Source organism: Paraburkholderia sp. J11-2, assembly GCF_905220185.1.
Classification (GTDB): domain Bacteria; phylum Pseudomonadota; class Gammaproteobacteria; order Burkholderiales; family Burkholderiaceae; genus Paraburkholderia.
This window is the reverse complement of sequence record NZ_CAJMYY010000006.1, coordinates 1-57671: the sequence shown is the minus strand read 5'-3', so window position 1 is coordinate 57671 and position 57671 is coordinate 1. Positions and strand designations below refer to the sequence as shown.

Sequence of the window (57671 nt, the reverse complement as noted above, 5' to 3'; positions counted from 1 at the left end):
GCGCGGCGGGCATCGTGATCCGGTGCCTCGCGCCGCTGCTGGCCAACAAGGGCGCGGAGCCGCCGGTGCTCGCACTCGCCGAGGACGGCAGCGCCGTCGTGCCCCTGCTCGGCGGACTGACCGGCGTGAACGTGATGGCGCGCGAAATTGGCGCGGCGCTCGCGGTCGCGCCCGCCATCACCACGAGCGGCGAACTGCGATTCGGCACCTGTTTGCTCAATCCGCCCGCGGGCTATGCGCTCGCGAGCCTCGCGCAAGGCAAGCGTTTCGTCTCCGATCTGCTTGCGGGCGCAACGACACGCGTGGACGGTGAGGCGCCGTGGCTGGAGAGCGTCGATCTGCCGCGCGACGCAGCGGCCAGTCATGCCATACGCGTGAGCGCGCACGCCTGGAACGGCAGCCCCGACGACCTTGTGATTCATCCGCGCAGCATCGTGGCGGCCGTGGGCGCGCCGCAAGAGGCGCTTGCAGAAGGCGTGCGGCGCGCGCTCCATGCGCACGGCCTCGCGCCGCTCGCGCTTGCGGCGCTTGCCGCCCCGTCTGCTCACATGTGCGACGCATCGCTCGCGCTGGCGGCAACCGAACTCGGCGTGCCGCTGCGCTTCGTCGAAAGCGCGGAGCCCACGCCGCAAGCCACGCTCGCGGCGCTCAACCTTGCTGCAGACGTCGAGCGCTACGCGCCGAACGAAGACGGCATCGCGCTGGCCTGCGCCGCCGCGCCGCTCGATCCACGCGCGCTGGGCCGCTCGCGCGGCAAGCTCACGGTGCTGGGCCTCGGGCCCGGCCGCGCCGATCTGCTTACGCCCGCCGCGCGCGCCGCGCTGGACGACGCAACCGATATCGTCGGCTACGCAACCTATGTGGAGATGGCGGGACCGTTGCGCGCAGACCAGCAGCGCCATGCCACCGACAACCGCGAAGAGCTGCAGCGCGCGCGCCACGCGTTCGAGATGGCGAGCGAGGGGCGGCGCGTGGCCGTGGTCTCGTCGGGCGACCCCGGTGTGTTCGCCATGGCGGCCGCCGTGCTCGAAGCGCTCGAAGGCGCCGACGACCCGCGCTGGCATGCCGTCGAGCTGGCGATCGTGCCGGGCGTTTCCGCGGCGCTCGCCACAGCGGCGCAGATTGGCGCGCCGCTCGGCCACGACTTCTGCATGCTGTCGCTCTCCGACAACCTGAAGCCGTGGGCGGTGATCGAAAAGCGCCTGCTGCATGCGGCGCAGGCCGATCTCGTGATGGCGTTCTACAACCCCATCTCGCGCGCGCGGCCATGGCAACTCGATCGCGCGCTGGACATCGTGCGCAGCGTGCGCGCGCCGCTCACGCGCGTGGTGCTGGGCCGCGACGTGGGCCGCCCCGCGCAAACGCTGCGCGCGACGACGCTGGGCGAACTGCGTTCGTCGGACGTCGATATGCGCACGATGGTGATCGTCGGCTCCTCGGCCACACGCGGGTTCTCGCGCGGCGACGGCGGCGAGTGGATTTATACGCCGCGCTGGTATCGTGAGGATGCCGAATAAAAAGGCGTGCTCACGCCTTCAAGGTGGGTAGCGCGTCGCGCGGGTCGGGCGGCGCGCCCTCGAATTCGCGCGCCTTCACCTGGTTGCGCCCCGCCTGCTTCGCCGCGTACAGCTCGGCGTCGGCGGCGCGCAGCAGCGCCTGCGCGCCCGTGCGCTCGCGCGGCACGCAGGTGGCGCAGCCGATGCTCACGGTCAGCGTGCCGTATTCGCTGTGCTCGTGCACGATTCCCAGCGCCGCCACTTGCTGGCGCACCCCTTCCGCAATCTTCACGGCGCCATCGAAAGGCGTGGCCGGCAGGACCACGGCGAACTCCTCGCCGCCGTAGCGCGCGACCATGTCCGTTCCGCGGCGGCAGGCCTCGCGTATCGCGCGAGCCACGGCGGCGAGCACCTTGTCGCCCTCCGCGTGCCCATAAAAGTCGTTGAACAGCTTGAACTTGTCGATGTCGACGAAGAGCACCGAGAGCGGTTCGCCCGCGCGTCTCGCGTGCTGCCATTCGGTTTCGATACGCAAGTCGAGTGCGCGCCGGTTGTAGAGGCTCGTCAGCGCGTCGGTGACCGCGAGACGCTCGAACTCCTTTTGCGTGGCGAGCCGCGCGCGCATCGACAATGCGAGCAGCCACGACGAAGCGGCGATGAGCGCGCCGAAGATCAACGCCATCGGCACATAGATGCGCAGGCGCTGATGCCATGCGGCGAGCGCGCCGTCCACGGAAGGCGCGACGACCGCGATGAGCGACGTGTGCGGCACGCGCTTGAACGTATAGATGCGCTGGACCTTGTCGTCCTCGCCCGCGGCAATGAACGAGCCGTCGCTCGTTTTCAGCATCGGCTGGATGTAATCCAGCTCGCCGACCTGCGCGCCCACTTCGTAGTCCGAATAGGGGCGGTGCGCGAGCATGGTCCCGTCGCCCAGCATGATGAAAGCACTGCCTTTGGAGTCGACGTCGATCCGGTCGAACAATTGCTGAAAGTACGCGAGCCGCAGCGTGAGCATCACGATGCCGCCAAACGAACCATCGTGCTCAGTCACCCGGCGCGAGATCGCAATCGAATAGTGGCCGTCGCGCACCCGCGAGCGAATCGGGTCCGAAAGAAACATGCCGACCGAGCGCTCGCGCTGCGCAGTGAAATAGTCCCGGTCGGCGAGATTGACGCCTGGATACGCGCGGCCGTCCTGCGATTCGACGATATGGCCGTACTCGTCGACGTAGAACGCGTCGTCGAGATAAGCGCCGGTCGCCACGCGGCCGAACAGCAGCTTGCGGCGAATGTCGGGCGGGAGACTTTGCGTGCGCGGGTCCCGCGCGCTATCTGCGGCGTCGAGCAGCAACAGGTCGTAAATGCTGGAATTCGCCTCGAGGTCATTCGACATCAGCGAAACGAGCGCGGCCGAATTGTGTTGCGTGCTGACGATGGCCTGCGTGCGCTGCTGCATCAACCCCACCAGCACGATCGCCACGATGGCCGCGCCGACGAGCGAGCCCATCGTGCCGACGATGAACGGATGGCTCCCGACCCACTGCATGAGCGCCCGATTCCATCGACTGGGGATTCGCAAACATCGTTTCCAGAACTCCATGAGGCGCTTCCTCTTGCTCCGCTCGTGAGAGTTGCCACGTTTGCCGGCCGATTACAGATTGCATTCGGGATTCATCATACTGCGCCTCGCGAAACTGCCTTCGAATCGCGGCACGCACTCAATTTCCCTGCCGCAGCGCCGTAAACCAGTTGAACCCGCGATGTCAATTCGCGACGCGAACCGCTCACCGACCACCCTGCGCCGATGACCCACCCGACCCCTGAAGCTCAAGCCGAAGCCAGCGACGCCGCCACCGCAATCGAAGCTGCCGCGCTCACGCCGGACGCCATGCCGGTAGGCGAGCCGCTCGCCTGGCCTGTCGTCGATCACGACGGCGCCCTGCTGCTCGAGGCCGGCGCGGTGCTGGTGGGCGAAGCGGAGCGCACCTTTCTGTTCCAGCACTTCGCGCCGCATCGCGGCGACATGGAAAGGCTCGAGGTTGCACCGCAAAGCGCGGCGGGCATGGCCAATGCCGGCGAGCCGGCCGCCACCACGCGCGACATGCATTTGACCATCGGCGCGCTGACGGGCCTGCGCCCGCAGATGGGCGCGAGCGGCGCACCCATGCACCCGTGCCGCCTGATCGGCTTCGCGCCGAATGAGGCGCTCTTTGTGACCACACCCTATGTCGATGGCCGCCCCATCGCCGTCACGCCCGGCGAAAACGTGGAGATCGTCGCGATTGCGAGCCAGGCCGTCTTTCGCTTCGTATGCACCGTGCATGCGCTCAGCCAGTCGCCGCTCGACTACCTCGTGCTTTCGAAGCCCGCCAACATCCGCCGCCTGCGCGAGCGCCGCTCGATTCGCGTGCGCGCGCAATTTCCCGTGCGCTACGGTATCGGCGAAGAAGGCGCGGCTTATGACGGGGTGGCGCTTGCACGCGGCATCAGCGCGCTCGGGCTTTCGGTGAGCGCGGCGTGGGCACTCGGCAAGGTTGGCGAGCGGTTGCGCGTCGCATTTCAACTACGCTCCGGCGAGAACGATACAGCGATCGAAACCACCGCGGTCATCCGCAACGTGCAGGCGGAAACGGGCGACCCCGCGCACACGACGCTCGGTCTCGAACTCGACCGCCTCACGCCCGCCGAGCAGATGGCAATGAAAGTCTACGTATTCGATCGTCAGGACGACGTGCTGTACTGGACCGGCAGCGTGCGCTAGCGCTCGCTCACGCGAGCAGCGCCTGAGCGTCCAGGCACTCGCCGGCCCATGCCTGCGCGAGCGCCTCGCAGCGCCCCACGCGCAGCGCGCCCAGTTCGCAATCGATTACCGTGACGTGATCGGCATGACGCGGCCGCGCGGGCCACTGCGTCGTGCGGCCGTCGCTGAAGAGCCAGAGATGGCGCGCGCGCGCCGGGTCACGCCGTGCCACCGTCTCCAGCACGCGCGCCGCGCGGCCAATGCCCGTTTCCAGCGGCGTGCCGCCGCCCCCGCCAATCGGCTCGATCCAGCGCTCGTTCCACCAGCGCGGTACTGCGGGCCCGAAACGCAGTTCGGCGGCCGCGCCGCCGAAAGCGATCAACGCCACTTCCACCCGCTCGGCGCGAGCGCGGTCGAACAGTGCGATCAACAAACCCTTGGCAAGCGCGAGTTGACCGCGCGCGAGCATGGAGGCCGAGCAGTCCAGCACGAAACAATGGAGCGCGCCGGAACCCGTCTTGCGTTTGGCAAAGCGGAAATGTTGCGCTTGCAACGATCCTGCGCGTTTGACTGCGAGCGTGGGCGGCCAGGCAATGCGCGCGCCATGCTTTGCGACTTGCGCGGGACCGCGCCCCGGGCCTTCTCGCCGTCGAGCGCCGCCCTGTGCGAAGGCGGCGGCCTGTGCCCGACGGGTCAGCGTTTTTTTGCGGGCAGCGGGATCACGCCTTTCACCGCCTTCGCGGCGACGGGCTCGGGCGGCAATTCGCCCCAATCGGCATCCGGGGTTGCTTCGGTACGCATTTGTTCGCGCGTGGATGCGGATGCGGATGCGGATGCGGATGCGGACTGGGGCGGCTGCGGCCCAGCGGCAGACGGCGCATCGGAGCGCTGCGGCATGGCGTGCCGCCGATGCGCGAGCACGCAATCGGCGACCGCATCGACATGTGCCGGGGTCACGGCATCCGCGCCTTCGAACGCGGCGAGCGCGCGCGCCGCGCGCAGCATCACCAGGTCGGCGCGCAAGCCGTCCACTGCCGCCTCGATGCAGCGTTGCGCCGCGCGCTCGTGCACGGCGTCGCTCCAGTCGAGCCTGGCGAGCGCGTCGCGCGCCGCCGCGATGCGTTCGCCAAGCGCGCGCTGTTCGGTCTCGCGTGCCGCGCAAAACGCCTGTGGATCGGCGTCGAACGCAAGACGCGCCTTGACGATGCGTTGCCGCTCCTCCACGTCATAAGGCGTGCCGAGTTCGACCATCAAGCCGAAGCGGTCGAGCAGCTGCGGACGCAACTCCCCTTCTTCGGGATTCATCGTGCCCACCAGTACGAAGTGCGCGTCGTGCGAGTGCGAGACGCCATCGCGCTCCACGGTGTTCACGCCGCTCGCCGCCGCGTCGAGCAGCACGTCGACGAGCGCGTCGGGAAGCAGGTTCACTTCATCCACGTAAAGCACGCCGCCGTGGGCACGCGCGAGCAGGCCAGGCGCGAAGCGCACCGCGCTCTCGCGCAACGCCGCTTCGAGGTCGAGCGTGCCGATGAGCTTGTCCTCACTCGCGCCGAGCGGCAGCGTGACGAACGCGCCTTGAGGCAGGAGCGCCGCAAGCGCACGCGCTGCCGTGGATTTCGCTGTGCCGCGCGGCCCGCTCACGAGCACGCCGCCGATCGCGGGGTCGATGGCCGCGATGAGCAGCGCGCGCTGCAACGGCGCCTGCCCGACCAGCGCGGTAAAGGGAAACGCGGGACGCGTGGCCGCAGCGCTCATGATCCAGATCCTTCCAGATGCTGCCCGGCTTCGAGCAGACGGTGTTCGAGTTGTGCGCGATGCTCGCCCGGTTCCTGCCAGAGACCGCGCTGGATCGCTTCGAGCAGGCGCTCGCACACGGCGTGCAGCGCGTGGGGATTGTGTCGCTGCATGAAGGCGCGCGTGTCGTCGTCGTGGACATAGGCGTTCGCGACGAGCGCGTACTGATGATCGCCCACCACGCGCGCGGTCGCGTCATAACCGAACAGATAGTCGACCGTCGCCGCCATTTCCGCCGCACCTTTGTAGCCGTGACGCTTCACGCCGTCGATCCACTTCGGGTTCACCACGCGCGAGCGGACCACGCGCGCGATCTCCTCGTGCAGCGGACGAATGCGCGGGGCCGAGGGGTTGCTGTGGTCCGCGTGATAGAGGGCGGGCTGCGCCTGCGAAAAATGTCGCGCCGCCGCGGCCATGCCGCCCTGGAACTGGTAGTAGTCGTTCGAGTCGAGCAGGTCGTGTTCGCGGTTGTCCTGGTTCTGCAGCACGACGTCGAGCGTTGCGAGACGCGCGCGGAACGCGTCGCTCGCCTCGTCGCCCGCGCTCTTTTGCGCGTAGGCGTAGCCGCCCCATGCCTGGTAGGCGTTCGCGAGATCGGCGTCGGTTTGCCACTGGCGATGGTCGATCATCGACTGCAAGCCCGCGCCATAGGCGCCGGGACGCGCGCTGAACACGCGCCAGCCCGCGCGGCGGCGCGCCTCGTCGGCGGCCATGCCGCCTGCGACCAGCGCGTCGCGTTCGCGCAGCACACGTGCGCGCAACGGGTTCTGGTGCTCCGGCTCGTCGAGATCGGCCACGGCCTGCACCGCTGCGTCGAACAGATGCATCACGTTCGGAAACGCGTCGCGGAAGAAGCCCGATACGCGCAGCGTCACGTCGATACGCGGCCGGTCCAGCGCCTCGACCGGCATGATCTCGAAGTCGGTCACGCGCTGGCTGCCCGCAGCCCACTTCGGGCGCACGCCGATCAGCGCGAACGCCTGGGCGATATCGTCGCCGCCGGTGCGCATCGTGGCCGTGCCCCAGACCGAAAGCCCCACGGCGCGCGGATAATCGCCGTGCTCCTGCAAATGGCGCTCGATGAGCTGCTGCGCCGATTTCATGCCGAGCGCCCACGCGGCCTGCGTGGGGATGGCGCGCGTATCGACGGAATAGAAGTTGCGGCCCGTGGGCAGCACATCGGGACGGCCGCGCGAGGGCGAACCGCTCGGGCCCGGCGGCACGAAACGGCCTTCGAAACCGCGGCGCAGCTGGCGCATTTCCTCCGGGCCGCAGGCATCGAGGCGCGGCAGCACATCGTCGTGCAGGCGCGCGAGCACCTGCGCCGCGTGCGGCAACGATTGAGTTGACGCATCGTTTCGCTCGCCTGAGCAAACGCCTTCGATCAGCGTGGCCGCGAGCATTTCGAGGCGTTCGCGCGCATCGCCCGCGTGGCGCCATGGCGTGTCGCTAACACTTGCGAGCAGCGATGGACGCGGGCCCTGCCACGGCGCGGCCCAATCCACCGTGGCCGGATCGACCAGGTGATCGATGCGCAGGTCGCGCGCGATCGCCTCGATGAAGCCCGCGTTCGCACCCTGACCGTCCCCGCACGCGTAACGCCCTAGTGCCAGCAGCGTGTCGCAACGCTGCTGGCCTTGCGGCGATTCGCCGAACGTGTGCAGCCCGTCGCGAATCTGCGCTTCCTTCAGTTCGCACAGGTAGGCGTCGGCGCGCGTGAGGAGTTCGTCTTCGCCAGCCTGATCCGCGGGCGCGGCGACGCTCAATTCTTCGTGCAGCCGATGCTCGATGATGGTCGCAAGTATGGTCTTGCGCAGCAGCTTCGCGCGGCGCGGGTCCACCATCAATGCTTCGTAATACTCATCGACCTGACGCTCGAGGTCCTGCAACGGCCCATAGTTTTCGGCACGCGTGAGCGGCGGCATCAGATGATCGACGATCACGGCCTGGGCGCGGCGCTTGGCCTGGCTCCCCTCGCCCGGATCGTTGACGATGAACGGATACAGATGCGGCAGCGGCCCGAGCGCCATGTCGGGCCAACAGGTGTCGCCAAGCGCAACGCTCTTGCCCGGCAGCCACTCCAGATTGCCGTGCTTGCCCACGTGCGCGATGGCGTCGATGCCGAACGTCTCGCGCAGCCAGAAGTAAAACGCGAGGTACGCGTGCGGCGGCACGAGTTCGGCGTCGTGGTAGTTCGCGTAAGTGTCGTCGCCGCGCGAGCGCGAAGGCTGGATGCCCACGAACACCTGGCCGCAGCGCCAGCCCGCGATCATGAAGCGGCCGCGCCGCACCGTGGGGTCCGCTTCCGGCGCGCCCCAACGCGCGATCAGCGCGTTTTGCGCCTCGGCGGGCAACTGCGAGAAGCGCGCGCGATAGTCGTCGAGCGAAAGGCTCTGCCATGCGGGGCGCAGCGCGCGCGTGTCGGGATCGTTCGTCACGCCCTGTGTGAGGATGCGCATGAGCGCGTCGCCGTCTTCGGGTAGATCGGCTACGCGGTAGCCTTCGTCGCGCAGCATGCGCAGGATGCCGACCACCGAAGCCGGCGTGTCGAGCCCCACGCCGTTGCCAATGCGACCTTCGCTCATCGGATAGTTCGCGAGCACGAGCGCGAGCTTTTTCTCCGCGTTCGGCAGGCCGCGCAAACGGCACCAGCGGCGCGCGAGTTCGGCCACGAAAGCCACGCGTTCCAGGTCGGGCTGATAACGCACGACATCGACTTGCGTCTCTTTGCAGTGGTACGCGAGGCCCTTGAAACTGATCGCGCGCGTGATCACGCGGCCGTCCACCTCGGGCAGCGCGATATGCATGGCGATGTCGCGTGAGTTCAGGCCGTGATTGTCCTTGACCCAGTCGTCGCGGTTGCCGCCGCTCAGGATCACCTGGAGCACGGGTGCGTCGCCGGCGAGCGCGAGCGGTTCGGGGTCGTCCAGCGACGAAGCCGCAAACGCCGTGGTGTTCAGCACGAGCGAGACATCGTGCTCGGCCGCCAGTTGATCGAGCACGTCGCGGCTCAAGGTGTCCTTGAGCGAGGTGATCGCAAGCGGCAGCGGGTTCATGCCGCGCGCCAGCAGCGCGGTAATGAGCGCGTCGAAAGCGGCCGTGTTCGCGGCCTGCAAATGCGCCTTGTAAAACAGCAGCGCGACGACCGGGGCGCCGGGTTGCCAGCGCGCGCGCCATTCGTCGATGGTCGCGACGTCGCGCTGCGGACAATAGAGCGCGGCGGCCGGCAGCGCGACGGGCGGCGCAGGCTCGCTGCCCCAGTCGAAGGCGCGCCACGCGAGCGCGCGCAGAAATGATTCGGCATTCGCCGCGCCGCCTTCGCGCAGATAACGCCAGAGCAGGCGGCAAAACTCGGGCTCGGCGCGGCTCTTCGCGATGAGATTGGGGTCTTCCTGCAAGTCGCCCGAAAACATCGCGAGCAATTGCCCGCGCTGCTGCGCAAGCGAGACGACCTGCTCGATGCCGTAAGGCCAGTACGTTTCGCCGCCCAGATGATCGACCACTACCACCCGCGCATGCTGCAACACGTCTTCGACGTAGAAGTCCACCGATGCGTTCTGGCGCAGGTACGTGACGTTCGCGAGCCGCACGCCCGGGAAACCTTTGGGCAGGCGCGGCACGACGCTCGCCAGCAGCGCGAGCGTCGTATCCGCCGAACTGAGCACGACGATTTCTGCGGGCTGCTGGTCAATACGGATGACGCCCTGCGTGTCGTCGACAAAACCACCTGGCGTGGTGCGCAGCAAGTGCATGGTACGGCCTCGTCTAGCTCAGCGCGGTCACTTCGCGCCCGCGATCTGCACGTTCGCGAGCGCCGTGTCGAATGCCGCTTGCAGCGTCGTGCCATCGAGGTCTTCGCCAATCAGCACGAAGCGGCTCGCAAGCGGCTGCGTCGCGCTTTCCTGCGCGTTCCAGCGGCGGTCGAAATAGCTGTCGAAGCGGCGGCCTACACCTTGAATCACGAGACGCATCGGTGCCCCCGGCAGCGCGGCGAAGCCCTTCACGCGATAGATCGTGTGTGCATCGACGAGCTGCTGCAGCGCTTCGATCACGCTCTCGCGCGAAGCGGCCGCGCCCGACACCACGACCGAATCGAACTCGTCATGATGATGATCGGGATCGTCGCCGGAACCGTGATGGTCGTGCCGCAGATGAATGCTCTCTTCGGAAGCCGCTTCGAGCCCGAGCAGCGTATGCAGATCGAGCTTGCCGTGCTGCGCGCGCACGATCTTCACCTGCGGCGGCAGTTCTTCGCGCAGCTCGGCAATGAGCGCGTCCTGGCCCGCTTCGTCGAGCAGATCGGTCTTGTTGAGAATGACGAGATCGGCGGCCGAAAGCTGGTCTTCGAACAGCTCGTGCAGCGGCGATTCGTGATCGAGATTCGGGTCGGCGCGGCGTTGTGCGTCCACGGCCTGCGGGTTTTCGGCGAACTGGCCGCTCGCGGCGGCGGGGCCGTCCACCACGGTCACGACCGCATCGACGGTGAACGCGTTGCGAATCGACGGCCAGTTGAACGCCTGAACGAGCGGCTTGGGCAGCGCGAGGCCGGAGGTTTCGATCAGCACATGATCGATGTCGCCGCGGCGTTCGAGCAGTTTCTCCATCACCGGGAAGAACTCTTCCTGCACGGTGCAGCACAGGCAACCGTTCGCGAGTTCGTAGAGCTGGCCTTCCGTTTCGTTGCCGTTCTCGTCGCAGCCAATGCCGCAGCCGCGCAGAATTTCGCCGTCGATACCGAGTTCGCCGAACTCGTTGACGATGACCGCGACGCGCAGACCACCCGCGTGCTGGAGAATGTGACGCAGCAGCGTGGTTTTGCCGCTGCCGAGAAAGCCCGTCACGATCGTGACCGGAATCTTGCGCATTTGCATGAAGTGCTCCTTCGGCGCCAAGCCGGATAGCGGGGTGCGTCGCGTTGGCCGTTCGTGCGAGTATCTGTGTGTCGTCACGCGAGCACGCGCGTATCCGTGGAGACGCACTCACGCGTAACGATTCAAAAAAAACCTGCAGGGGGACGAACGACCAGAAACGCACCGGGGCCTCGCCCGGCCGACGCGTGAATATCATGGACCCGGCACCGCATCCCCGCAGCGCGAATCCCACGTATCTGGCCGGTATCCGGACTGACGAAACACCGCTTCGCCTTCCCGCGCGAGTGGCCTTGCGGCCGGCTCGGGCAGTGGCGTGGACTGCGTAAAGCATGGAAGCGGTTTGCGGCATTCGTTCGAACGCCGCGCTCGTTGTACCGTTGCGGGTGCAGTTCAGGTTGGCCACGCCCGAGGCGGGATGGCTCCCTGATTCCCGTTTAACTGCGCGCGCATCATGAATCGCGCGCGCGAGCACCAGAGTGCGTGCGAGTGTAGGCGCGGGGGGCTTGCGCGTCAAGGAAGGCGTGGGAAGCCGCAAAAGCGTGTGCTATCGTAGCGCGCATCCGGCAACGGCCGGAATACGACTGTTTTGCTTGCTCCGCTCCCGCCGTGAATTCTGTCGAAAATCGCGCCACGCGCGCAGCTTCATTCGAAACCACGCTGGAGCCCGCACAGCGCGCGCCGTCGCTCGCGCTCGGCATTGGCTGCCGGCGCGGCGTGACGCTTGCGCAGGTCGACGCCGCCGTGCGCGCCGCGCTCGGTGCGTGCCCGCTCGAAAGCGTGACCTCCGTGGCCACGCTCGACGTCAAAGCCGGTGAGCCCGCGCTACAGGCGTTTTGCGCGGCGCATGCGCTGCCGCTGTACACGTTCACGCGGGAGCAAATCGCCGCGACGCCCACGATCGCGCCGCCCTCCGCTGCTGCCCAAGCGCAATTCGGCGTGGACGGCGTGTGCGAGCCCTGCGCGCGTCTCGCGGCGGGCGGCGGTCCGCTCGTGCGCGGCAAGCTGGCGCTCGACGGCGTAACGGTCGCGATCGCCAGCACGCTGCAAAACCCGGCAAACACGCAAGCGAAAGCCCCGCAATAAACCCACTCACGACGATGAAAACCGATCCCGAATCGCACCAACGCATGACGCAACGCCGCCGCGAGGGCCACGAGAAAAAACAGGCCGCCGCAACGCACGAAAAGGGCCTCCTGATCGTCAACACCGGCAACGGCAAGGGCAAGAGCACGGCAGCGTTCGGCATGGCCGTGCGCATGCTCGGCCACGGCATGAAGCTCGGTGTCGTGCAGTTCATCAAGGGCGCGCTGCATACGGCCGAACGCGATTTTCTCGGCAGCGTCGCGCACTGCGACTTCGTGACCATGGGCGACGGCTACACCTGGAACACGCAGAATCGCGACGGCGACATCGCCACCGCGCGCAAGGGCTGGGACGAAGCAAAGCGCATGATCGAAAGCGGCGAGTACGCGATGGTGATCCTCGACGAGCTCAACACGGTGCTCAAATACGAGTACCTGCCGCTCGACGAAGTGCTCGGCGTGATCGCGTCGCGCGCGCCGCACGTGCACGTGGTCGTGACGGGCCGCCATGCGCCCGACGCGCTGATCGAAGCCGCCGACCTCGTCACGGAAATGCGCCTCGTGAAGCATCCGTATCGCGAGCAAGGCGTGAAGGCGCAAAAGGGCGTGGAGTTTTGAGCGCATGAGCGCAACGCTTGCCTGCCCCGCGCTGTTCATCAGCGCGCCCGCTTCGGGCCAGGGCAAAACCACGCTCACGGCGGGCCTCGCGCGCCTGCACCGCCGTGCGGGCCGGCGCGTACGCGTGTTCAAGACCGGGCCGGATTTTCTCGACCCCACGATCCTCGCGCGCGCGAGCGGCGCACCCGTGCTCTCGCTCGACCTGTGGATGGTGGGCGAACAGGCGTGCCGCGCCCTGCTCGTGCAGGCCGCGCGCGAAGCCGACCTGATCCTCATCGAAGGCGTCATGGGTCTGTTCGACGGCACGCCGAGCAGCGCCGATCTCGCCACCACGTTCGGCGTGCCGGTGGCCGCTGTCGTGAGCGCGAAGTCGATGGCGCAGACGTTCGGCGCGATTGCGTTCGGGCTCGCGCGTTTTCGGCCCGAAGTGCCGTTTCATGGCGTGCTGGCAAACCGCGTGGGCTCGCCGCGCCACGCGCAGATGCTGCAGGAGGCCTTGCCCGCCGACGTGCGCTGGCTGGGGCACGTAACGAGCGAAGCCATGATGACGCTGCCCGATCGCCATCTCGGCCTGCATCAGGCCGCGGAGATCGACGACCTCGACGCGCGCATCGAGCGCGCCGCCGACGCGCTCGCGCAAACCGCGCTCGCGGAATTGCCGCCTCCGGTGGAATTTTCATATTCTTCGCATGACGAAGTAATTCCTCGCCTGCTCGAAGACCGCCATATCGCCATTGCACGCGACGCCGCGTTCTCGTTTCTCTATCCCGCGAACATTGCGTTGCTCGAAACGCTCGGCGCAAGCGTGAGCTACTTTTCGCCGCTCGCGAACGAGCCCGCGCCCGCCAACGCCGATGCGATTTTTCTGCCCGGCGGCTATCCCGAGCTGCATACATCGGCGCTCGCGCGCAATACGCTAAGCGCGAATTCGCTGCGTGCGCATGTATCTGCGGGAAAGCCGCTCGTCGCCGAATGTGGCGGCATGCTTTATCTGCTCGATGCACTCACCGACGTAGAAGGCACGCGCACGCCGATGCTCGGCCTGCTGCCCGGCGAGGCGGTCATGCAAAAACGCTTCGCGGCGCTCGGCATGCAGCAGATCGATGGCGCACATGGCGCGCTGCGCGGCCACACGTTTCACTATTCGCGCATCGCCACGCCGCTTGCGCCCACGCTCACGGCACGCCACGCACAAACTGGCGGGCCCGGCGAGGCGCTTTATCGGCATGGTTCGATCGCGGCCACCTATATGCACGCTTACTGGCCCTCCAACCCGGCTTTCGCGGCCGCACTCTTCCATGGCACAGCCCTTTGACGAAGCCGAGCGCGCGGCGGTCTACCGTGCGATTTACGAGCGCCGCGACATGCGGCACTTCGCGCCGGGCCCCGTCGATCCCGCGACATTGGCACGCCTGCTCGACGCCGCGCATCACGCGCCGAGCGTGGGCTTCATGCAGCCGTGGCGCATCGTGCGCATTACAGACAACACGTTGCGCGAGCAACTTCACGAGGCGGTCGAGCGCGAACGCATTGCGACCGCCGACGCGCTGGGCAAGCGCCGCGACGAGTTCATGAAGCTCAAGGTCGAAGGCATGCGCGACTGCGCCGAGGTGCTCGTGGTCGCGCTGATGGACCGCCGCGAAGCTCATGTCTTCGGCCGGCGCACGCTACCGGAGATGGACCTCGCATCCGTGGCCTGCGCGATCCAGAACATGTGGCTCGCGGCGCGCGCCGAAGGGCTCGGTATGGGCTGGGTGTCGATCTTCGATGTCGACGAGGTGCGCGCCCTGCTCGCCATGCCGCCCGGCGCCAAGCCGGTGGCCATACTCTGCGTGGGTCAGGTCGACGCGTTCTACCCGCAGCCAATGCTCGAAATGGAAAAGTGGGCCGAACGCAAGCCGCTTGGCGAATGCGTGTTTGAAAACCACTGGCCGCACGACGAGGCCACCGGCGCGCCCGAAGCGCTACCCAAAGCAGCGCCGGACGCCACACCCGGCACCTGACACCCGCTCACGCCTCGCGCGCGTAGCAGACGGCCTCGACATTGTTGCCGTCTGGATCGATCAGGAATGCTGCGTAATAGTCGGGGCTGTAGTCTGCGCGCACGCCGGGTTCGCCATTGTCTTTCGCGCCTGCGCGCAGGCCCGCTTCGTAGAAGCCAACGACCGCCGCGCGGCTCGCCGCCGCGAACGCCACATGCACGCCGCGTGGCGCAAGCGCCGCGTCGCCAGAGACGGCGTGCAACCAGAGCTTCGGCTCGCCTGGCTGGCCGAGTCCCGCATAGGCGTCGTCGCGCATGCACACCACGACGCCTAACGGCGCGAGCAGCGCCTCATAAAAACGCACGCTGCGTGCGAGATCCTGCACGCGCAATCCAATGTGATCGAACATGAGCGACTCCCGTGATGTCTGTGCGCAACCGTTGCGCCAGATTCGGGAGTCAGCATAGCGCCTTCGTCGCCGGCGCGGCCTGGGGAAAGTTGCCCTGAACTACTTGTCGACTGGCGAAACGGAGAGCACTTCCGGCATGCCCGGCGTCTGATCCGTGCCGACGTTGGGCGGACTCTTCAGCTTGACGCGCCATTGCGGCGCGCCCGCATACGGCAGCCGAGCCAGCGCGCCCGCCACGAGGTACGGCACGGCTTCGCGTGCGTCGGCGTTGCGATCGTGCTTGACGGCGCTGACCTTGTAGACCTCGCCGCCATCGGGCAACGCGAAGAAACGCAGCGTCAGCGTATGCACGTAGGGCCGACCGAACCACGGCAACGACGGTCCCTCGGCTGGCACGCAGCCGGCACCGCAGTCGCCGTCGACGACTTTCACGTCGGCGGGACGCGTGGCCCAGGCCACCGAGACGAGAAAGCGCGCCGCATCGGGCGACCCCGCGCTGAAACCGCGCTGCGCGAGGCCATCGCTTAGCAAGGCCTGGTACGGAAGCATCTCGCCCGCGTCGACCTGGGCGGGCGTGGGCGCGAAACGGTAGTTCGCGCCCTGGTTCGCCGCGGCAGGCAACGCGCCCGTGGCCGCGACGTCGGTCGTCACGCCCGCACATCCGGCGAGGGCGACGAGCATCGACAAGAGACAAATCGACAGCAAGGTCTTCACACAACACTCCATTGGGTTATTCATGCGCTTCCCGTCCGGCACTTCGCGTCCGGCTCAACCCGGCGCGTCGAACGCGGGCAATGACATCGTCAGAACGGTGCCCTCGCCCGGCTCGCTCTCCAGCTGGACATCGCCGCCGTGGCGCGTCACGACCGTCTTCACGAACGCCATGCCGAGCCCCGCGCCGCTCACCTCGGGCCGCTGCTCCGCGTGAAAGCGCTGGAACGGCTGAAAGAGCCTCGCCTGGTCTTCGTGCGCAATGCCGTAGCCCTGATCGCGAATCGAGCAGACCACCCGCGGCGGAATGTGGTCGTCCAGCCCGACCGTGCAGACGATACGCGTATCCACAGGACTGTACTTCACCGCGTTGTTCAGCACGTTCACGAGCGCGCGCGTCATGAGCGAGCGGTCGGCGTTGATCCAGCCCATCTGGTCGCCTTCGAACGCGGTGTCGATCTGGATGCGTTTCGCGCGCGCCTGCGGCCACACTTCATCGCTCGCGTCGATCACCAGCTCCGCGAGGCTCGTGGGCTCGAGCGCGTAGACCTGGGACTCGGCGCGCGCGAGCTGCACGAAGTCGTCGGCGAGCTTGAGCGAGCGGCGTGCGTAGCGCTCGATGCGCTCCATCACGCCGCGCACGGGCTCCGAGGCGAGCGTGCCGCGTTCGCGCTCCGTCTCGACGAGCGCGACGATCGAGGCCTGCGGCGAGCGCATGTCGTGCGACAGCAGGCGCAGCGCGTCCTCGCGCTGGCGTTCGGCGTCGTGCAGCGCTGTCACGTCGACGAGACCCGCGATCCAGCCCACCGCCTGCCCTTGCGCGTTCGTGCAGCGCGCGTAGCGCAGCAGGTAGTCGCTGCCGTCGCGCGCGCGCACTTCCACGCCGCGCTCCATCAACTCCGCGAACTCGCCGCGCGCCGGGTCGAGCGGCGCGGGCCAGTGCGCGTGCGCGAACGCCATCGCATCGGGCGCCGGGTCGATCGGCTTGACGAGCGAGAGGTCGCCGAACACATCCTGCATCCAGCGCCCTTCCGCGGCGCTCACCTTCAGGCGGGCGAGATACGCACGCGAAGCGTGATTCGCAATCAGCACGACGCCGCGCAGATCGGCGACGAGAATCGGCTCCGGCACGGAATCGAGGCTGTCCCACACGAAGCGGCGCATGTCCTGCAGCCGCTGCGCGGCCTGCGCCATGAGCGCCATCTGCTGGGCGAGCGCATCGCCGGCGAACTCGCGGCGCTGCGTGGGCGCTTCGGGCAGCAGGTAGGGTTCGTCGGCAAGCTGGCGCAGTTCCTTGCGCAGGTAGGCCATCGTCATTTCGAGGCGGCGCCAGCTCCACACCGGATAGACGACAAGCAGCGCGACGATCGCGGGCACGGGCGGCAGCCACAGGCGCGCGCCGTGCAACATACCCGCGCTCGCGCCGAGCGACACGGCGATCAGGAGCGCAAGCAGCAGCAGCGCGCGCAGCGGCGAGAGCACGAGGAAACCCGCCAGCAGCAGCGCGAGCGGCGCGAGCGAGGCGAGCACGACCATGATGGGTGGCGCGGGCTGGATGGCCGTGCCGTTGAGCAGCGTGTCGAGCACGATGGCGTGGACGTACACGCCGGGCAACGGGCCGAGCGTACCGGAGAGCGGCGTGGCGAAGCGGTCGTAGAGCCCCGAGGCCGTCACGCCGACGATCGCCACGTGCCCGCGCAACTGCTCGGTCGGCACACGGCCTTCGAGCACGTCGGCGAACGAGACCTTGTGGTAGGTCTGCGAATTCGCGCTGAACGGAATCAGGAAACGCGACTCGGTGCCGGGCGCCGCCGCGTGCAGCACGTCATCGCGCTGCGCGGCGGCCGGCGTGCCATGCGCGAGCTTCACGGCGCCGCTGCGCACCGCGCGCCACACCGGCACCATCAGTTGCGGCCAGCGCTGCTGCGCGTCGCCTTCGAAGAGCGCGACGCTGCGCACGATGCCGTCGCTATCGACTTCGAGGTTGATATGGCCCATGCCGGCGGCCGCCTGCGCGAGCGGCTTAACCGGCAGCACGGCGTCGCGGTGACCGGTGTCGTCGGCGGGCGTAAGAAGAATGGGAAGGAACGCCGGACGCGCGCGCAGCGCCTGCGCAAACTGCGCGTCGTCGTGCGATGGTTCAGTGAACAACACGTCGTAGACGACGGCCGCCGCGCCCGCCTTCGCGAGCTGATCGACGAGCCGCGCATGCGCCTCGCGCGGCCACGGCCAACGCCCGAGCGCGGTGACGCTCGCATTGTCGATCTCCACGAGCACGATGTCGGGCGACACCGGCAGCGAGCGCGCGGAGAGCAAGCGGTCATAGACCAGGTGGTCGGCGCCGCTCGTGAGCCGCCAGATCACGCAGAACACGACCACGGCCACGCCAGCGCAGCCCACGCCGGCCCATTCGAACAGGAAGCGGCGCCCGACTGAGCGGCCAAGGCGCGCGGGCGGCCTCACGCTCATGCGCGCCTGCGTCACCAGTCGAGCCTGAACGACTGGACCGGACTCGCCTTCTGGTAGTAATGGCCGTTGTCGAACTGCTCGGCGATCACCGTCCAGTAGTACACGCCCTTCGGCAGGTCGCGCACGACGGCCTCGCCCGCCGTGATGTCGGTGCGGTCGATGAGCGGCACACGCAGATCGGACGTCGTGCCGAGCACGAAGCGAAAGCGCGTGTTCTGTGCGTTGCGGTCGATGAACCAGCGGAACGCAAAGTCGCGCGAGCCTTCAATCGGGCCGGCGCTCGCGCCGAGCGCCACGCGGCGGCGCTCGAACGCATACGACGCCGGCATGCCTTCGAGACCGCGCGCGTCGACTGCGGAGATGCGCACGAAGTACGTGCCGTCTGCGAGGTCGGCGAATGACACGTGCGGGTCGGCGCTGCGCTTGTCGCGGATCATGTCGAGCAGGCCCGCGTCGCGGCCGATCTGCACGCGGTAGGCGCTCGCACCCGCTGCGGGCGCGATATCGAAGGCGACTTCGTCGTCGTCCTGCACTTTGGAAGGATGCAGCAGTTCAGGCGCGTCGAGCAGCGTGACGGGCGCGCCCGCTGGCTGGCCCGCCAGCGTGAGGCTGCCGTAGTGCGCGGCGACGAGCTGCTCGGAGGCGGCCAGCGGCGTACCCGGTGCCGGCGGCTGTACGTTGGCGCCGCGGCGGTTGTGGCCCGGCGAGCCGGCGTCCACGCCCACTGCACCGTTCAGCACTTCGACCGCCGTCGCGCCGTTGTCGCCGTCATAGCTCACGCGAAACTGCGTGCCGCGCACGCCGGCCACCACGGAAGGCGAGCGGATCTGAAAGCGATCGTCCTTCTTCGTGGCATGCGTGACTTCGCTGCTCACTTCGCCGCGATGAAGATCGACGATGCGGTCGGTCGCGCCGGTGAGCACAGTTTGACGCAGCGTGGCCAAGTCGAGCGAGGTATCGGGCGGCAGCGCGATATGCGAGCCGTCGGCCAGTTCAAGCGTCGCGAAGCCGTTGTGGCCGGTCTGCACCCGATCGCCTTCAACGAGGTTCGCGCCGACCGTGAGCGGCAGGAGCGGGCCGGCGCGGAACGCATGCTGCACGGGACCGTTCGCTGCGATCACCTTTGCGCTGAGGCCGTCCTGGCGCAGCAGCGCGACCGGCACGCGCAGCGTCGTGCCGGGCTGCAGGCGGCGCGGCGCGCTCACGTGATTGAGGCTCGCGAGCTTTTTCCAGTCGGCAGGATTGCGCAGATAACGCCTGGCGATGTCATAGAGCGAGTCGCCGGGGCGCGTGACGTAGGTGGTCGTCTCGGGCGACTGCGCGGGCGCGCGCGGGGCGCTCTCGCGCGCCTCGGCGCCGCGGGGAATGGGAATCAGCGCAAGCGCGAAGGCAAAGAACGGAGCCGCGGAGGCGCGCACCGCACGCGCGCCCCTCACGCGTCGTCCCCCTCGATGCGCTCGAGCCGGTACCCGTAGCCATAGATCGGCGTAAGGCGATAGCCGTTTTCGGGACGCAGGCCGAGCTTCGAGCGCAGCATGGAAACGTGCGTGTCCATCGTGCGCGAAGGAATGTCGTCGGACTGCTTCCAGATCACGTCGAGAATATGCGCGCGCGACAGCGGGCGGCTCAGATGCTGAAACAGCAGCAGCGCGAGATCGAACTCCTTCTGCGTGAGCGCGACGTTGCGCCCGCTCACCGACGCCTGGCGCGACTTGAGGTCGAACTCGTATTCGCCGAAACTTTCCTTGAGCGCGGGCGCGTGCAGCTGATAGGCGCGGCGCAACAGCGAATTGACCCGGGCGATCAGCACCGGCGCCGAGACGGGCTTGACGACGTAGTCGTCGGCGCCTGCGTTGAGCATTTGCGCGATGTCGACCTCGCGGCTGCGGCTCGTCATGAAAAGCACTGGCAGGCGCGTGGAGAGGCTCTGCCGCACCCAGTGCAGTACTTCGTCGCCCGCCATGTCGGGCACGTTCCAGTCGAGCACGAGCAGATCGAACGTCTGCCGCCGAAGCTGCCTGACGAGCTCGCTGCCCTTGGCAAACGCGTGGCAGGCGTGGCCCGCCGCGCTCAAGGCCTGGCAGACGAATTCTGTCTGCGCTGCATCGTCATCCAGTACTGCAATTCTCATAGCACCCCGCAACCAGGTTTGTTTTTCATCGTCTCAGGATGGACTGCCTGCCTGCCGCAGCGCGCTGCAGCCGCGACCCGCGTCTCGCGACGACGGCTGCGCGCACCGGCGCCAGGTCGCAACGCGCTCACTCTGGCGCTGGCAGCACGCGCAACCCGCCGTGCGCCAAAGCGCACTACTTTCGCCGCGTCTCGAAAAAAATGGGAGCGCGAGGCCACGCTCGTCTTCGGTGAACAGATCGCTCTCATGTTAATCACTCATGGTAGTCGAATTTGCCATCGTTCGAGCCGGGTTTGCCCGCCCCGCCTGCGGTTGACGGCGATCCCGCAAGCAGCGCCGTCAGATGGGAGCGTACGTGCTCCCATGCCGCGTGCGCATAGTCGGGTTGCACGGCCGCGCGTGACTGCGCCATGACAAACACGCGCAGCACCGTGGCCGAACACTGCGTCAGGCGCTCGGCCGCGACGAAACGCGAAAGACGCAACGCTTCGCTAAGCCACGGGAGTTCGGCCGCGCAGGAATCCGCGTAGGCCTCCATCGCGGCGCGCGCGTGGCGATCGCGCGCGAGGTCGAGCTCGACGCGGTCGAACTCGCGGCCACCGTCGGGGCGGTCTACGCGCGAGCCCGGTGGAAAACGCATACGGCCGGATCGGAAAAACATGGAGCCCCCGTGACGAGAAGCAGGCAGAGCAACAGAAGTGAAGCGGCCAGGCGTTTTTTTTCGCGGACGCAACAACGTCGAGCCGCTCGCAATGCGCGAAGCGGCAAAAGAATTCGTGTCGTTCAGAAGTGCGGAAAAAATGTGGCGACGGCCGCGTGCTAAACACTGCGTGGTCTCCGGAATCCGCCCCCGGAGTCGGACCGCCAGCGCAGTCATCGTCATGCGCAGCGCGAGCCCCGCTGCGAGCGTCACCGCCCGACGCTCTACAGCGGACCGCAGCCGCCTCCCTGCACGACGAGGCACGTGCCGCCATCGCCACGTCCACCTCAAAGCACTGGTTTTCCCAGCGTTATCCGGCGAACTCGGGTTCGCTCTGACTTCCTCTTACTGACCGCGTCGCCAAGTCCCGAGCGTGCCAGCCCCCGTAGCAGAAATTCGTTGCCAGCGGCGCATGCGCGAAGCGCGCGTGACGCTGGTGTTGTGCGGCTGTGCTTGTGTCTGCCGCGACGACGTATTCTCGCCTGGGTGCTACGAATTTACTGTCAGGGATTGTTAAATCCTTCAGGACGACGATAAGGCGGTGTAAGAAAGGCGGTTGGCATGCTTAGGGGCATTGCCCCACCGTTTCTGAGCAGCGCCATCTGGTGTTCGTACACGTCGACTGCCTGGCATTCCTAATTCATCGCCAGAAAACAGCAGCGGCGAGATCCCGCCATGAAGATCCCGCCGTTGCAGCGAAGACAATCGCTATGGACTAGTGCTCGGATTGCCGTTCGTTGCCCCGTTCGCCACCCTGGCTGGGAGCATGGCCGCCCTGGCCACCCTGAGGCGGCGCAGGCGGCCGTCCCTGTTGAGGCGCGGGTGCTGGCGCACGCATGCCGCCTTGCGGCTGGGGCGGCTGCGGACGAGCGTAGCCCTGCTGCGCGGGCGCCCCAGCCGGCGGGCGGCCGCCGAACTGCTGCTGCTCGGGCGGATGCCCCGCCTCGTGCGGACGCATCGTGGGCTGTTCCATGTTGCCGGGTGGGCGGCCCGCGCCCGGCGGCGGCATGTTGCCCGGCGCGCGCGGTGCTTCCTGATTGACGGGCGGACGGCCCGGTGCGCCATGCCACGCCTGTGCCACCGGCGGGCGGCCGCGTTCGGGGGGCGGCACGTGCTCCCATCGCTGCTGTTCGCCATACCACGGCCGGTCGCGATAGAAGCTGCCCCAGTAGGCGCCAAGCGAGAACGTCACGATCGGCAGGCCGATCGCCGCGCCGTAATTGGTGAGCGGCACGTAGCTGCCTTGGTACGGATAACTGAGATAACCACCGTAGACCCAGCCGCGCAGACCGGGCACCGTAACGTCACACCACGAATAATCGCCCACACAGCCCATCACGGTGACCGGCTGGCCGGGCGCCAGTTCGGCAACGACCGGATAGTCGCCGGAAGGCCCCGCATACAGATCCACGGGTTCGCTTGTGTAGGCCGCGGTTTGCGCGCTGGCGTCGGACGACGCAAGCACGAGACCGGTTACGAGGCACGCACTGGCGAGCGCAGACGCGAGCGCGCGCACGCGCGTCGTCTTGAGGCGCTTGAACATCATTTCTCCCTGTTCCAGCTCATTTGATTTGTTACTGCGCAATTCTCGTGCCCGCTGCTTGCAGCGGGTTATTCATTCTCTTCGAAGTAATGCCCGAACTTGACCTGCTTGGTGCGGATATACCGTTCGTTTTCCTCGCGCATCGGGATCGCGAGCGCCACGCGCTCGATCACGGGGAGGCCATGCTGTCTGAGCGTGTCGAACTTCTTCGGATTGTTGCTCATGAGCCGCACCGACGACACTTTCAGCATACGCAGGATCGCCGCCGCCGAATCGTATTCGCGCGCGTCGTCGGGCAGGCCGAGATCGAGATTCGCCTCGACGGTGTCGCGGCCCTGCTGCTGCAACTGATACGCGCGGATCTTGTTCGACAGACCGATGCCCCGGCCTTCGTGACCACGCAGGTAGAGCAGCACGCCGCGGCCTTCGGCCGCGATATAGCGCAGCGCGAGGTCGAGCTGCTCGCCGCAGTCGCAGCGGTAGGAGCCGAACACGTCGCCGGTCAGGCATTCGGAGTGGAGCCGCGTGAGCGTGGGCTCACCGCTGCCCACGTCGCCCATGACGAGCGCGAGATGCTCGGCCCCGCCGTCCTTCACCCGGTAGACATAGGACTCGAACGTGCCGTAGCGGGTCGGCAGCGTGGCAGTCGCGTCTAGCACGACGCATTCGTTGGCGTTATCGCCGTCCGCACAGGACGACTCAGGAAGCGTAGGCATGATCTGGAGCAAGAAACTGGCAAAAACCGGCACGGGGCCGGGTTGAAGTTCGGAACCGGAGTTTACCGCCATTTGCTCCACCCCGCCGCGCCGTGCTTGGGTGGCGGCTCCGGGGACTACCCGGAAAGCGGCTCGAGCGCGCCGCATGCCCCCGGCATAAATGGTGCGACCCCGCGCATACCCCGACGACGCCCGGCACGCCAGCGGCCTATACTGGAGTGGCTTTCCAATGGCTTGACGGGCAAAACGCCCGGCCTGCCGCGCCGCGCAATGACTGGACAACCAGAAGGACGAAGAGGGGTCGCCCTATGACAAGCGTTGCACAGGTACTCAAATCGAAGCCGGAACAGGTGGTGTACACGATCGAAGCCTCCGATTCCGTCTATAACGCAATCCGCCTGATGGCCGACAAGCAGATCGGCGCGCTGCTCGTGACCGACGGTCCAACGATCGCCGGCATCGTCACGGAGCGTGACTACGCGCGCAAAATCGTGCTGATGGACCGATCGTCGAAAACGACCGCCGTGCGCGACATCATGAGCGCGCACGTGCGCTTCGTCGAGCCGAACCAGACCACCTACGACTGCATGGCGCTCATGACCGAGCGGCGCATGCGCCACCTGCCCGTCATGGACGGCGGCAAGCTTGTGGGAATGGTGTCGATTGGCGACCTGGTGAAGGAAATCATCGCCGAGCAGAAGTTCACGATCGAGCAGCTCGAGCACTACATCACCGGCGGGCCGGGCGCCTGACGTCGAAGTCCGGCCGTCTCCAAACCGCCAGATGTGAAAAAACGCCCAATCCCGACGGGGTTGGGCGAAGCCACCTTTCGGCGGCGGAGGTTCCACGTATGAAAAATCGCGCGAATGGCGTGCGCGGCGGCGGGCGGCGCAGGCGCAACGGTGTCCTGCTTCGCCGATATCGGTTGGGAGCCTTGCTGGGTGGGGCCGCTGCCGGGTCATCTTGCGCGGGCGTCTGAGCCTGCTCGAAGCGCCCGGGCGCCGGCCTGCACGGGAGCGGCCAACCGGTGGCCGCTCGATGTCGCCTCGCGCCGGTGTCTGAGCGACGGCCGTTTGCAGCTCGCGCTCTACCTGGGCTTTGGCGCGCTCTGACGGCGCGCCCTGCCCGGTTATGCGCTCAACTACCCGCGTGGTTGCCCACTTAGTTGCCGAAATACACCGATTGCGACGGGCGCATCGTGGCCGGCTGGCCCGATTGCGCTGAACCCGAGGTCGACGGGCCGTAGCCGCTCGTTTCGGCTACCGGCGCCTGCGCCACGCCTTCCTGCTGGTTCACGCGGGCTTCTGCGGCCTGGATGTCGGCCGGATACGTCGCATCGTTGGCGGTAGCCGGGTTATAGCCGGCCTTCTCGAGCTGGATCAATTCGGACTTCACTTCGGCGCGCGTGACCGGACCGTTGTTTTGCACCTGGGCAAACGAAAGGGCCGGAGCAGCCACGAGAGCGGCGACGAATGCGGCTTGAATCAGGGTACGGGGCTTCATGGTCATGACCTCCATCACTTGTTTTATGCCGGCAGCGGTGTCTGGATGCACCGCCAAACCAGTGATTTCAGTTTATTGAGACGAGTGACCAGGGGAAACCCTTAATTTGAGAAAATACACTTTCAACCAAAGCAACAATGCCGCGCGCATGAGTCGTCCCGCGAGCGCCCTGCGGCGCGGCGCTTCCAGTGGCGCTTGCGCAAGTCACAACGGGGCGGCACTGACATCCAGCAGCTTGCGCGGCCCGCTCACGAACCGGCTGCCCAGTTCATAGAAGCGCAGCGGCCGGTCCATCTCCCGCGAGAGCCCGATGCGCGTCGTCACCCCCACGGGCCGCTCGGGTTCTTCCACCCGGCCGATCCAGAGTCCGTGGCCGCGGCACAGGTCGACGCCGTCGAAGGCCGCCGCAATGCCGAACGCCTGCGAGAGCCGTCCCGGCCCGCGCGCGAGATCGCGCAGCGGGACGCCGGGTCGCAGCGCCTCCATCGCGCCGATGCCTTCGAGCGGCTCCAGCGCGCGAAACAGGATGCCCGCGCCCACGTCCACAGCTTCGCTCGACATGTTGAACATCCATGCGCTGCCGTAGGTGAGCCGCACATGCGCATGACCGCGCTCGAGAAACATCGCGGCGTTATAGGGCCGCCGTCCGATATAGGCGTAGCTCGTGGAGTCGCCCACGGGATAGGCTTCGACTTCGACGAACCGCCCGGCCATGCGCCCGCGCGCCAGCTCGCGCACGAGATATTTGCCGACCATGAAGCGCGCCAGTTCGGCGGTATCGAGCGGCAGGTCGTCGCGGCGCAGCGGCAGGATCGTCGTCGTCATCGAAGCGTTCTCAGGTCGGTCGGCACGGGCATGGCGATTTCGCGAACCGGCAGAGTGTAGCGCCCCGCCGCCTACCGCTTGCTCACGCGCGGCTGGCCGTTGCGCTACCATCGTCCGCATCTCTGCGCGAACGGTTCGCGCGACCTCATGACCCGGCGCGCGTCGTTCGACGATTCGTCACGACCGGGCGGGCGCCACAGAAGGAGCCGCAAGATGAACGAACAAAGCGCAATTCAATTTCTCTCGACCGTGCGCAAGCCGCTGCTCACGCTGCACAAGGCGATTCTCGACCACGAGCGCAAGGAGTACGAACGCGAGTTCGGCCCGGTCACGCCGGCGGCCTTCCTGCAGGTGCTCATCAACGGTTCGGGCTTTCGCTGGCTCATGCCGCTCTCGACGGTGATCGCCAACGTCGACGAAACGCTCGACGCCAAGGACGCGAGCCCCGAAGATCGTATCGGCGCGGCGGAAGGTGTGGCCGCGCTCTTTTCCGGCGAGGAATCGGCGGAGTTCTACGAGCGCTATCAGGCGCTGTTGCAGGCGAGTCCCGAGATCCTGCATTTGCATGGGACTGTTGCACCGCTGCTCAATGCGCTGAAGAACTGAGTTCGATTCAACCGCGCGGCGCCTTGCGAGGCGCCGTTGCCTCGGTTGCCTCGGCCACTGCGCTGCCGCGCTTGCCCTTCGCGGCCGAGAGACGCCGCCAGAGCGTCGTCTTGCTGATGCCGAGCATCTCGCACGCGCGGTCGCGGTCGCCGTTACAGGCGTCGAGCGCAGCGCGGATTTCGTCGGCTTCGGTGTTGAGGCTGCGCTCGCGCAATGTGAGCGCGCCCTCTGCCGCAATCGCCGCCACCGCTGCGGCGCCGCTCGCCGCGCGGCGCGACTCGAACACCTCCGGCGCAATCGAGCGCAGCACGTCCGGCGTCAGCACGTCCTCTTCCGAATCGGCCAGCTCCACCACCATCCGTTCGACCACGTTCTGCAGCTCGCGCACGTTGCCAGGCCACGTGTGCTGCGCGAGCGCGTCGCTCACCAGTGCGAGCGTGCGCGCCGCGTCTTCGGGCGTGCGGATGCGCACGGCCACGCGCGGCTCGCGGCGCGAGGCCTGAAACAGCAGTTCGCTCGCCAGCAGCGCGATGTCGGCGCTGCGCTCGCGCAGCGGCGGAATGGCGAGATTGAGAATGTTCAGCCGATAGAAAAGGTCCGCGCGAAACTCGCCCGCCTCGATCTGCTCGGTGAGCGCGCGGTGCGTGGCGGCGACCACGCGCACGTCCACGCGCGTGGGTTCCGTTGCGCCAAGGCGCACCACCTCGCGCTCCTGCAGCACGCGCAATAGACGGCTTTGCAGCGGCAAGGGCATCTCGCCGATTTCATCGAGAAAGAGCGTGCCGCGGTGCGCCGCCTCGATGAGCCCCACCTTGCCGCCGCGCCGCGCGCCCGTGAACGCGCCCTCCTCGTAGCCGAACAGCTCGCTTTCCAGCAGCGCCTCGGGAAACGCGCCGCAATTCATTGCGACGAACGGAAAATCGCGCCGCGGACTCTCGCGATGAATGCCCTGCGCGATCATCTCCTTGCCGGTGCCGCTCTCGCCGCGTATGAGCACGGTGGCGTCCGACTTCGCATAGCGCCGCGCAAGCTGGCGCACGCGCTCGATGCCAGGCGTTGCGCCGCTCAGGTCGTCGAGGCGATAGCGCGCGACGAACTGCTGCGTGCGCTGACGCGAGCGCAGCGTGCGGTCGAGCCGCTCCACCGCACGCGACTCCTGGAACGTGAGTACGGCGCCCGTCGTCACGCCGTTGTCGACGAGCGGTCCGCGATGCACGACATAGCTCACGCCACGCACGGTCTCGAGCGATTCGCCATCGGCTTCGGGCAGCGAGAAGGCAATGTCGGGCGCGAGCGCCGCGAGCGACTGCCCCGCCGCCGCCGCCGGATCGATGTCGAGCACGGCGGCGAGGCGCTGGTTGATCGCCTCCACGCGGCCGCGCGCGTCGAGCGCGACCACGCCATCGCGCAGATGCTGCAGCACGCTGTCGAGGCGCTGGCGACGCTGTGTCTCGCGCCAGGTGGCCTGCACGAGATCCAGCGCGGTGTCGAAGGCCGCGCGCACCGACGGCCTCGAGTAGACGAAAAACGGCACGAGCCCGAGCCGGGCCGCGAGATCGTTGACGAGACCCGGCCCCACGACCGCGCCCACGCCCCGGTCGCGCAGGTCGAGTACGCAGGCTTCGGCGTCCTGGACCGTGCGGTATTGGCCGAACACGACGTCGATGCCGTAAGCGCTGGCAAAGCGGCGCACCTCCACGGGCGTCTCGCCATAGGTCACGAGCGCGACGAGATCGGCTTCGCGCCGCGCGCGGGCGAGCGCCTGCATGACGTCGAAGCCGGTGGGCTGCACGAGCACCACGGGCACGTCGATGCGCGCCTTCAGGTAGGTGCCGTTCGAGCCCGCCGCCACCACCACATCGGGCCGCTGGCTGGGCCCCGCTGCGGCGATTTCGGCCACGGCTTCCTCGAAACCGCGCGGCACCACGCGCAGGTCTGCGAGTTCGTCGTATTCGCGGGCGATGTCGCGAAAGAGATCGCGCAGGCGGCTGATGCCCATGGCCCACACACGCGGGCGGATCGCGGAAGAAGCGGGAGCAGGAAAGCGGTTCATGATGTCCAACGATGTGTCCAACGGCGCGGTCCTGGCCGGTGTGGCCGATGGGGCCGATGGGGCCGAAAGCCGACGGCCAGCCTGATTTCGCATTATCGCGCGCGGATTTCATTTTTGAAATCGCGATTTCACCGAAGAAATCAGGGCCTGCAACGCGGCTTGGCGAAACCTACACAAAATCAATGCGTTAGCCTTCTCTCGCAAAGCTGGCACGCTACCTGCGTTAGGGGTCGGCGATTCAATTGGAGACATCACGCATGAACAACACTTCCCCCGCAAGCGCCGGCGCGCGATTCCGCGCAGCCGTGGCCACCGAACAACCGCTGCAGGTCGTCGGCGCCATCACCGCTTATGCGGCAAAGCTCGCGCAGGCAACCGGCTTCAAGGCCGTCTATCTCTCGGGCGGCGGCGTGGCCGCCAACTCGCTCGGCGTGCCGGACCTCGGCATCAGCACCATGGACGACGTGCTGATCGACGCCCGCCGCATTACCGACGCCGTGGACATTCCGCTGATGGTCGACATTGACACCGGCTGGGGCGGCGCCTTCAACATCGCGCGCACGATCAAGTCGTTCATCAAGGCGGGCGTGGCGGCCGTGCACCTGGAAGACCAGGTGGGCCAGAAGCGCTGCGGCCATCGCCCGAACAAGGAAGTCGTGGCGACTGGTGAGATGGTGGACCGCGTGAAGGCCGCCGTGGACGCGCGCACCGACGACCAGTTCGTCATCATGGCCCGCACCGACGCCGCCGCCGTGGAAGGCATCGACGCCGCGATCGAGCGCGCGGTGGCCTACGTGGAAGCGGGCGCGGACATGATCTTCCCCGAAGCGATGAAGACGCTCGACGACTACCGCCGTTTCCGCGCCGCCGTGAAGGTGCCGATTCTCGCCAACCTCACGGAATTCGGCTCGACGCCGTTCTTCACGACCGAAGAACTCAAGAGCGCGAACGTCGATATCGCGCTCTACTGCTGCGGCGCGTATCGTGCGATGAACGCCGCCGCGCTGAACTTCTACGAGACCGTCAAGCGCGACGGCACGCAAAAGGCCGCCGTCTCGACGATGCAGTCGCGCGACGACCTCTACAAGTACCTCGGCTATCACGCATACGAAGACAAGCTCGACGCGCTCTTTGCCGCGAAGAAGTAACGCTGGCCATACAGCCAATAGACACATAGAGAGGAAGACACCATGAGCGAAGCAGAAAACACCACGCAAGCCGCCGGCGGATTCAAGCCGAAGAAGTCCGTTGCGCTTTCGGGCGTGGCGGCGGGCAACACGGCGCTGTGCACCGTGGGCCGCACCGGCAACGACCTCCACTACCGCGGCTATGACATTCTCGATCTCGCGACCGCATGCGAATTCGAAGAAGTCGCGTACCTGCTCGTACACGGCAAGTTGCCGAACACCGCGGAACTCGCCGCGTACAAGGCGAAGCTCAAGGCGATGCGTGGCCTGCCGGCCAATGTGAAGACGGCACTGGAAGCCGTGCCCGCCTCGGCACACCCGATGGACGTGATGCGCACCGGCGTCTCGATTCTCGGCACCGTGCTGCCCGAGAAGGACGATCACAACCTGCCGGGCGCGCGCGATATCGCCGACCGCCTGATGGCGTCGCTCGGCTCGATGCTGCTGTACTGGTATCACTTTTCGCACAACGGCAAGCGCATCGAAGTCGAAACCGACGACGACTCGATCGGCGGCCACTTCCTGCACCTGCTGCATGGCCGCGCGCCGTCGAAGTCGTGGGTCGACGCGATGCACGTGTCGCTCAATCTGTACGCCGAGCACGAGTTCAACGCCTCGACGTTCACTGGCCGCGTGATCGCGGGCACGGGCTCGGACATCTATTCGGCCATCACGGGCGCGATCGGCGCACTGCGCGGTCCGAAGCACGGCGGCGCGAATGAGGTCGCGTTCGAGATCCAGTCGCGCTACGAGAACGCCGACGAAGCAGAAGCCGACATCCGCGCGCGCGTGGAAAAGAAGGAAGTCGTGATCGGCTTCGGCCACCCGGTGTACACGATCTCGGACCCGCGCAACAAGGTCATCAAGGAAATCGCCAAGAAGCTCTCGAAGGAGCAGTCGAACCTGAAGCTGTTCGACATCGCCGAGCGCCTCGAATCGACGATGTGGGAAGTTAAGAAGATGTTCCCGAACCTCGACTGGTTCAGCGCCGTGTCGTATCACATGATGGGCGTGCCGACCGCCATGTTCACGCCGATCTTCGTGATCGCGCGCACGGCTGGCTGGAGCGCGCACATCATCGAGCAGCGCATCGACAACAAGATCATCCGCCCGAGCGCGAATTACACGGGTCCGGAGAATCTGAAGTTCACGCCGATCAGCAAGCGCTGAATGAGGCACACCAGTCGCCCGGACGGACTATGACGTCCGCACGACTGGGAGACGGCGGCGCGCGCGTATAGAGTGAAGACATTCGCTCGAGGCGCGCGAGAGCCGCCGCCAACCCACTACATCTTTGGTCCCCAAGCCGTGAATACCGCCTACCGCAAGTCCCTCCCCGGCACCCGGCTCGATTACTTCGACGCGCGCGAAGCCGTCGAGGCCATCCAGCCCGGCGCCTACGACACGCTGCCGTACACCTCGCGCGTGCTCGCCGAAAACCTCGTGCGGCGCTGCGACCCGGCCACGCTCGCCGCTTCGCTCAAGCAGCTCATCGAGCGCAAGCGCGACCTCGACTTTCCGTGGTTCCCGGCGCGCGTGGTCTGCCACGACATCCTCGGGCAAACCGCGCTCGTCGATCTCGCGGGCCTGCGCGACGCCATTGCCGACCAGGGCGGCGACCCTGCCAAGGTGAATCCGGTCGTGCCGGTGCAGCTGATCGTCGACCACTCGCTCGCCGTGGAATGCGGCGGCTTCGATCCGGACGCGTTCAACAAGAACCGCGCGATCGAAGACCGTCGCAACGTCGACCGCTTCGACTTCATCAACTGGACGAAGAAGGCCTTCAAGAACGTCGACGTGATTCCGCCGGGCAACGGCATCATGCACCAGATCAATCTGGAAAAGATGTCGCCCGTGATCCAGGCGCGCGACGGCGTGGCCTTCCCCGACACCTGCGTGGGCACCGACAGCCACACGCCGCATGTGGACGCGCTCGGTGTGATCGCCATCGGCGTGGGCGGCCTCGAAGCCGAAAACGTCATGCTTGGCCGCGCCTCGTGGATGCGCCTGCCCGATATCGTCGGCGTGGAACTCACGGGCAAGCGCCAGCCCGGCATCACCGCAACCGACATCGTGCTCGCCCTCACCGAGTTCCTGCGCAAGGAAAAGGTCGTGGGCGCGTACCTCGAGTTCCGTGGAGAGGGCGCGTCGAGCCTCACGCTTGGCGACCGCGCCACGATCTCCAACATGGCGCCCGAATACGGCGCCACGGCGGCGATGTTCTTCATCGACAACCAGACGCTCGACTATCTGCGCCTCACGGGCCGCGAAGAAGAGCAGGTCAAGCTCGTCGAAACCTACGCGAAGACGGCAGGCCTGTGGGCCGACACGCTCGCTCACTCGCAATACGAGCGCACGCTCACGTTCGATCTGTCGAGCGTGGAGCGCAACATGGCCGGCCCGTCGAATCCGCACAAGCGCCTGCCCACGTCCGCGCTCGCCGAGCGCGGCATTGCGGGCAAGTGGGAAGAAACGCCGGGCCAGATGCCCGACGGCGCCGTGATCATCGCCGCCATTACGAGTTGCACGAACACGAGCAATCCGCGCAACGTGATCGCAGCGGCCCTGCTTGCGCGCAACGCGAACGCGCGCGGTCTCACGCGCAAGCCGTGGGTGAAGAGCTCGCTCGCGCCGGGCTCGAAGGCGGTCGAGCTTTACCTCGAAGAAGCCGACCTGCTGCCGGATCTGGAAAAGCTGGGCTTTGGCATCGTCGCGTTTGCGTGCACCACGTGTAACGGCATGTCGGGTGCGCTCGACCCGAAGATCCAGCAGGAGATCATCGACCGCGACCTGTATGCCACCGCCGTGCTCTCGGGCAACCGCAATTTCGACGGCCGCATTCACCCGTACGCGAAGCAGGCGTTCCTCGCGTCGCCGCCGCTCGTCGTCGCGTATGCGATTGCGGGCACGATCCGCTTCGACATCGAACGCGATTCGCTCGGCACGGACCAGGACGGCAAGCCGGTGTACCTCAAGGACCTCTGGCCGACCGACGAAGAGATCGACGCCATCGTCGCGAAGAGCGTGAAGCCCGAGCAGTTCCGCAAGGTCTACGAACCGATGTTCGCGGTGACGGAGGCAAGCGGCGAAACGACCGACCCGCTCTACGACTGGCGCGCGCAAAGCACCTATATTCGCCGTCCGCCGTACTGGGAAGGCGCGCTGGCCGGCGAGCGCACATTGCAGGGCCTGCGCCCGCTCGCCGTGCTCGGCGACAACATCACGACGGACCACCTCTCGCCTTCGAATGCGATCCTGCCGAACAGCGCAGCGGGCGAGTACCTTGCGAAAATGGGCCTGCCGGAAGAGGACTTCAACTCGTACGCCACGCACCGCGGCGACCACCTCACGGCGCAGCGTGCGACCTTCGCGAACCCCACGCTCATCAACGAGATGGCCGTGGTGGACGGCGCGGTGAAGAAGGGATCGCTCGCGCGCGTCGAGCCGGAAGGCAAGGTCACGCGCATGTGGGAAGCGATTGAAACCTACATGGAACGCAAGCAGCCGCTCATCATCATCGCAGGCGCCGACTACGGTCAGGGCTCGTCGCGCGACTGGGCGGCCAAGGGCGTGCGTCTCGCGGGCGTGGAAGTGATCGTCGCGGAAGGCTTCGAGCGCATTCACCGCACGAACCTGATCGGCATGGGCGTGCTGCCGCTGGAGTTCAAGGCGGGCACGAACCGCACGACGCTCGGCATCGACGGCACGGAAACCTATGACGTGGTCGGCGAACGCACGCCGCGCGCCGACCTCACGCTCGTGATTCACCGCAAGAGCGGCGAGCGCGTGGAAGTGCCAGTCACCTGCCGGCTCGATACGGCCGAAGAAGTGTCGATCTACGACGCAGGCGGCGTGCTGCAGCGTTTCGCACAGGACTTCCTCGAGTCGTCGCAGGCAGCGGCATAAACGGGAAACGGGCGGCGCGGTGGTAACCGCAGTGGCACCCCCGCGCCGCCCTTCGTTTCAGGACAACACATGGCACACGTACCCCAGATCAAAATCCCCGCCACCTATATCCGCGGCGGCACCAGCAAAGGCGTGTTCTTCCGCCTTCAGGATCTGCCTGCTTCGGCGCAGCAGCCAGGCATTGCGCGCGACAAGCTGCTCATGCGCGTGATCGGCAGCCCCGACCCGTACGGCAAGCAGATCGACGGCATGGGCGGCGCCACCTCCAGCACGAGCAAGACCGTGATCGTGGCGAAGAGCAGCAAGCCCGGCCACGACGTGGACTACCTGTTCGGCCAGGTCGCGATCGACAAGGCCTTTGTGGACTGGAGCGGCAACTGCGGCAATCTCTCCGCCGCCGTGGGCCCGTTCGCGATCAGCGGCGGCCTCGTCGACCCGAGCCGCGTGCCCGATAACGGCGTGGCGACCGTGCGCATCTGGCAAGCCAACATCGGCAAGACGATCATCGCGCACGTGCCGATGACGAACGGCCACGTGCAGGAAACGGGCGACTTCGAACTGGACGGCGTGACCTTCCCCGCCGCCGAAGTGCAGCTCGAATTCCTCGATCCGGCCGCCGAAGAAGAAGGCGCGGGCGGCTCGATGTTCCCCACCGGCAACCTCGTAGACGACCTCGAAGTGCCGGGCGTGGGCACGCTCAAGGCCACGATGATCAACGCAGGCATTCCGACGATCTTCGTGAACGCCGAAGCGATCGGCTACACGGGCACGGAATTGCAGGACGCGATCAACAGCGACGCAGAGGCGCTCAAGAAGTTCGAGACGATCCGCGCGCACGGCGCGCTGCGCATGGGCCTCATCAAGCACCTCGACGAGATCGCCACGCGCCAGCACACGCCGAAAATCGCCTTCGTGGCGAAGCCCACGGGCTACACGGCGTCGAGCGGCAAGCGAGTGGAAGCTGGCGACGTCGATCTGCTGGTGCGCGCCATGTCGATGGGCAAGCTGCACCACGCCATGATGGGCACGGCAGCCGTGGCGATCGGCACGGCTGCGGCCGTTCCGGGCACGCTGGTGAATCTCGCGGCGGGCGGCGGCGAGCGCAGCGCGGTGCGCTTCGGGCACCCGTCGGGCACGCTGCGCGTGGGCGCGCAAGCGCGCCAGGAGAGCGGCGAATGGACGGTCACGAAGGCCATCATGAGCCGCAGCGCGCGCGTGCTGATGGAAGGCTGGGTGCGGGTGCCGGGAGACGCGTTTTAAGAGGCGGTATTAAGAAACGCGCTGTTTGCGGTGATGAAAAAACCGCCCTGACGCTGCGAGGTGTCAGGGCGGTTTTGTTTTAGCGCAGTGTTTTCCAACTTAACGACAGGACTGGCGTTGGACACATCAAAATCCGCGTCGTTTGATGGTCGGGCAGTAGAAACCCGGGCGCCCCACGCCGCGTTCAGCCCTGCATTCAGCCCTGCGGCGACGACGGCAAATACGGCATCGGATCCACGGGCTTCCCGTCACGGCGCACTTCGAACAGCACCGCCACGCGGTCGTTGTTCTCGCTGCCCATCTCGGCAATCTGCTGGCCCTGGTGGACCGTATCGCCGGTCTTCACGAGCAGACGCCGGTTATGCGAATACGCCGTGAGGAAGTCCTTGTTGTGCTGGACGATGATCAGGCTGCCGTACTCGTTCAGGCCCGTGCCCGCGTACATGACCTTGCCGTCGGCGGCGGCGATCACCGGGTCGCCGGCCTTGCCCGCAATCTCGATGCCGCGCGTCGTGCCCGCCGCGAACGGCTCGACCACGCGGCCATGCGCCGGCCACACGAGCGCGACGCTGCTCGCGTGGCGCGCCACCTCCGCGGCAACCTGGCGGTTTCCGGCCGAGTTCGCGGTGGAATTCGCCGCTGCGCCGCCAGCCTGCGGCGCGGCCACCTGAACGGTGATCGTCTGCTTCGACACCAGCTTGATCGACTGACCCGCGCGCAAGTGGCTGTTCGGCTTCAGGTGGTTCCAGGCGGTCAGATCCTTCACTGAAACGCTGTGCTTTTGTGCGATGCGCGCAAGCGTGTCGCCGCGGCGCACGCGTACGTACGTCGTTTTCGTGACGACGCGCGTCACGGGCGCACTTGCCGCCTGTTGCGAGTTGGCGCCGGCGGCCGTTGCATCCGAAGCCGGGCTCGCCGCTGCCGCCGTGTCGGGCTGCGGCTGTTGCGGTTGCTGCTGGTTCATGTCGGCACAGCCGCCCAGCAGGGCCGCCAGTCCCAACGCGGCCCAGAACCCTTTGAGACTGCGTTGACCGATACGATCGTCTTCGAACATTGTTCTCTCCTGCGGCACCTGCCGCCGTGCGATGCAGCGAGTGGCGCCTGGGACGGTCTGCTGCGTGTGCCGCGCTCCCGTATTCCTGGCGTTCCAGCTCGTCTGCGCCGGTCCGCTTCGATCTGCGTCTAAATCGACTGCATCCCGAGCGATAAACATTCAACGCACGCCATCGCCGCATTAACGAACGGGCGTGCCATCTCAAAATCGATCCGGCATTGTAAAGCGCAACTCCCCTGAATCAGCCCAGGGAGAACACTTTGAAACAACTCTTAAATACGCGAATTCTCGCCCCGCGAACCACGGTCAAAGGGCCAAAAGGGAGCGCTCACACCGGCGTCGGTGCGGCGTTTGCCGCGTCAGCACGGTCGTGCCCCTTCCCCTGCCTTATCGGCACATGCCCTGGAAACTTGAACGGCGCATGGGTCACGTCTGCTGAAAGGCATTTGAAATTACGGTAGTATCGGCGGCGTCAACGTAAACCCTGGTCTTAGGGGAACCCTTGCGCATTCTTCTGGTCTTTTCCTGCGCTTGTCGTGCAACCACCCTGGTGGATGCTTCACGGTTCCCTGCGCCTGACGCCCCGCGAACCTCGCCCGAATTCCTGAATTCCTGATTTTTCCAGGTAGGTACTTCCAGCATCTGCCCGCCCGGCCCGTCTGCATCACCGGCTGCCTCTTCGTCTGCCGTGTGCGCCCCACGCCGGCCCGGCCTGCTGCCCCAACATGTCAAAGTCATCCAATCGTCTAGTCGAACTCGATTTCTTCCGCGGCCTCGTCCTGCTCATCATCGTCGTCGATCACATCGGCGGCAGCATCGTCTCGCGCGTCACGCTGCACGCCTACGCGCTATGCGACGCGGCCGAGGTGTTCGTCTTCCTCGGCGGCTTCGCCACCGCCACGGCGTGGGCCACACTCTGCGCGCGCCGCACCGAAGCCGCGGCACGGCAGCGCTTCATCAAGCGCGCATTCGAGATCTACCGTGCGTTCGTCGTGACGGCGCTCTTGATGCTGCTCGTCACCGCGATTCTCGTTGCCTGCAACGTGGATGCGCCCAACCTCGCCACCACGGACCTCGACGATCTCACGCTCGCGCCTGCCGCCGCGTTGCGCGACATCGTGCTGCTGCGCCGCCAGCCCTATCTGGCCGGGGTGCTGCCGATGTACGCGTGCTTCGCCCTCGCTGCGCCGCTCGCGCTGCCGCTCGCGCGCACGCGGCCGTGGCTGCTGCTGGCCGTGAGCCTCGTGCTCTGGGGCGCAGCACCCCATCTCGCGCCGTGGTTGCCGCACGTCGAAGACGTGCAATGGGACTTCAACCCGTTCGCCTGGCAGCTGATGTTCGTGCTCGGCGTGATCGCGCAGGCGCAACCCGTGTTCCAGCGGGTGAGCGCACACCGTTTCGGCGTGGTCGTCACGCTCGCCGCGCTTGCCGTCGTGGCGGGCGCCGCAATCTATCGCCTGCAGCTTGGCAACGTCGCGCTCGACGCCGACTTCAAGCGCAACCTCGCGTGGTTCCGCGCGCTCAACTTCCTCGGCATCGCGTGGCTCACGGCGCATGTCATCCGGCTCGGCTGGGCGAAGCGCGTGGCGCATGCGCTGCCGTGGGTGGGACTCGTCGGCCAAAAGGGGATGCTCTCGTTCGTGGCCGGCGCCGTGATTTCGCTCACGGTCGACTCGGTGCTCTACTGGTACACCGACGGCTATCTGAACGTGCCGCTCGGCCTGTGCGCCGACGCAATCGCGATCACCGCGCTGCTGCTCGTCGCGCGTGCGTCCGACCCGCTCAAGCGTCTGCTGCCTTCGCGCGCCAAAGCTTCCGCCTGAAACGACACGGCTCGCCGCCAGCGAGCGGCGCGCCGGCTCGCCGATCACGGCTTCCGGCGCGCGCGGGCGGCTGCTAGCATGATGACCCCGCGCCGCCGGCGCGCCACCGCCCTCGACGTCCCTGCCATGCGCAGACTCCTTCGCACCGCGCTGCTCCCCCTCGCACTCTCATGCGCGGCATTCGTCACGCCGGCGGCGCCCGCCGCGGCGAGCACGATCGCGGTCCGCACGTTCCACTCGGCGGCGCTCGAGCGCGACTGGCCCTACGTGGTGTATCTGCCGAACGGCTATCGCGCCGACCAGCGCCGCTACCCGGTCCTCTATCTCCTGCATGGCAACAACGGCGAGCCCATGGACTGGGTTACGCAAGGCCAGCTGCAGACCACCGCCGACACGCTGATCGCCCGTCACGAGATCCCGCCCGTGGTGATCGTGATGCCGCAGGGCGGCACCGACTGGTACGTCGACCGCAAGGAAAAGATGGAGACGGCGTTCTTCCAGGACCTGATGCCCGAGATCGAGTCGCACTTCGCGGTGGACGATACGCGCGAGGGGCGTGCGATCGGCGGTGTGTCGATGGGCGGGTTCGGCGCACTGCGCTACACGCTCGAGCACCCCGACATGTTCTGCGGCACGCTGCTGCTTTCGCCGGCGGTCTACGCGAGCGACCCGCCGCCCAGTTCGGCGGCGCGTCATGTGGGCGTGTTCGGCGAGCATCAGTTCGACGTGCAGATCTGGCGCACGCTCAACTATCCGGCGCTCTGGAAGGCGTATTTCGCGCGGCCCTGGCGCGTGCCGTTCTTCATCGCCGCCGGCGACGACGACCTCGTGATCCAGGCCGAGTCGTCGCTGCTCTACACGCGGCTGCGCGAGGCGGGCAATACGGCGGCGCTGCGCATCGTCGACGGAGGCCACGTCTGGCCGGTGTGGCGCGAACTGCTGCCGGCCGCGCTCAAGTACACGCTCGCCTGTTTCCGCTGAGCGAGGCGCGCGGGGCGCCTCGTAGACGGAGCATGGATCACTCCGCCCAGTTCACCCAAAGCACCATCAGCACGGTCATGAGCGCCGGGCCGATGAAGATGCCGATCAGGCCAAAGGTCGTCGCCCCACCCAGAATGCCGAACAGCACGAGCAGAAACGGCAGGCGCGTGGAATTGCCGATCAGCACGGGCCGCACGAAATGCTCGGCGACGAACACCACCACGAATCCCCAGACCGCGAGCGCGGCTGCGGCGATCAACGAACCCTGAATAACGAGCCACAGCGCCGCGCCGCAGAACACGATGGGCGCGCAAAACGGCAGCATGGCCGCGATGGCCGTCACGGTGCCGAGCAGCGCCGCATGGGGCACGCCGGTCGCGATATAGGCGGCGGCCAGCAGCACGCCCTCGCCGAGGCCCACGACCACGAGCCCCGTGACCGTGGCACGCACGGCGGCGGCCATGCGCTGCAGCAGCTGCGCGCCGTCGCTGCCGAAGGCGCGCCGCGCACCGCGCATCACCGTGGCTGAAAGACGCGGGCCCGCCCGGAACATCACGAACAGCGTGACGAGCATGAAGCCGAACGTCATCGTCGCGTGAGCGGCGCGCGCGCCGAAGTGACGGCCGAACGAGGCAATCGTCTCGCCGTGCAGGCTCTTCATGGCCGGAGAAGCCTTGAGCGGCTGGGTGAGATTGGCCTGCCACCAGTCGCTCACCTGGCGGCTGCCCACCGGCAGATGCGCAACGAAATCGGGCACCGGCACGCCGTTCTCCTGGGCGTCGTGCAGCCAGAGGTACAGTTCGTGGGCCTCGCCGCCTGCCTGAATGGCCGTGACGGCGATTGGCAGGACCACGAGCAGGCCGATCGCGGCCGTGAGCAGCGTGGCGATCAGCGTCTTGCGGCCCTTGAACCAGGCGCGGCGCTCGATCGCCTGATAGGCGGGCCACAGAACGATGGCAAAGACGCTCGCCCAGGCCACGGCGGGCACGAACTCGCGCACGATCCACAGCGCCAGCAGCACGAGCGTGGCGTACAGCACCGCGGAAGCGGCGCGCTGGATTTTCTGCTCGTTTGCGGAGTTCGGAGCAGGCGGACGATGAATCATGTAACCTCGTGAAAATTCAAAAACAGATGCTCGGGTTTTATGGCGGCGCAACCGCGGTATTGCAAGTCAACGCGGTGCAGCAAGTCAATCGAACCGGGCCGGTCTTCCCTCAGATTCATCTCCGCCCCAGCCGTTCCGTCCCCAACCTGGAACGCCCTCCAGGCGCCCGTTTTCGGGCCGCTCGATGTCGCGTTACGTACAACAGTGCGTTGCACAAATTCGAGATGTCGACCCTAATCCGCCGCAAACCCCCATTCCTTCGTTAATCGCAACGTGTCGCAGGCCGATTGTTGCTAATAATGGAATGGTGTTTCAACGGCGACAGAATGGCACTTGTCGGCGCGCAGGAATACATTCGCGGCACCACACTTACGGAGCCGACAATGAAGAAAAAAGCGTGCCTCTCGCTTGACGGAGCCAACGGTGAGCGTATCGAGATACTCGAGCAGACGGATACGGCGTTGGTAATCCGCTGGGTCGAACCCGGGCGCTGCCATTATGGCGAACAGCGCTGGCGCCGCCGCTCGGCGCATTCTTCGGGCACCTGCGCCGTGTCGCGCCGCAAGATCCGCCGCGGCGACGCCGTGTTCAAGCCGGCCGAACGCCCCGCCCCGCTCAATGCCTCCGTCATGATCGCTGCCGAAGTGTTCGGCGACCTCATCGGCGCGGAACTGCCGAAGTAAGCGCGGCGACGCTGCCTGAGCGCCTTCAACGTGGTGCGCGAGGCGCGAGCGAAATCGCCCGAGCGGCGTGGCGCGGCGCAAAGCCCGCCGATGCAGCGCACAATGCCGCCACCCGCGCGAGCACATCGGCGTCGAAAGCCGCCGCGCGCGGGCCCGAGCGGTCCACGTGCAAGAGCAACTGCTCGCTCGCCGAAACGGGCGAGGCCTGCGCATCGTCGTTCTCCCCCGCGAACATCTCCAGATACAGCCGCACGCGTTTCGCGTCGTGCTCGATCACCCGCACATCGACGCGCACCGGTGTGCCCTCCTTGATCTCGCGGAAATAGTTCAGATGCGCTTCCAGCGTGTACATCGACCGGCCGCGCGCATCCCGCACAGCCGCATCGAGCCCGATGGCGTCGAGCAGCGCGTCGGTCGCGTAGCTGTAGATCAGCATGTAGAACGCGTCGCGCAGGTGGCCGTTGTAATCGACCCACTCCGCGCGCACCGTGTCGCGGTAGACCACGAGCGCCGTTTCGTTCGTCATCCAGTCTCCTCTCCCATCTACACATGCGGTGCCCGCGTGCAGGCGGGAGCAGTGTAACCGCAGACCGCGCTCGCCGCCGCGACGCCGGCATGCTCCGGCGCTGCCGCATGCGCGCTCGCGTCGCCGTGCACGCCTCGCGCCGCTGCGGTAAGGTTGAACGGTCGCGGCACAGCCGCCGCAATCCGAACGCAAACCCAACGCCCTTCAACCGGCGCCGCCCGCGCGGCGCTTCGCGAGGCCAAGGCCATGGCAGAAAACACGCCCCCGCTTCCGTTTCCCCCGCAGCAGTTCTCGCTCGACGTGATGCTCGAGAAGTACGCCAAAGGCGACGAGCAAACCGCCGACGACATCTACCGCCGCGTCGCACGCGGCGTCGCGGCGGTCGAGCCGCCCGCGCTGCGCGCCGAGATCGAGGCGCGTTTCGTCGACAACCTGCGCCACGGCGCGCTCGGCGCGGGGCGCATCATGAGCGCGGCGGGCGCCGGCATCGAAGCCACGTTGATCAACTGCTTCGTGCAACCGGTGGGCGACAGCATCCAGGGCGTGGACGACGAAGGCCGCCCCGGCATCTATGTCGCGCTGCTGCAGGCCGCCGAAACCATGCGGCGCGGCGGCGGCGTGGGCTACAACTTTTCGGCGATCCGGCCGCGCGGCGCACACGTGAAGTCGACGGGGTCGAGCGCATCGGGCCCGTGCAGCTATATCGACGTGTTCGACGCCTCGTGCCGCACCGTGGAAAGCGCGGGCTCGCGGCGCGGCGCGCAGATGGCCGTGCTCGACTGCGATCACCCCGACCTGCCCGAATTCATCGAGGCCAAGCACTCGAAGGGGCGCTGGAACAACTTCAACGTCTCGGTCGCGGTGACCGACGAATTCATGCGCGCCGTGGAAAACGACGCGCCCTGGCAACTCGTGCATCGCGCCGAGCCCTCGCCCGCGCTGCGCGCTTCGGGCGACCTGCGGCGCCGCGACGACGGCCTGTGGGTCTACGCCGAAACGCGCGCCCGCTCGCTCTGGGACGCGATCATGCGCTCGACCTACGACGTGGCCGAGCCTGGCGTGGTGTTCATTTCGCGCATGAACGAGGACAACAATCTGCGCGCGCTCGAAAGCATCCGCGCGACCAACCCGTGCGGCGAGCAGCCGCTGCCCGCCTATGGCTGCTGCAACCTCGGGCCGCTCGACCTCACGCGCTTCGTGACCGAACCGTTCGCACAAATGCGCGGCGGCAAGGCGGATTTCGACTGGGATCAGCTCGCCGAACGCACGCGCATCCAGGTGCGCTTTCTCGACGACGTGCTCGACGCCACGCTCTGGCCGCTGCACGAGCAGCAGGCCGAAGCGGCGGCCAAGCGGCGCATTGGCGTGGGCTTCACAGGACTCGGCGACACGCTCGTGATGCTCGGCATCCGCTACAACTCGCCCGAAGGCTGCGCATTCGGTGCGCGCGTGGGACGCACGATGCGCGACGCCGCCTATCGCGCGTCGGTCGAACTCGCGCAAGAGCGCGGCGCTTTCCCGCTTTTCGACGCGAAAACGTACCTCGACGAAGGCACTTTCGCCTCGCGCCTGCCCGACGACCTCAAGGCCGAGATCCGCGTGCACGGCATCCGCAACAGCCATCTGCTTTCCATCGCGCCCACGGGCACGGTGAGCCTCGCGTTCGCCGACAATGTCTCGAACGGCATCGAGCCCGCGTTCTCGTGGACCTACCAGCGCACGCGCCGCATGGCCGACGGCAGCCGCGAAACGTTCAACGTCGAAGACCACGCGTGGCGCGTGTACCGCGAACTGGGCGGCGACGTGAACGCCCTGCCCGCGTATTTCGTGAGCGCGCTGGAAATGAGCGCGCAGGAACACATTGCGATGATGGCGGCCGTGCAGCCGTACGTCGACACGTCGATCTCCAAGACCGTCAACGTGCCGGCGGATTATCCGTTCGAGGACTTCGAGAACCTCTATCTCGACGCATGGCGGCGCGGCCTCAAGGGGCTCGCGACCTACCGGCCCAACGAGACGCTTGGCGCGGTGCTGCAAACGCTGCCGCCCGAAGCGGCGGCAACCGCCGACGACGCGCTCGGCGACGCCCTGCTCGACCCGCTGCGCGTTGCGATCGACCATCGGCCCAAGGGCGAGCTGCCCGCCGTGATCGAGAAAATCGAGTACATCACGCAGACGGGCAAGGTGTCGCTCTACGTCGCGGTGTCGTTCCTCGAAGTGACAGGCCACGTGGGCGGCGAAGCGGTGACAATCGGGCGGCCTATCGAATTCTTCATCCCCGTGGGCCAGCGCGACGAGCAGCAGCAATGGATTACCGCAACCATGCGTTCGCTCTCGCTCGCGGCGCGCGGCGGCTTTGTCGCGCGCAACCTGCAGGATTTGCGCAAGGTCTCGTGGGACCGCGGCCAGGTGCGCTATGGCGAAACGCAGCGCCTCGACGGGCGGCGCATTCCGCTGTGGCACGACTCCGAGGTCGCGGCCATTGCCTACGCAATCCAGCAGATCCTGCACCGGCGCGGCTTTCTCGATGCCGAAGGCCGGCAAGTGCCGTCACGGCTGCTCGCGCAGCGGCGCGACGGCGCGCTGGCCGCGCAATTCACCGGCAACGCGCGGGCTGGTGCTGAGCAGCCCGGCGACCAGGTGCTCGATGGCGACAATGCGCTGCCGGCCGATGCGCAGCACGCGTTCGCCCATGCAATGCTCGGCCGCAAGTGCGGCTCGTGCGGGGCGAATGCGGTGATCCGCAAGGATGGCTGCGACTTCTGTACGGCGTGCGGAGAGATTGGGACTTGCGGTTGAGGTCTCGCGCTCAAGCCCGGGGCGGCGCGGCGGCCGCCCTGTGTGCTTTCCTCCCCTCAAGATACCCCGCAAACCCCTGCGCCAGCGCATTGGCCTCCCCGCTGCGCACGAGTCGTAGCACCTGCGATTCATAAGGATTGCTTTCCAACGGCCGGAACACCACACGCCCGCCGCCCGTCGCCCCAAGCGCAGCGGGGACGAGCGCGACGCCCATGCCGAACTCCACCATCGTGACGACGGTTTGCCAGAGCCGCGCTTCGTGGCGAATCTGCGGACTGAATCCAGCCTCTACGCAGGTCGCGATGATCTGATCGTGATAATGCGGCGACACCGAGCGCGGAAACAGAATGAACGGTTCGCGCGCGAGCGTGCCGAGTTCGATACGCCGCCTGCGCGCAAGCGCGTGCCCTTCCGGCAGGCAGCAAAGAAACGGCTCGGAAAACAGCACCTCCGACTGCACCTCGGCAGGAAAGCGCCCCCAATGCGCGAAACCCAGATCGATCTGCAAGCGCTGCAGCGCCTGCACCTGCTCGGCCGTGTTCATCTCGCGCAGCACCACTTCCACGGCAGGATGATCGGCCTCGAAACGCCGCACCGCCTCCGGCAACCCGCGATACAGCATCGAATTGACGAAACCGACGCGCAGCCGCCCCGCCAGCCCGTGCGCGGAGCGCGCCGCGATGCGCCGCACTTCGTCGGCCTGCTCCAGCAGCCGGCGCGCCTCTTCGAGCAGCACGTTGCCCGCGTTGGTCAGCGCGACGGCCTTGTTGGTGCGTTCGAGCAACTGCACGCCTAGCTGTTCCTCGAACTTGCGGATATCGAAGCTCAGCGCCGGCTGCGAGATGAAGAGCCGGCGCGCCGCGCGCCCGAAGTGCAGCTCTTCCGCAACAGCCACGAAATAGCGCAGTTGCTTGAGTTCCATGGCGGGCTCCTTCGGCGTTTCATCGATAGATGGCGCTTATCGTACATGACATCGGTTGTATTGGACCGTTATCGAAGCCGCGCCTAAGCTACGCCGAATCACATAGCAAAACAGCACGGAGACAGCACACGATGAGCGATCGCCCCGCTTTCGCCACCCCGGCCACCCTGGCCAGCGGCTCGGCCAACATTCCCGATAGCCGTGGCATCAACTTCTACACGAGCGACCCCGGCTTCGCGCCCCTTTTGCGCGGCTATCTCGGCATCACAGCATTCAGCGCGATCGAAGCACAGCTCGTCGCGCTCGGCCAGCGTGCCTCCGACGAACTAGACGCGCTCGCGCTGGTCGCCGACAAGCACCCGCCCACGCTCGAACAACGCACGCGCAGCGGTGAAGCGATCCAGCGCATCGACAAGCATCCCGACTACGTGGCGCTCGAACGCGTCGCCTACGCGGAGCTTGGCCTCGCGGCCATGAGCCATCGCGAGAGCGCGCCCGCGCCGCTCGTCAAATACGCGCTCACCTATTTGTTCGTGCAGGCCGAGTTCGGCCTGTGCTGTCCCGTGAGCATGACCGACTCGCTCACGCGCACGCTGCGCCGTTTCGGCACGCCCGAACTCATTGCGCGCTATTTGCCGATGCTCGCCTCGCAGGACTTCGACACGCTCTACCAGGGCGCGATGTTCATGACCGAGCAGGCAGCAGGCTCGGACGTGGCGCGCATCGCCACGCGAGCCACGCACGAGCGCGGTGCAAATGGCGATGACGTATGGCGTCTTTACGGCGACAAGTGGTTCTGCTCGAACGCCGACGCCGATCTCGCGATGGTGCTCGCGCGCCCCGACGATGCGCCGCCCGGCATCAAGGGCCTCGCCTTGTTCCTCCTGCCGAAAACGCTCCCCGACGGCACGCGCAACGCCTATCGCATCGTGCGCCTGAAGGACAAGCTCGGCAGCCGCTCGATGGCGAGCGGCGAGATCGTGCTGGAAGGCGCGCAGGCGTACCTGATCGGCGAGGTGGGCCGCGGCTTTCATCAGATGGCGGACATGATCAACATGTCGCGGCTGTCGAACGGCGTGCGCGCCGCGGGCCTCATGCGCCGCGCCGTGACCGAGGCGCTGCACGTGGCGCGCAACCGCGAGGCGTTCGGCCGCAAGCTCATCGAAATGCCGCTAATGCAGCGTCAACTGCTCAAGATGATGCTGCCCGCCGAACAGGCGCGCTCGATGTTCATGCGCATCGCCACGCTGCTCACGCGCGCCGACAAAGGCGACGAACTCGCGGCGAAATGCGTGCGCATTCTCACGCCGCTGATCAAGTTCCGCGCCTGCCGCGACGCGCGCCGCGTGACCGGCGACGCCATGGAAGTGCGCGGAGGCGTGGGCTATATCGAGGAATGGAGCGACCCGCGTCTCGTGCGCGATGCGCATCTCGGCTCGATCTGGGAAGGCACGAGCAATATCGTCGCGCTCGACGTGGCGCGCGCGGCGAAGCGCGAGGGCGCGCTCGAAGCGCTGACGCAGTACTTGCATGCGGAGCTTGCCGAAAGTGGCGTGCCTGAAGCCAGCGCAGCGCTCCTGCGCGACGTGTTCGACCGTGCCGGTGCGGCGCTCGTGAGCGTGGCCGAATGCGGCCGCGACGAATCGGTGCGCCAGGCCGCGAGTGCGCTCTATCACGCCACGACGGCGGCCATCATGACCTGTGAAGCCGCGCAGGTTTCGCAAAACACGCCTGATTACCGGCGCCTCGCGCTCGCCCATCTGCTCGTGCGCCACAAGCTGCTGCCGCGCGACCCGCTCGCGCTCGACGAACGCGACGCAAGCGCCGAAACGCTGCGCGCGCTCGTGGACGAACGGGCGCTGACGCTCGAACAGGCCATGCAACTGCTCCCGGCACACTGAGGCGACGCACGATGAACACCACAAAGGAATCCGAAGCAACTACGGTGAACGGTGCGCTGCATGGCCTGCGCGTGATCGATCTGAGCCGCGTGCTGGGCGGTCCGTACTGCACCCAGGCGCTCGCCGACCACGGCGCCGAAGTCATCAAGCTCGAACCGCCCGACGGCGACGAAACGCGCGGCTGGGGCCCGCCCTTCGTCGGCGATACGGCGTCGTACTACGTGGGCGTGAACCGCAACAAGCAGGGCATCGCCGTCGATCTTTCGCGCGAAGAAGGTCGCGCGATTCTCTGGCAGTTGCTCGAAGGCGCAGACGTGCTGGTCGAAAACTTCAAGCCGGGCACGCTCGCACGCTGGGGCATGGACTACGAGCGCGATCTGCACCCGCGCTTTCCGCGCCTGATTCATTGCGCGATTTCGGGCTTCGGCCCGGACGGCCCGCTCGGTGGCCTGCCCGGCTACGATGCCGTGATTCAGGCGATGGCGGGCCTCATGAGCGTGAACGGCGAGCACGACGGCCCCGCACTGCGCATCGGCCTGCCGATCGTGGACATGGTCACGGGCCTGAACGCGCTCGCGGGCATACTGCTCGCGCTGGCCGAGCGCGAAAAGAGCGGACTCGGACAATCGGTGGATATCGCGCTTTACGACTGCGGCGTGTCGCTTCTGCATCCGCATCTGCCGAACTATTTCGGCAATGGCCGCACGCCGCAGCGCAGCGGCAACGCGCACCCGAACATCGCGCCCTACGACAGCTATGCCACGGGCAACGCGCCCATCTTCCTCGCGGTGGGAAACGACCGCCAGTTCGCGAAGCTCTGCGCGCACCTGGGCGTGCCCGAACTCGCAAACGACCCGCGCTTCGCCGACAACCGCAGCCGCTGCGCGCATCGGCCCGAACTGAAGGCAGCGCTAGAAGCGCGGCTTGCTGCCCATGACTGCGAGCCGCTCGCGCGCGACTTGATCCAGGCCGGCGTGCCGTGCGGCCCCGTGCAAACGGTCGACGCCGTGGCCGCGCATCCGCACACGCAGCACCGCCGCATGATCGTCGAAATGGAAGGCTATCGCGGCACGGGCGCGCCCGTGAAGCTCTCGCGCACGCCGCCGACCTATCGCACGCGCCCGCCCGCGCTCGGCGCCGACACGCGCGCCGTGATGGACGCGCTAGGCATCGACGCCGACACGCAGCAACGGCTCTTCGAAGCCGGCATTGTCAAGGAGCCCGAAACAACCGTAAGCGCCTAGCGTTTCATCGAACCCCAACGGAATACAGACCGGCCCAAGCCGGCTCACCCCGATCAAGGAGACATGCATGACCCGCCCCAACGGAAATTCTGCGCGCCAGCCCGCCCGCGCCTCGCTCGCCGCCTTCGTCGGCACCACCATCGAGTGGTACGACTTTTATATCTACGCCACCGCTTCGGCGCTCATCTTCGGCAAGCTGTTCTTCCCGTCCCACGAGCCGTTCTACAGCACGCTCGCCTCGTTCGGCACCTTCGCCGTGGGCTTTTTCGCGCGCCCCTTCGGCGGGCTCGTGTTCGGGCATCTGGGCGACCGCATCGGCCGCAAAAAGGCGCTCGTCGCCACGCTGTCGATCATGGGCGTCGGCACCGTCGGCATCGGCTTTTTGCCGACCTATGCGAGCGCCGGCGCACTCGCCCCGGCGCTGCTCGTGCTGCTGCGCGTAGCGCAGGGCATTGCGATTGGCGGCGAATGGGGCGGCGCGGTGCTCATGGCCGGCGAGCATGCACCCAGGGAAAAGCGCACGTTTCTCGCCTCGTTTGCGCAACTCGGCAGCCCCGCAGGCCTGATTCTGGCGCTGCTGGCGTTTCGCTTCGTCGCGCATCTCGACCGTGACGCGCTCTTTACCTGGGGCTGGCGTTTGCCGTTCATCGCGAGCGCGGTGCTGCTCGTGGTGGGTCTGCTGATTCGATCGGGCGTGGGCGAATCGCCGGAATTCGAGGCGATCAAGACGCAGCGCCGCACCGCCGCGATGCCGATCGTCGAAGTGCTGCGCGACTCGTGGCGCGTGGTGCTGCTGTGCCTCGGCGCGAACGTGATCGGCGTGGCGGGTGCGTGGTTCGTCAACACCTTCATGCTGAACTACACCACGCAAACGCTCGGGCTCGACCGCGCGCTGATTCTCGACTGCCTCTTCGTCGTCGCGTTCATCCAGCTGTTTACGCAGCTCTTTTCCGGCTGGTTTGCGCAGCGCGTGGGCGCCGGGCGCTTCCTCGTGCTGGCCGCGGCGCTGGCCATGATTTCGCCTTACCCGATGTTCGTGCTCGTCTCCACCGGTCGGCCGGTCGCGATCGTGGTTGGCATTGCGATTGCGGTGATGTGCATGAGCAGCTCGTACGCGGTGATGGCGGGTTTCATGACGAACGCGTTCCCGGTGCGCGTGCGCTACTCGGCTATTTCGATCTCCTACCAATGTTGCGCGGCGCTCGCGGGCGGTCTCACGCCGCTCGTCGGCACGCTGCTCGCGCATGACTATCCCGGGCAGTGGTGGCCGCTGGCGCTGTTTTACAGCGCGCTGGCTGCCATTTCGCTCGTGTGTATCGCGGTGCTGCAGCGTAAGCAGTCGTCGGCCACGCAAAGCGACGTGGGACTCGCGTTGCAGGATTAACGATCTCTGCTACGCGGCCGATATGATGGCCTCGATCAGCCCGTTCAGCGCAACGCGCCACGCTTCGCTGTGCGGGCCTTCAGTCAGCAGCGCGCCGACCACCTCCCGATGCAACGCGTCGCGTTGCTCGCCCGTGGGCAGAATGGCGCCGAAGCCCGCGAGCGACTGCGCGAGCGGAACGTTGACGTCCTCGCCTGCTGCGCGCGTCAACGCGCGCAGCAGGTCTTGCGCCGCTTCGGGCACGGCCGCGATCATGAGCATGCGCTCTTCCCAGATCACGAAACGCGCCAGCCGCGCAAGCAGGCTTTCCGTTCCCGCTCCGCCCTCGGAGGCCGAGGTAAAGACCGGCGTCGTGTCGAGCCATTCGAGGAGGCGCGCGCCCTCCATCGGCTTGCCGATGACATAGCCCTGCGCGCCATCGACGCCGAGAATCGCGAGCGCATGCAGCAAGTCGAGCGTGTCGATGCCTTCGGCGAGCACGAGCCTGCCCAGCGAGTGCCCGAGACGCGTCAACTGGTAGATCACGCGCAGCGTATCGAGCGCGTCGTCGCCCTTCACCTGCACCATTTCCCGGTCGAGCTTGATCCAGTCGAACGGCAATTCGCGCAGGCGCGTGAGGCCGCTATGCCCGGCACCGAGGTCGTCCTGCGCGAGCAGCACGCCTAACTCACGGAACTTCGCGAGAATGGCGCGCTGCCCCTGACTCAACGAGAGTGATTCGTTTTCCAGAACTTCCAGCGTGAGGCGTGCAGCCGGGCAACGGTGTGCGGCGAGCGCCGTGCGGGTCGCTTCGAAATAGCGGATGTCGTTGAGCGCCGCGGGCGGCAGATTGATCGACACATCGAGGTCTCGGCCTTCGGCGTACCAGCGTTCACGGTCGGCGAGCGCCTGATCGATGCCGCGCGCGAAAAGCGCGAGCAGATCGTCGGAAGAGAGCGCCGAGAGAAACACGTCCGGCACGAGCAGACGCTCGCCGTCGCGCAGGCGCGCCAGCGCTTCGACCTTGGTCGCCTTGCCCGTTGCAAGGCTGAGCAGCGGCTGGTAGTGCATTTCCAGCGCGCCGGTGCGCACGAGCGCCGCCCACTGCTGACGCACGCTCACCGGCACCGCGGCGCTCAGGCCATCGCTGCCGGGTATGCGCATCGCCGCGCCGCCGAGCAACGTTTGCAGCAAATCGACGAACGCCACCTGATCGGGCCCGACGAAGCCGCCCGGAAACGCGCTATACAAACACAGCACGGCGAGCGGCGGCTGCCCGGGCGCGGCCAGCGGAATCGCCACCGAAGAGCGCACGCCTTCGCGCGCCGCGAGATCGCGCCACGGCGCAACGAGCGGATCGGTCTGGTAGTTGACCACGCGCTCGGGCTTGCCGCTGCGCCACGCGCGCCCAATGGCGCCCTGCCCTTGCGGATGATCGGCGCGCACGCTGATTTCCTGATCGTGCGCGGCGAGCACATTGAGCATGCCGCCTTCGGTCTTGCCGCCCGCGCCGGCCTCGAAGTGAAAAATGCCCGCTTCGTCGGGACGGCCGATGGCGCAGGCTGTCACTTCGTCGTGCGCCGCCAGTGCGGCGATCACCTGATCGATGAAGTTCGTATAGCTGCCGGCTTCCCACACGAGACGCGTGATGCGCATCAGCGCCTCCTGCTGCGAATCCTGCACGGCCTGATACGCCTTCAGTTGCCACGCGAGGTCGGAAGTCAGGCGGCGCGCATAGAGCGAGAGCTGCTGCGTGCTCACCGTGCGGCCAACGTCCGCGTAGATCAGCTCCTGCAGAATGCCGCGGCTGCGCACGAGCTCTTCCTTGTCGAGCCCGACAATGGCGTGAATACGGCCAATGCGCTGCGCCATGTCTTCGTGTTCGCGCGCGGTGAGGCCGAGGTTGGCAAGGGCAAGGAGATTCTGGACCTGGCGTGCCTTCAGGTGCGCGAGTTCCGCACCCGACAGCATTTCGAGAATACGGCGGGATTTGGGCAGGCGGCCCAGTTCCTCGTAGAAGCGGTTCACCACGTGGGACGCGTGCTCTTGCAGCGCGCCGATCAGCGTTTTCATCTTTGAGCCTTCGATATCACCGCTCTGGCGTCACGGCCCAGATGTGCAAAATGCGCAGGGTGTCACGCCAGATTCATGGCCGTTGTGGTCACTAGCAGCCGCTCGAACAGCGATTCTGGCTCGCACAGAAGGAATGATACGTCATGCGCCGCGAGCGCTTGCACGCGGCGGCATACAGAAGGCACATGCGTGCGCCAACAGCGCTCAACGCAAACTTCAAAGCGGCGTGAGCAGCGCCTCGCCCGCGAAGTGCCGCGCCGCGTTCTCGGCGAAGTGGCGCACGGTGGCGTTGCGCACGTCGGGCGACGTGCCGGCCACATGCGGCGTGAGCACAATGTTGTCCAATTCGATGAGCGCAGCGGGTGGATGCGGCTCGCCCTCATAGACGTCGAGCCCCGCGCCGCCGAGCGTGCCCGCTTTCAGCGCGAGTGCGAGCGCGGCCGTATCGACCACGCTGCCGCGCGAAACGTTGACGAGAAAACCTTGCGGTCCCAGCGCATCGATCACGGCGCGGTCGATCAGATGCTTCGTTTGCGCGCCGCCCGGCGTCGCGATCACGAGAAAGTCGCTCCATTGCGCAAGCGCCATCACGCTCGCGAAGTAACGCGCCTGAGCGCCCTCACGCGGCTTGCGGTTGTGATAGCCGAGTTCCATGTCAAAGCCCGCCGCGCGCCGCGCGACCTTCTCGCCGATGTGCCCGTAGCCGACAATGCCAAGCCGCCGCCCCGTGACCGTGGGGCGCATGGGCAGCGCGTCGCGCCAGACACCGGCGCGGCAAGCAGCGTCGAACTGCGGCACGGCGCGCACGGCCGCGAGCAGCAGCGCGAGCGCGTGGTCGGCCACGCAGTCGGCATTGACGCCCGCGCCGTTGCACAGCGCGATGCCGCGCTCGCGCGCGTGGTCGAGCGCGATGTTCTCGTGGCCCGCGCCAAGCGCGCCCGCGAGTTCGAGCGCGGGCATGCGGTCGATTTCGTCGGCGGTGAGGCCCGTCGTGCCGTTCGTGAGCACCACGCGCACGTCCTTGCCGTGCTGCGCGACCGCTTTGGCGCGCGCATCGGCGTCGGGCGCGTAGATCACATCGAATGTTTCGCCGAAGGCGGCGAGGTCTTCATCGGTCAGCACAATCAGGACCAGCAGGCGTGGCTTCATCGTTGTGTCACCCTTCTCGTTATTGTTTCGATATGCGAATCGAATGCCGCAGCGCTGGCATCACACGGCCGTCACATAGCGCGGCGGCAAGACCTCCACGCGCGGCGCGGCCGCGGCGGCTGCTGCGTCGCGCGCGCGGCGCATCTGGTCGGCGGGGCTCATGCCGAACAGGCGCTTGAATTCGCGGCTGAACTGCGACGCGCTTTCATAGCCCACGCGCGTGGCCGCCGCGCTCACGGTCAAGCCGTCGTGCGTAATGAGGAGGCGCGCATGATGCAGGCGCGTGGTCTTCACGTACTGCATGGGCGAAGTCGAGGTGACCGCCTTGAAGTGCGCATGAAAGACGGCAAGGCTCATGCCCGCCTCGGAGGCCAGCGTTTCGACGTCGAGGTCGCCGCGGTAGTCCGTGTGAATGCGCCGCAGCGCCTTCGCAATGCGCCCGAAGTGGTGCTGGTGCGTGAGCGCCGCGCGAATCGCGTCGCCCTGCTCGCCCATGAGCACGCGGTAGCAGATCTCGCGCACGATCGAAGGCCCGAGAATGCGCGCCTCGTGGGACTGCGCGAGCGCTTCGAGCAAGCGCAGCACGGCGTTCGAGAGCGTGGCGTCGAGCGGCGTGGCGTAGATGCCCGAGGGTTCGGACACGGCGCGGCGCGGGTCGTCGAGCGCCATGAGCAGTTCGGCGACGGTCGTCAGATCGACGCGGATCGAAATGGCGAGAATCGGCTTCTCGAGGCTCGCCTCGGTCTCGCACTCGAACGGCATCGGCACCGAGAGGACCAGATATTGCTGGGCGTCGTAGACGAAGACCTGGTCGCCGAGAAAGCCGCGCTTGCGGCCCTGGCAGACGATGAAGATGCTCGGTTCGTACATGACCGGCCGGCGCGGGTGGCTTTCGCTGCCGCGGTAGAGCCGCACGCCTTCGACCGGCGTGTCGTGCACGCCGTCGCACTGCGTGAGTTGCATGAGCAGGTCGACCGTGCGCGCCTGCGTGGCGGCCGCCGGCGCGATAGCCGCCGCCGCGAGGGTTTTGACGTAGCCCATATCGGTTGTGCCCCAAAAGATGAAATCAGGCAGAGAAACAGGCTTGCCAATCTATCACCGAACCGGTGGATGTGCTGCGCGCCAGGAGAATCAGGCAAGTCTTCGATAGCTTCAGGTATTCCCTGGGTGGGCCCCGATCCTTACGATGGGAACCCTGCCGCAACACCCACGCACCAGAGGAGAGCAAACCCATGTACCCAACTTACGGATATGCCGCCCGCGACGCCGCGTCGCCGCTCGCCCCGTTCGAATTCCAGCGCCGCGACCTGCGCGAACTCGACGTTCGTATCGACGTGCTGTTCTGCGGCGTGTGCCACTCCGACCTGCACCAGGCGCGCGACGAATGGCGCAACACGATCTACCCGGTCGTGCCGGGCCATGAGATCGTCGGCCGCGTGGCCGAGGTTGGCAACGGCGTCACGAAGTACAAGGTGGGCGAACTCGTTGGCGTGGGCTGTCTCGTCGACTCGTGCCGCACCTGCCCGAGCTGCGCCGAAGGCCTCGAACAGTATTGCGAGAACGGCTTTGTCGGCACCTATAACGGCACCGACCGCGTGAGCGGCGACGTGACTTACGGCGGCTACTCCACGCAGCTCGTGGTGGACGAAGCGTTCGTGCTGCGCGTGCCCGAAAACCTCGAACTGGCCGCCGTCGCGCCGCTTTTGTGCGCCGGTATCACGACGTACTCGCCGCTGCGCACGTGGGGCGCGGGTCCCGGCAAGAAGGTCGGCATCGTGGGTCTCGGCGGCCTCGGCCACATGGGCGTGAAGCTCGCGCATGCCATGGGCGCGCATGTGGTGCTGTTCACCACGTCGCCCTCGAAGATCGAAGACGGCAAGCGCCTGGGCGCCGACGAAGTCGTGATTTCGAAAGACCCGGAGCAAATGGCGAAACACGCCAACAGCTTCGACCTGATCGTGAACACGGTGGCCGCGCAGCACGACCTCAACCCGTTCATCGAGCTGCTGCGCCGTGACGGCACGATGACGCTGGTGGGTGCGCCCGAGCACGATCACCCGTCGCCGCAAGTGTTCAACCTGATCATGAAGCGCCGCCGTCTGGCTGGCTCGCTGATCGGCGGTATTGCAGAGACCCAGGAAATGCTGGACTTCTGCGGCAAGCATGGCATTACGTCCGATATCGAAATGATCAAGATGCAGGACATCAACAACGCCTACGAGCGCATGCTCAAGAGCGATGTGAAGTACCGCTTCGTGATCGACCTCGATTCGCTGCGCAAGTAACTCGCAACTGGCGCGCAAGCATCGCGCGGGCCACACGCACCGCTCGCACTGCGCATTCGGACGTAACACCCTGCCCCGCCGGGCCATCCATTCCGGATGGCCCGCCAGCCCTTCCCCTTCGAGGCCTTCTTTTTCGGCCTCCCGTAGTCGAGCCGGCGCCCGCGTGCGCCGCCATCCAATCGTCATCGCTGTTTAACCGCTGAGCGTCGCTTTCCGCGAGACGCCGGCACCGCGAAGCGCATTCATCGCTACGCGGCTCACCCATTTTCTGCAGCAGCGCGGATTTCGTTCAAGCCTCAAGCCCATCGTTAGGAGCTCGCCCGTGATCGACCGCATCCAGGCGATGCGCACGTTCGTGCGCATCGTCGACACCAATAGCTTCACCAAAGCCGCGCAGTCGCTGGATATGCCGCGCGCCAGCGCCACCACGCTGATGCAAAACCTCGAATCGCTGCTCGGCACGCAGTTGCTCGTGCGCACCACGCGGCGTCTTTCGCTCACGCCCGAAGGCGCTGCGTATTACGAGCGCGCCGCGCAGATTCTCGCCGACATCGACGATGCCGAAGCGAGCGTGCGCCAGACGCCTGGCGCGATCGGCGGCCGCTTGCGCGTGGAGATGCCGGGCCTCATCGCCAACGCGATCGTGCTGCCCGCGCTCGACGACTTCCACGCGCGCCACCCGCAGATCGACCTCGTGATCGGCGTGAGCCTGCGTAACGTCGACCTCGTCGGCGAAGGCGTGGACTGCAGCATCCAGTTGGGCGAGCTGCCCGACTCGGGGCTCGCGGCGCGGCGCCTCGGCGTGCTCGAGCACGTGACCTGCGCGAGCCCTGCGTACCTCGAGCGGCACGGCGCGCCGCAAACGCTCGACGATCTCGCGCAGCACCCGGTCGTGAACTTCCTCTCGCCGCTCACGGGCCGCCCGTTCGAGTTCGACTTCGAGGTGGATGGGAGCCCGACCAAGGTGAAGGTGGACGGCTTCGTGCATGTTTCCGACGAGTTCGCCTACCTGACCTGCGGCCTGCAGGGCTATGGCCTGATCCAGCCGCCGCTGCTCGCGGCGCAGCCATACCTGGACAGCGGCGCGCTGCTGGAGGTGCTGCCGCAGTGGAAGCCGCTGCCCACACCGGTTTCGGTGGCGTTCGTGAAGTCGCGCCAGTTGTCGCCGCGCGTGCGCGTGTTCGTGGACTGGCTCGCGGAGCTGTTTGCGGACGCGGGTGCGATCAACCGCGACCTGTCGCGCGTACAGCAGTTATTGGGCGGCCTGCAGCCGGCCCCGGCCTGAAGCAGGCGCGCGTTCAGCGCGGCCGGGTGAGCGCCATGCCCCGCCGCGCGTGAAAACGCGCGACCGTCTCGTAGGGCAGCCACGCATCCGCCTGATACGGCGCGATGCCCGATGGATTGTGGAACCAGACGCCGCCTTCACCGCGTCCGTGCAGCAGGATCAGGTGGCCGCCCTGGCCAGGATTGACCCGCTCGGGGTAGCGGATCTCGGGGCTCACGGAGACGATGGCGAGCGTTTGCGCATCGATGCGCGCGGCGCTCGCCTCGATGCCCTCATCGGTCATCACTTCCACGCGCACGCCGAACGCGGCTTCCACCCATCCGGCGAACGGGCGGTAGATCAACCCGTCCACGCCGCCGTCTTCACGCACGCGATAGACGCCGTGCCGCAACGCCTCTTCGAGCAGCTGCGCGCGCGGCGCATGCGCAACGCCCCAATAGTCGAGCGCCGATTCGAGGCAGGTCAGGCCGCACAGGCGCTTCGCCCAGAAGCGATAGGCATCGGCCTGCGTGAAGCCGCTCGCGCGCCAGTGCGGGTCCTCGCACGGGTCGGCGCCGCGCTCGACGATGGGCGCCACCCAGTCGGCGCTGCCCCACTGGCTGTAATACGGCACGCCTTCATGGCGCCATGTCCTGCCGTTGCACACCTCGCTCAAACGATACCCCTCAATGTAGTAAGGTTGATTGGCCATGCGCGAACGCGCGGCGTTAAAAATCGTGCATCTTCCCGCAATGTCGCGAATATCGTAAGCACCGCGTAAACGGAGCCGAATAAACGCTTACATTCCCGTTATTCAGCGCCAACTTACATTTAGCTAAAATAGCGCCGTCTTTTGGTATTTGATGCGATTAGAATAGCGTGCTCCCGTGTGCAGCTTGCGCGAGGTCCAGTCATACTGGCCTCACGGCGCCACGGCATGATCTATCAGAAACTGAATCTACGAGTCCCCCCTTTTGAGCAGTATGTCGAACGTTGCCTACACAACCGACTCGGCGTCGGTCGCGGAGCGCGTACGCGAGCTGATGAGCCGTCACGGCATTGGCAAGCGTCAGCAAACGACCGAGCTGTGCCGGATTCTTGACCTGAGCTTTTCGCAAGGGCACCGCAAGCTGCGCGGGAACAGCCCGTGGACGCTCGCGCAGATCAAGAAAGTGGCTGAAGCGTTCGGCGAACCTGCGGGCCAGTTGTTCGGCGCGCAGTTGCTCGACCCCGGCATGGTCGGCGCGAGCGCTCAGGAGGCGACGCTCTGCGTGAGCGCGGCCGAGCTGCCGTGCACCGCGTGGATTGGCGCCCCGGTCGAGGCGGGCAGCCGCCCCGACTTCGTCGCCTACGAAAAGCTGGGGCAGTGGCGCGTCGTGCGTCCGGACGGGGCGCTCTACCAGAACGCGCGCGAAGTCCACAAGATCGAGATCTACCCGCGCCGCGCCGAGTCCGACAAGCCGCTCATCGCCGTCGTGGACGACGACCAGTCGTCCGCCGACAACCTGCGCGACTACCTCGAGCACAGCGGTTACGCGGCGCTCGCGCTCTATGGCCTCGCGGCATTCAACGAAGCGCTCGAGAACAATGTGTTCGACGGCGTGGTGATCGACTGGCTGTTCGGCAGCCAGACCGCCGCTGAGGCGATCCGCAGCATACGCGGGTCCGAGAACCCTGATGCGCCTATTTTCGTGCTGACCGGCGAGCTGCTGACCGGCAAGGCCAGCGAGTCGGAGATCAGCCAGGTCGTGCGGCACTACAACGTGGCGTGCTATGAAAAACCAGCGCGCATGGCGATTCTCGTTGCCGATCTTTCCAAGCGGCTCAATCGCGGGTGAGGGCTGCTCGGCGCAGCGTTTTTGTTTGTTGCGGTTCCTTGCCGCTTTGGGCTTTC

46 protein-coding genes and 1 riboswitch (1 of these 47 running past the window's edge) are annotated in these 57671 nt (G+C 66.9%); of the genes, 22 read left to right on the top strand and 24 right to left on the bottom strand.

The genetic code is table 11. The features are described from left to right. Positions 1–1517, top strand: the 3' portion of a protein-coding gene (gene cobJ / locus U5A57_RS10310) for a precorrin-3B C(17)-methyltransferase (protein ID WP_321910503.1). Its footprint begins 196 nt before the window's first position; the window shows 1517 of its 1713 coding nt (coding positions 197–1713); its start codon lies off the left edge, out of view; the stop codon is at positions 1515–1517. A gap of 10 nt (positions 1518–1527) precedes the next feature. On the opposite strand, the gene U5A57_RS10305 is transcribed toward cobJ, so the two are convergent. After that, the gene (locus U5A57_RS10305; protein WP_321910501.1) at positions 1528–3045 is read right to left on the bottom strand and encodes a sensor domain-containing diguanylate cyclase; all 1518 of its coding nucleotides are present in this window, start codon (positions 3043–3045) and stop codon (positions 1528–1530) included. Between the two features lie 258 nt (positions 3046–3303). Between U5A57_RS10305 and U5A57_RS10300 the strand changes: the two genes are divergently transcribed. Then, the gene (locus U5A57_RS10300) at positions 3304–4260 is read left to right on the top strand and encodes a flagellar brake protein (RefSeq protein WP_321910500.1); all 957 of its coding nucleotides are present in this window, start codon (positions 3304–3306) and stop codon (positions 4258–4260) included. Positions 4261–4267: 7 nt separating this feature from the next. Here the strand turns inward: U5A57_RS10300 and U5A57_RS10295 are convergent, their stop codons facing one another. The 4 genes from U5A57_RS10295 to cobW form a co-directional block, all read right to left on the bottom strand. After that, positions 4268–4792: a vWA domain-containing protein gene (locus U5A57_RS10295; protein WP_321910499.1), complete on the bottom strand. Its 525-nt coding sequence runs from the start codon at positions 4790–4792 to the stop codon at positions 4268–4270. A gap of 140 nt (positions 4793–4932) precedes the next feature. Continuing rightward, a complete protein-coding gene (locus U5A57_RS10290) occupies positions 4933–5994 on the bottom strand; it encodes an ATP-binding protein (protein WP_321910497.1) in 1062 nt (353 codons plus the stop codon). Then, positions 5991–9785, bottom strand: a complete 3795-nt coding sequence (cobN, locus tag U5A57_RS10285; protein WP_321910495.1) for a cobaltochelatase subunit CobN — start codon at positions 9783–9785, stop codon at positions 5991–5993. Before cobN ends, U5A57_RS10290 begins: the two co-directional genes overlap by 4 nt. Before the next feature lie 27 nt (positions 9786–9812). After that, complete coding sequence (gene cobW / locus U5A57_RS10280) at positions 9813–10904, bottom strand: cobalamin biosynthesis protein CobW (protein WP_321910493.1); 1092 nt, start codon at positions 10902–10904, stop codon at positions 9813–9815. A gap of 220 nt (positions 10905–11124) precedes the next feature. After that, positions 11125–11395: riboswitch (cobalamin riboswitch) on the bottom strand. A gap of 166 nt (positions 11396–11561) precedes the next feature. On the opposite strand from cobW, the gene U5A57_RS10275 reads away from it, so the two are divergent. From U5A57_RS10275 to bluB, 4 genes are read left to right on the top strand one after another with little or no spacing between them, the layout of a single operon-like run. Beyond that, positions 11562–11987 carry a cobalamin biosynthesis protein gene (locus U5A57_RS10275; RefSeq protein WP_321910862.1) on the top strand — a complete coding sequence of 142 codons (426 nt, stop codon included), beginning with the start codon at positions 11562–11564 and terminating at the stop codon, positions 11985–11987. Positions 11988–12001: 14 nt separating this feature from the next. Continuing rightward, positions 12002–12604, top strand: a complete 603-nt coding sequence (gene cobO / locus U5A57_RS10270; protein ID WP_028205563.1) for a cob(I)yrinic acid a,c-diamide adenosyltransferase — start codon at positions 12002–12004, stop codon at positions 12602–12604. Between the two features lie 4 nt (positions 12605–12608). Continuing rightward, complete coding sequence (locus U5A57_RS10265; RefSeq protein ID WP_321910491.1) at positions 12609–13919, top strand: cobyrinate a,c-diamide synthase; 1311 nt, start codon at positions 12609–12611, stop codon at positions 13917–13919. Further along, complete coding sequence (gene bluB / locus U5A57_RS10260) at positions 13903–14607, top strand: 5,6-dimethylbenzimidazole synthase (RefSeq protein ID WP_321910489.1); 705 nt, start codon at positions 13903–13905, stop codon at positions 14605–14607. The genes U5A57_RS10265 and bluB overlap by 17 nt, the downstream gene beginning before the upstream one ends. A gap of 7 nt (positions 14608–14614) precedes the next feature. Here bluB and U5A57_RS10255 read toward each other — a convergent pair whose 3' ends face one another. The 8 genes from U5A57_RS10255 to ribA form a co-directional block, all read right to left on the bottom strand. Beyond that, positions 14615–14995 carry a VOC family protein gene (locus tag U5A57_RS10255; RefSeq protein WP_321910487.1) on the bottom strand — a complete coding sequence of 127 codons (381 nt, stop codon included), beginning with the start codon at positions 14993–14995 and terminating at the stop codon, positions 14615–14617. A 99-nt stretch (positions 14996–15094) separates the two neighbouring features. Continuing rightward, positions 15095–15709, bottom strand: coding sequence for a DUF4136 domain-containing protein (locus U5A57_RS10250; protein ID WP_321910486.1), 615 nt, complete (start codon positions 15707–15709; stop codon positions 15095–15097). Positions 15710–15763: 54 nt separating this feature from the next. Then, complete coding sequence (locus U5A57_RS10245; protein WP_321910484.1) at positions 15764–18175, bottom strand: CHASE2 domain-containing protein; 2412 nt, start codon at positions 18173–18175, stop codon at positions 15764–15766. An 11-nt stretch (positions 18176–18186) separates the two neighbouring features. Beyond that, a complete protein-coding gene (locus U5A57_RS10240; protein ID WP_321910483.1) occupies positions 18187–19611 on the bottom strand; it encodes a FecR domain-containing protein in 1425 nt (474 codons plus the stop codon). Beyond that, entirely contained in the window at positions 19608–20306 is a 699-nt protein-coding gene (locus tag U5A57_RS10235; protein ID WP_321910482.1) for a response regulator transcription factor, read from the bottom strand. Before U5A57_RS10235 ends, U5A57_RS10240 begins: the two co-directional genes overlap by 4 nt. A gap of 253 nt (positions 20307–20559) precedes the next feature. Then, positions 20560–21189, bottom strand: a complete 630-nt coding sequence (locus U5A57_RS10230) for a hypothetical protein (protein ID WP_321910480.1) — start codon at positions 21187–21189, stop codon at positions 20560–20562. Positions 21190–21721: 532 nt separating this feature from the next. After that, a complete protein-coding gene (locus U5A57_RS10225) occupies positions 21722–22552 on the bottom strand; it encodes an SH3 domain-containing protein (RefSeq protein WP_321910478.1) in 831 nt (276 codons plus the stop codon). Between the two features lie 65 nt (positions 22553–22617). Then, entirely contained in the window at positions 22618–23265 is a 648-nt protein-coding gene (gene ribA, locus U5A57_RS10220; protein WP_321910476.1) for a GTP cyclohydrolase II, read from the bottom strand. A 308-nt stretch (positions 23266–23573) separates the two neighbouring features. Here ribA and U5A57_RS10215 point away from each other — a divergent pair, with 308 nt between their 5' ends. Continuing rightward, a complete protein-coding gene (locus tag U5A57_RS10215) occupies positions 23574–24017 on the top strand; it encodes a CBS domain-containing protein (RefSeq protein ID WP_321910474.1) in 444 nt (147 codons plus the stop codon). Positions 24018–24426: 409 nt separating this feature from the next. Here the strand turns inward: U5A57_RS10215 and U5A57_RS10210 are convergent, their stop codons facing one another. Continuing rightward, a complete protein-coding gene (locus U5A57_RS10210) occupies positions 24427–24768 on the bottom strand; it encodes a DUF4148 domain-containing protein (protein WP_321910473.1) in 342 nt (113 codons plus the stop codon). Positions 24769–24972: 204 nt separating this feature from the next. Beyond that, a complete protein-coding gene (locus tag U5A57_RS10205; RefSeq protein WP_321910472.1) occupies positions 24973–25593 on the bottom strand; it encodes a DNA-3-methyladenine glycosylase in 621 nt (206 codons plus the stop codon). A 213-nt stretch (positions 25594–25806) separates the two neighbouring features. On the opposite strand from U5A57_RS10205, the gene U5A57_RS10200 reads away from it, so the two are divergent. Then, the gene (locus U5A57_RS10200) at positions 25807–26199 is read left to right on the top strand and encodes a hypothetical protein (RefSeq protein WP_321910470.1); all 393 of its coding nucleotides are present in this window, start codon (positions 25807–25809) and stop codon (positions 26197–26199) included. A 7-nt stretch (positions 26200–26206) separates the two neighbouring features. On the opposite strand, the gene prpR is transcribed toward U5A57_RS10200, so the two are convergent. Continuing rightward, positions 26207–28252 carry a propionate catabolism operon regulatory protein PrpR gene (prpR, locus tag U5A57_RS10195; RefSeq protein ID WP_321910860.1) on the bottom strand — a complete coding sequence of 682 codons (2046 nt, stop codon included), beginning with the start codon at positions 28250–28252 and terminating at the stop codon, positions 26207–26209. A gap of 257 nt (positions 28253–28509) precedes the next feature. Between prpR and prpB the strand changes: the two genes are divergently transcribed. The 4 genes from prpB (at position 28510) to prpF (ending at position 34605) form a co-directional block, all read left to right on the top strand. Next, a complete protein-coding gene (prpB, locus tag U5A57_RS10190) occupies positions 28510–29400 on the top strand; it encodes a methylisocitrate lyase (RefSeq protein ID WP_321910468.1) in 891 nt (296 codons plus the stop codon). 42 nt (positions 29401–29442) lie between these two features. After that, positions 29443–30609 carry a 2-methylcitrate synthase gene (prpC, locus tag U5A57_RS10185; protein ID WP_321910466.1) on the top strand — a complete coding sequence of 389 codons (1167 nt, stop codon included), beginning with the start codon at positions 29443–29445 and terminating at the stop codon, positions 30607–30609. Positions 30610–30747: 138 nt separating this feature from the next. Further along, complete coding sequence (gene acnD / locus U5A57_RS10180; RefSeq protein WP_321910464.1) at positions 30748–33345, top strand: Fe/S-dependent 2-methylisocitrate dehydratase AcnD; 2598 nt, start codon at positions 30748–30750, stop codon at positions 33343–33345. A gap of 69 nt (positions 33346–33414) precedes the next feature. Beyond that, the gene (gene prpF, locus U5A57_RS10175) at positions 33415–34605 is read left to right on the top strand and encodes a 2-methylaconitate cis-trans isomerase PrpF (protein ID WP_321910463.1); all 1191 of its coding nucleotides are present in this window, start codon (positions 33415–33417) and stop codon (positions 34603–34605) included. 196 nt (positions 34606–34801) lie between these two features. Here the strand turns inward: prpF and U5A57_RS10170 are convergent, their stop codons facing one another. Then, a complete protein-coding gene (locus U5A57_RS10170; protein WP_321910461.1) occupies positions 34802–35659 on the bottom strand; it encodes a peptidoglycan DD-metalloendopeptidase family protein in 858 nt (285 codons plus the stop codon). Between the two features lie 725 nt (positions 35660–36384). Here U5A57_RS10170 and U5A57_RS10165 point away from each other — a divergent pair. Together U5A57_RS10165 and U5A57_RS10160 are read left to right on the top strand one after the other, a co-directional pair. Then, positions 36385–37482, top strand: a complete 1098-nt coding sequence (locus tag U5A57_RS10165; RefSeq protein ID WP_321910459.1) for an OpgC domain-containing protein — start codon at positions 36385–36387, stop codon at positions 37480–37482. A 126-nt stretch (positions 37483–37608) separates the two neighbouring features. Continuing rightward, positions 37609–38463: an alpha/beta hydrolase gene (locus tag U5A57_RS10160; protein WP_321910457.1), complete on the top strand. Its 855-nt coding sequence runs from the start codon at positions 37609–37611 to the stop codon at positions 38461–38463. 37 nt (positions 38464–38500) lie between these two features. Here U5A57_RS10160 and U5A57_RS10155 read toward each other — a convergent pair whose 3' ends face one another. Further along, positions 38501–39568, bottom strand: coding sequence for an AI-2E family transporter (locus U5A57_RS10155; RefSeq protein ID WP_321910455.1), 1068 nt, complete (start codon positions 39566–39568; stop codon positions 38501–38503). 383 nt (positions 39569–39951) lie between these two features. Between U5A57_RS10155 and U5A57_RS10150 the strand changes: the two genes are divergently transcribed. After that, on the top strand, positions 39952–40251 hold the full coding sequence (locus tag U5A57_RS10150) for a DUF3331 domain-containing protein (RefSeq protein ID WP_158759490.1): 300 nt from the start codon (positions 39952–39954) through the stop codon (positions 40249–40251). Between the two features lie 25 nt (positions 40252–40276). Here U5A57_RS10150 and U5A57_RS10145 read toward each other — a convergent pair whose 3' ends face one another. Then, positions 40277–40777, bottom strand: coding sequence for a thioesterase family protein (locus U5A57_RS10145; protein ID WP_321910452.1), 501 nt, complete (start codon positions 40775–40777; stop codon positions 40277–40279). A gap of 246 nt (positions 40778–41023) precedes the next feature. Here U5A57_RS10145 and U5A57_RS10140 point away from each other — a divergent pair, with 246 nt between their 5' ends. Beyond that, the gene (locus tag U5A57_RS10140) at positions 41024–43576 is read left to right on the top strand and encodes an adenosylcobalamin-dependent ribonucleoside-diphosphate reductase (protein ID WP_321910450.1); all 2553 of its coding nucleotides are present in this window, start codon (positions 41024–41026) and stop codon (positions 43574–43576) included. Between the two features lie 10 nt (positions 43577–43586). Here the strand turns inward: U5A57_RS10140 and U5A57_RS10135 are convergent, their stop codons facing one another. After that, complete coding sequence (locus U5A57_RS10135) at positions 43587–44498, bottom strand: LysR family transcriptional regulator (protein WP_321910448.1); 912 nt, start codon at positions 44496–44498, stop codon at positions 43587–43589. A 131-nt stretch (positions 44499–44629) separates the two neighbouring features. Here U5A57_RS10135 and U5A57_RS10130 point away from each other — a divergent pair, with 131 nt between their 5' ends. The 3 genes from U5A57_RS10130 (at position 44630) to U5A57_RS10120 (ending at position 49027) form a co-directional block, all read left to right on the top strand. Beyond that, positions 44630–46399, top strand: a complete 1770-nt coding sequence (locus U5A57_RS10130; RefSeq protein WP_321910447.1) for an acyl-CoA dehydrogenase family protein — start codon at positions 44630–44632, stop codon at positions 46397–46399. Between the two features lie 11 nt (positions 46400–46410). Continuing rightward, complete coding sequence (locus tag U5A57_RS10125; RefSeq protein WP_321910445.1) at positions 46411–47643, top strand: CaiB/BaiF CoA-transferase family protein; 1233 nt, start codon at positions 46411–46413, stop codon at positions 47641–47643. Positions 47644–47710: 67 nt separating this feature from the next. Beyond that, positions 47711–49027 (top strand): MFS transporter, encoded by a 1317-nt coding sequence (locus tag U5A57_RS10120; protein WP_321910443.1) that lies wholly within the window; start codon positions 47711–47713, stop codon positions 49025–49027. Between the two features lie 9 nt (positions 49028–49036). Here U5A57_RS10120 and U5A57_RS10115 read toward each other — a convergent pair whose 3' ends face one another. From U5A57_RS10115 to U5A57_RS10105, 3 genes are all read right to left on the bottom strand, one after another. Further along, positions 49037–51079, bottom strand: coding sequence for an EAL domain-containing protein (locus U5A57_RS10115; protein WP_321910441.1), 2043 nt, complete (start codon positions 51077–51079; stop codon positions 49037–49039). Between the two features lie 216 nt (positions 51080–51295). Further along, positions 51296–52228, bottom strand: a complete 933-nt coding sequence (locus tag U5A57_RS10110; protein ID WP_321910439.1) for a 2-hydroxyacid dehydrogenase — start codon at positions 52226–52228, stop codon at positions 51296–51298. Positions 52229–52288: 60 nt separating this feature from the next. Next, entirely contained in the window at positions 52289–53269 is a 981-nt protein-coding gene (locus U5A57_RS10105) for an AraC family transcriptional regulator N-terminal domain-containing protein (RefSeq protein WP_415774600.1), read from the bottom strand. Positions 53270–53460: 191 nt separating this feature from the next. Between U5A57_RS10105 and U5A57_RS10100 the strand changes: the two genes are divergently transcribed. Next, positions 53461–54513 (top strand): NAD(P)-dependent alcohol dehydrogenase, encoded by a 1053-nt coding sequence (locus tag U5A57_RS10100; RefSeq protein ID WP_321910438.1) that lies wholly within the window; start codon positions 53461–53463, stop codon positions 54511–54513. Between the two features lie 322 nt (positions 54514–54835). Further along, positions 54836–55798 (top strand): LysR family transcriptional regulator, encoded by a 963-nt coding sequence (locus U5A57_RS10095; protein ID WP_321910436.1) that lies wholly within the window; start codon positions 54836–54838, stop codon positions 55796–55798. 13 nt (positions 55799–55811) lie between these two features. Here U5A57_RS10095 and U5A57_RS10090 read toward each other — a convergent pair whose 3' ends face one another. After that, entirely contained in the window at positions 55812–56489 is a 678-nt protein-coding gene (locus U5A57_RS10090) for a C39 family peptidase (RefSeq protein WP_321910434.1), read from the bottom strand. Positions 56490–56760: 271 nt separating this feature from the next. Between U5A57_RS10090 and U5A57_RS10085 the strand changes: the two genes are divergently transcribed. Beyond that, on the top strand, positions 56761–57615 hold the full coding sequence (locus U5A57_RS10085; protein WP_321910432.1) for a helix-turn-helix domain-containing protein: 855 nt from the start codon (positions 56761–56763) through the stop codon (positions 57613–57615). Positions 57616–57671 lie beyond the last annotated feature (56 nt).

Excerpts from the sequence above, each read along its gene's own strand:
- U5A57_RS10305 (WP_321910501.1), bottom strand. The coding sequence starts at position 3,045 with ATGCAGTGGGTCGGGAGCCATCCGTTCATCGTCGGCACGATGGGCTCG.
- U5A57_RS10300 (WP_321910500.1), top strand. The coding sequence starts at position 3,304 with ATGACCCACCCGACCCCTGAAGCTCAAGCCGAAGCCAGCGACGCCGCC.
- U5A57_RS10290 (WP_321910497.1), bottom strand. The coding sequence starts at position 5,994 with ATGAGCGCTGCGGCCACGCGTCCCGCGTTTCCCTTTACCGCGCTGGTC.
- cobN (WP_321910495.1), bottom strand. The coding sequence starts at position 9,785 with ATGCACTTGCTGCGCACCACGCCAGGTGGTTTTGTCGACGACACGCAG.
- cobW (WP_321910493.1), bottom strand. The coding sequence starts at position 10,904 with ATGCAAATGCGCAAGATTCCGGTCACGATCGTGACGGGCTTTCTCGGC.
- cobO (WP_028205563.1), top strand. The coding sequence starts at position 12,002 with ATGAAAACCGATCCCGAATCGCACCAACGCATGACGCAACGCCGCCGC.
- U5A57_RS10265 (WP_321910491.1), top strand. The coding sequence starts at position 12,609 with ATGAGCGCAACGCTTGCCTGCCCCGCGCTGTTCATCAGCGCGCCCGCT.
- bluB (WP_321910489.1), top strand. The coding sequence starts at position 13,903 with ATGGCACAGCCCTTTGACGAAGCCGAGCGCGCGGCGGTCTACCGTGCG.
- U5A57_RS10255 (WP_321910487.1), bottom strand. The coding sequence starts at position 14,995 with ATGTTCGATCACATTGGATTGCGCGTGCAGGATCTCGCACGCAGCGTG.
- U5A57_RS10245 (WP_321910484.1), bottom strand. The coding sequence starts at position 18,175 with ATGAGCGTGAGGCCGCCCGCGCGCCTTGGCCGCTCAGTCGGGCGCCGC.
- U5A57_RS10235 (WP_321910482.1), bottom strand. The coding sequence starts at position 20,306 with ATGAGAATTGCAGTACTGGATGACGATGCAGCGCAGACAGAATTCGTC.
- U5A57_RS10230 (WP_321910480.1), bottom strand. The coding sequence starts at position 21,189 with ATGACGATGACTGCGCTGGCGGTCCGACTCCGGGGGCGGATTCCGGAG.
- U5A57_RS10225 (WP_321910478.1), bottom strand. The coding sequence starts at position 22,552 with ATGATGTTCAAGCGCCTCAAGACGACGCGCGTGCGCGCGCTCGCGTCT.
- ribA (WP_321910476.1), bottom strand. The coding sequence starts at position 23,265 with ATGCCTACGCTTCCTGAGTCGTCCTGTGCGGACGGCGATAACGCCAAC.
- U5A57_RS10215 (WP_321910474.1), top strand. The coding sequence starts at position 23,574 with ATGACAAGCGTTGCACAGGTACTCAAATCGAAGCCGGAACAGGTGGTG.
- U5A57_RS10210 (WP_321910473.1), bottom strand. The coding sequence starts at position 24,768 with ATGAAGCCCCGTACCCTGATTCAAGCCGCATTCGTCGCCGCTCTCGTG.
- U5A57_RS10205 (WP_321910472.1), bottom strand. The coding sequence starts at position 25,593 with ATGACGACGACGATCCTGCCGCTGCGCCGCGACGACCTGCCGCTCGAT.
- U5A57_RS10200 (WP_321910470.1), top strand. The coding sequence starts at position 25,807 with ATGAACGAACAAAGCGCAATTCAATTTCTCTCGACCGTGCGCAAGCCG.
- prpR (WP_321910860.1), bottom strand. The coding sequence starts at position 28,252 with ATGAACCGCTTTCCTGCTCCCGCTTCTTCCGCGATCCGCCCGCGTGTG.
- prpB (WP_321910468.1), top strand. The coding sequence starts at position 28,510 with ATGAACAACACTTCCCCCGCAAGCGCCGGCGCGCGATTCCGCGCAGCC.
- prpC (WP_321910466.1), top strand. The coding sequence starts at position 29,443 with ATGAGCGAAGCAGAAAACACCACGCAAGCCGCCGGCGGATTCAAGCCG.
- prpF (WP_321910463.1), top strand. The coding sequence starts at position 33,415 with ATGGCACACGTACCCCAGATCAAAATCCCCGCCACCTATATCCGCGGC.
- U5A57_RS10170 (WP_321910461.1), bottom strand. The coding sequence starts at position 35,659 with ATGTTCGAAGACGATCGTATCGGTCAACGCAGTCTCAAAGGGTTCTGG.
- U5A57_RS10165 (WP_321910459.1), top strand. The coding sequence starts at position 36,385 with ATGTCAAAGTCATCCAATCGTCTAGTCGAACTCGATTTCTTCCGCGGC.
- U5A57_RS10160 (WP_321910457.1), top strand. The coding sequence starts at position 37,609 with ATGCGCAGACTCCTTCGCACCGCGCTGCTCCCCCTCGCACTCTCATGC.
- U5A57_RS10155 (WP_321910455.1), bottom strand. The coding sequence starts at position 39,568 with ATGATTCATCGTCCGCCTGCTCCGAACTCCGCAAACGAGCAGAAAATC.
- U5A57_RS10150 (WP_158759490.1), top strand. The coding sequence starts at position 39,952 with ATGAAGAAAAAAGCGTGCCTCTCGCTTGACGGAGCCAACGGTGAGCGT.
- U5A57_RS10145 (WP_321910452.1), bottom strand. The coding sequence starts at position 40,777 with ATGACGAACGAAACGGCGCTCGTGGTCTACCGCGACACGGTGCGCGCG.
- U5A57_RS10140 (WP_321910450.1), top strand. The coding sequence starts at position 41,024 with ATGGCAGAAAACACGCCCCCGCTTCCGTTTCCCCCGCAGCAGTTCTCG.
- U5A57_RS10135 (WP_321910448.1), bottom strand. The coding sequence starts at position 44,498 with ATGGAACTCAAGCAACTGCGCTATTTCGTGGCTGTTGCGGAAGAGCTG.
- U5A57_RS10130 (WP_321910447.1), top strand. The coding sequence starts at position 44,630 with ATGAGCGATCGCCCCGCTTTCGCCACCCCGGCCACCCTGGCCAGCGGC.
- U5A57_RS10125 (WP_321910445.1), top strand. The coding sequence starts at position 46,411 with ATGAACACCACAAAGGAATCCGAAGCAACTACGGTGAACGGTGCGCTG.
- U5A57_RS10120 (WP_321910443.1), top strand. The coding sequence starts at position 47,711 with ATGACCCGCCCCAACGGAAATTCTGCGCGCCAGCCCGCCCGCGCCTCG.
- U5A57_RS10115 (WP_321910441.1), bottom strand. The coding sequence starts at position 51,079 with ATGAAAACGCTGATCGGCGCGCTGCAAGAGCACGCGTCCCACGTGGTG.
- U5A57_RS10110 (WP_321910439.1), bottom strand. The coding sequence starts at position 52,228 with ATGAAGCCACGCCTGCTGGTCCTGATTGTGCTGACCGATGAAGACCTC.
- U5A57_RS10105 (WP_415774600.1), bottom strand. The coding sequence starts at position 53,269 with ATGGGCTACGTCAAAACCCTCGCGGCGGCGGCTATCGCGCCGGCGGCC.
- U5A57_RS10100 (WP_321910438.1), top strand. The coding sequence starts at position 53,461 with ATGTACCCAACTTACGGATATGCCGCCCGCGACGCCGCGTCGCCGCTC.
- U5A57_RS10090 (WP_321910434.1), bottom strand. The coding sequence starts at position 56,489 with ATGGCCAATCAACCTTACTACATTGAGGGGTATCGTTTGAGCGAGGTG.
- U5A57_RS10085 (WP_321910432.1), top strand. The coding sequence starts at position 56,761 with ATGTCGAACGTTGCCTACACAACCGACTCGGCGTCGGTCGCGGAGCGC.